Origin of the sequence: Bacillus inaquosorum (assembly GCF_023238325.1) — a bacterium.
Taxonomy (GTDB): Bacteria; Bacillota; Bacilli; order Bacillales; family Bacillaceae; genus Bacillus; species Bacillus inaquosorum.
On record NZ_CP096592.1, the window covers coordinates 92672 to 150342 of the forward strand.

Consider the following 57671-nt stretch of genomic DNA (forward strand, 5'->3'; position numbering starts at 1 on the left):
TGCCAATGACTTATCCTTGGGAGTCAGACTGCGAGTGATAAGATCCGTAGTCGAAAGGGAAACAGCCCAGACCGCCAGCTAAGGTCCCAAAGTATACGTTAAGTGGAAAAGGATGTGGAGTTGCTTAGACAACCAGGATGTTGGCTTAGAAGCAGCCACCATTTAAAGAGTGCGTAATAGCTCACTGGTCGAGTGACTCTGCGCCGAAAATGTACCGGGGCTAAACGTATCACCGAAGCTGCGGACTGTTCTTCGAACAGTGGTAGGAGAGCGTTCTAAGGGCTGTGAAGCCAGACCGGAAGGACTGGTGGAGCGCTTAGAAGTGAGAATGCCGGTATGAGTAGCGAAAGAGGGGTGAGAATCCCCTCCACCGAATGCCTAAGGTTTCCTGAGGAAGGCTCGTCCGCTCAGGGTTAGTCGGGACCTAAGCCGAGGCCGAAAGGCGTAGGCGATGGACAACAGGTTGATATTCCTGTACCACCTCCTCACCATTTGAGCAATGGGGGGACGCAGGAGGATAGGGTAAGCGCGGTATTGGATATCCGCGTCCAAGCAGTTAGGCTGGGAAATAGGCAAATCCGTTTCCCATAAGGCTGAGCTGTGATGGCGAGCGAAATATAGTAGCGAAGTTCCTGATTCCACACTGCCAAGAAAAGCCTCTAGCGAGGTGAGAGGTGCCCGTACCGCAAACCGACACAGGTAGGCGAGGAGAGAATCCTAAGGTGATCGAGAGAACTCTCGTTAAGGAACTCGGCAAAATGACCCCGTAACTTCGGGAGAAGGGGTGCTCTGTTAGGGTGCAAGCCCGAGAGAGCCGCAGTGAATAGGCCCAGGCGACTGTTTAGCAAAAACACAGGTCTCTGCGAAGCCGTAAGGCGAAGTATAGGGGCTGACGCCTGCCCGGTGCTGGAAGGTTAAGAGGAGCGCTTAGCGTAAGCGAAGGTGCGAATTGAAGCCCCAGTAAACGGCGGCCGTAACTATAACGGTCCTAAGGTAGCGAAATTCCTTGTCGGGTAAGTTCCGACCCGCACGAAAGGCGCAACGATCTGGGCACTGTCTCAACGAGAGACTCGGTGAAATTATAGTACCTGTGAAGATGCAGGTTACCCGCGACAGGACGGAAAGACCCCGTGGAGCTTTACTGCAGCCTGATATTGAATGTTGGTACAGCTTGTACAGGATAGGTAGGAGCCTTGGAAACCGGAGCGCCAGCTTCGGTGGAGGCATCGGTGGGATACTACCCTGGCTGTATTGACCTTCTAACCCGCCGCCCTTATCGGGCGGGGAGACAGTGTCAGGTGGGCAGTTTGACTGGGGCGGTCGCCTCCTAAAAGGTAACGGAGGCGCCCAAAGGTTCCCTCAGAATGGTTGGAAATCATTCGCAGAGTGTAAAGGCACAAGGGAGCTTGACTGCGAGACCTACAAGTCGAGCAGGGACGAAAGTCGGGCTTAGTGATCCGGTGGTTCCGCATGGAAGGGCCATCGCTCAACGGATAAAAGCTACCCCGGGGATAACAGGCTTATCTCCCCCAAGAGTCCACATCGACGGGGAGGTTTGGCACCTCGATGTCGGCTCATCGCATCCTGGGGCTGTAGTCGGTCCCAAGGGTTGGGCTGTTCGCCCATTAAAGCGGTACGCGAGCTGGGTTCAGAACGTCGTGAGACAGTTCGGTCCCTATCCGTCGCGGGCGCAGGAAATTTGAGAGGAGCTGTCCTTAGTACGAGAGGACCGGGATGGACGCACCGCTGGTGTACCAGTTGTTCTGCCAAGGGCATCGCTGGGTAGCTATGTGCGGACGGGATAAGTGCTGAAAGCATCTAAGCATGAAGCCCCCCTCAAGATGAGATTTCCCATTCCGCAAGGAAGTAAGATCCCTGAAAGATGATCAGGTTGATAGGTCTGAGGTGGAAGTGTGGCGACACATGGAGCTGACAGATACTAATCGATCGAGGACTTAACCACATTTTGAATGATGTCACACCTGTTATCTAGTTTTGAGAGAACACTCTCAATTTGTTTGGTGGCGATAGCGAAGAGGTCACACCCGTTCCCATACCGAACACGGAAGTTAAGCTCTTCAGCGCCGATGGTAGTCGGGGGTTTCCCCCTGTGAGAGTAGGACGCCGCCAAGCAATTGCACGTTAGTGCAATTATGGAGGATTAGCTCAGCTGGGAGAGCATCTGCCTTACAAGCAGAGGGTCGGCGGTTCGAGCCCGTCATCCTCCACCATTTTGCCGGTGTAGCTCAATTGGTAGAGCAACTGACTTGTAATCAGTAGGTTGGGGGTTCAAGTCCTCTTGCCGGCACCACTTTTATATGATATAATATTCAAGTCTCTTGTAAGAAGAGCCATTAGCTCAGTTGGTAGAGCATCTGACTTTTAATCAGAGGGTCGAAGGTTCGAGTCCTTCATGGCTCACCATTTTTACGCGGGTGTGGCGGAATTGGCAGACGCGCTAGACTTAGGATCTAGTGTCTTTATGACGTGGGGGTTCAAGTCCCTTCACCCGCATTATATAGGATAACAGTTATAAAAACTGGACATCCTGTCTGCGGAAGTAGTTCAGTGGTAGAACACCACCTTGCCAAGGTGGGGGTCGCGGGTTCGAATCCCGTCTTCCGCTCCAACTATGCCATCCACGCCGGGGTGGTGGAATTGGCAGACACACAGGACTTAAAATCCTGCGGTAGGTGACTACCGTGCCGGTTCAAGTCCGGCCCTCGGCATTAAGTTTTGCGCCCGTAGCTCAATTGGATAGAGCGTTTGACTACGGATCAAAAGGTTAGGGGTTCGACTCCTCTCGGGCGCGCCATTATTCTAATAGAATAGATAGGAAATCGGGAAGTAGCTCAGCTTGGTAGAGCACATGGTTTGGGACCATGGGGTCGCAGGTTCGAATCCTGTCTTCCCGACCATTTTAATGGGGCCTTAGCTCAGATGGGAGAGCGCCTGCTTTGCACGCAGGAGGTCAGCGGTTCGATCCCGCTAGGCTCCACCAAAAGTTTTTCAAAAAAGTTGTTGACTTTGAAGAAGCAGCGTTGTATACTAATAAAGTTGCTTTAACAAAGCGAACAAACGAAATGATCTTTGAAAACTAAACAAGACAAAACGTACCTGTTAATTCATTTTTTAAATAAATCGCACAGCGATGTGCGTAGTCAGTCAAACTACTTTATCGGAGAGTTTGATCCTGGCTCAGGACGAACGCTGGCGGCGTGCCTAATACATGCAAGTCGAGCGGACAGATGGGAGCTTGCTCCCTGATGTTAGCGGCGGACGGGTGAGTAACACGTGGGTAACCTGCCTGTAAGACTGGGATAACTCCGGGAAACCGGGGCTAATACCGGATGCTTGTTTGAACCGCATGGTTCAAACATAAAAGGTGGCTTCGGCTACCACTTACAGATGGACCCGCGGCGCATTAGCTAGTTGGTGAGGTAACGGCTCACCAAGGCAACGATGCGTAGCCGACCTGAGAGGGTGATCGGCCACACTGGGACTGAGACACGGCCCAGACTCCTACGGGAGGCAGCAGTAGGGAATCTTCCGCAATGGACGAAAGTCTGACGGAGCAACGCCGCGTGAGTGATGAAGGTTTTCGGATCGTAAAGCTCTGTTGTTAGGGAAGAACAAGTACCGTTCGAATAGGGCGGTACCTTGACGGTACCTAACCAGAAAGCCACGGCTAACTACGTGCCAGCAGCCGCGGTAATACGTAGGTGGCAAGCGTTGTCCGGAATTATTGGGCGTAAAGGGCTCGCAGGCGGTTTCTTAAGTCTGATGTGAAAGCCCCCGGCTCAACCGGGGAGGGTCATTGGAAACTGGGGAACTTGAGTGCAGAAGAGGAGAGTGGAATTCCACGTGTAGCGGTGAAATGCGTAGAGATGTGGAGGAACACCAGTGGCGAAGGCGACTCTCTGGTCTGTAACTGACGCTGAGGAGCGAAAGCGTGGGGAGCGAACAGGATTAGATACCCTGGTAGTCCACGCCGTAAACGATGAGTGCTAAGTGTTAGGGGGTTTCCGCCCCTTAGTGCTGCAGCTAACGCATTAAGCACTCCGCCTGGGGAGTACGGTCGCAAGACTGAAACTCAAAGGAATTGACGGGGGCCCGCACAAGCGGTGGAGCATGTGGTTTAATTCGAAGCAACGCGAAGAACCTTACCAGGTCTTGACATCCTCTGACAATCCTAGAGATAGGACGTCCCCTTCGGGGGCAGAGTGACAGGTGGTGCATGGTTGTCGTCAGCTCGTGTCGTGAGATGTTGGGTTAAGTCCCGCAACGAGCGCAACCCTTGATCTTAGTTGCCAGCATTCAGTTGGGCACTCTAAGGTGACTGCCGGTGACAAACCGGAGGAAGGTGGGGATGACGTCAAATCATCATGCCCCTTATGACCTGGGCTACACACGTGCTACAATGGACAGAACAAAGGGCAGCGAAACCGCGAGGTTAAGCCAATCCCACAAATCTGTTCTCAGTTCGGATCGCAGTCTGCAACTCGACTGCGTGAAGCTGGAATCGCTAGTAATCGCGGATCAGCATGCCGCGGTGAATACGTTCCCGGGCCTTGTACACACCGCCCGTCACACCACGAGAGTTTGTAACACCCGAAGTCGGTGAGGTAACCTTTTAGGAGCCAGCCGCCGAAGGTGGGACAGATGATTGGGGTGAAGTCGTAACAAGGTAGCCGTATCGGAAGGTGCGGCTGGATCACCTCCTTTCTAAGGATATTTACGGAATATAAGACCTTGGGTCTTATAAACAGAACGTTCCCTGTCTTGTTTAGTTTTGAAGGATCATTCCTTCGAAACGTGTTCTTTGAAAACTAGATAACAGTAGACATCACATTCAATTAGTAAGACAAGATATCACGTAGTGATTCTTTTTAACGGTTAAGTTAGAAAGGGCGCACGGTGGATGCCTTGGCACTAGGAGCCGATGAAGGACGGGACGAACACCGATATGCTTCGGGGAGCTGTAAGCAAGCTTTGATCCGGAGATTTCCGAATGGGGAAACCCACCACTCGTAATGGAGTGGTATCCATATCTGAATTCATAGGATATGAGAAGGCAGACCCGGGGAACTGAAACATCTAAGTACCCGGAGGAAGAGAAAGCAAATGCGATTCCCTGAGTAGCGGCGAGCGAAACGGGATTAGCCCAAACCAAGAGGCTTGCCTCTTGGGGTTGTAGGACACTCTGTACGGAGTTACAAAAGAACGAGGTAGATGAAGAGGTCTGGAAAGGCCCGCCATAGGAGGTAACAGCCCTGTAGTCAAAACTTCGTTCTCTCCTGAGTGGATCCTGAGTACGGCGGAACACGTGAAATTCCGTCGGAATCCGGGAGGACCATCTCCCAAGGCTAAATACTCCCTAGTGACCGATAGTGAACCAGTACCGTGAGGGAAAGGTGAAAAGCACCCCGGAAGGGGAGTGAAAGAGATCCTGAAACCGTGTGCCTACAAGTAGTCAGAGCCCGTTAACGGGTGATGGCGTGCCTTTTGTAGAATGAACCGGCGAGTTACGATCCCGTGCAAGGTTAAGCAGAAGATGCGGAGCCGCAGCGAAAGCGAGTCTGAATAGGGCGCATGAGTACGTGGTCGTAGACCCGAAACCAGGTGATCTACCCATGTCCAGGGTGAAGTTCAGGTAACACTGAATGGAGGCCCGAACCCACGCACGTTGAAAAGTGCGGGGATGAGGTGTGGGTAGGGGTGAAATGCCAATCGAACCTGGAGATAGCTGGTTCTCTCCGAAATAGCTTTAGGGCTAGCCTCAAGGTAAGAGTCTTGGAGGTAGAGCACTGATTGGACTAGGGGCCCCTACCGGGTTACCGAATTCAGTCAAACTCCGAATGCCAATGACTTATCCTTGGGAGTCAGACTGCGAGTGATAAGATCCGTAGTCGAAAGGGAAACAGCCCAGACCGCCAGCTAAGGTCCCAAAGTATACGTTAAGTGGAAAAGGATGTGGAGTTGCTTAGACAACCAGGATGTTGGCTTAGAAGCAGCCACCATTTAAAGAGTGCGTAATAGCTCACTGGTCGAGTGACTCTGCGCCGAAAATGTACCGGGGCTAAACGTATCACCGAAGCTGCGGACTGTTCTTCGAACAGTGGTAGGAGAGCGTTCTAAGGGCTGTGAAGCCAGACCGGAAGGACTGGTGGAGCGCTTAGAAGTGAGAATGCCGGTATGAGTAGCGAAAGAGGGGTGAGAATCCCCTCCACCGAATGCCTAAGGTTTCCTGAGGAAGGCTCGTCCGCTCAGGGTTAGTCGGGACCTAAGCCGAGGCCGAAAGGCGTAGGCGATGGACAACAGGTTGATATTCCTGTACCACCTCCTCACCATTTGAGCAATGGGGGGACGCAGGAGGATAGGGTAAGCGCGGTATTGGATATCCGCGTCCAAGCAGTTAGGCTGGGAAATAGGCAAATCCGTTTCCCATAAGGCTGAGCTGTGATGGCGAGCGAAATATAGTAGCGAAGTTCCTGATTCCACACTGCCAAGAAAAGCCTCTAGCGAGGTGAGAGGTGCCCGTACCGCAAACCGACACAGGTAGGCGAGGAGAGAATCCTAAGGTGATCGAGAGAACTCTCGTTAAGGAACTCGGCAAAATGACCCCGTAACTTCGGGAGAAGGGGTGCTCTGTTAGGGTGCAAGCCCGAGAGAGCCGCAGTGAATAGGCCCAGGCGACTGTTTAGCAAAAACACAGGTCTCTGCGAAGCCGTAAGGCGAAGTATAGGGGCTGACGCCTGCCCGGTGCTGGAAGGTTAAGAGGAGCGCTTAGCGTAAGCGAAGGTGCGAATTGAAGCCCCAGTAAACGGCGGCCGTAACTATAACGGTCCTAAGGTAGCGAAATTCCTTGTCGGGTAAGTTCCGACCCGCACGAAAGGCGCAACGATCTGGGCACTGTCTCAACGAGAGACTCGGTGAAATTATAGTACCTGTGAAGATGCAGGTTACCCGCGACAGGACGGAAAGACCCCGTGGAGCTTTACTGCAGCCTGATATTGAATGTTGGTACAGCTTGTACAGGATAGGTAGGAGCCTTGGAAACCGGAGCGCCAGCTTCGGTGGAGGCATCGGTGGGATACTACCCTGGCTGTATTGACCTTCTAACCCGCCGCCCTTATCGGGCGGGGAGACAGTGTCAGGTGGGCAGTTTGACTGGGGCGGTCGCCTCCTAAAAGGTAACGGAGGCGCCCAAAGGTTCCCTCAGAATGGTTGGAAATCATTCGCAGAGTGTAAAGGCACAAGGGAGCTTGACTGCGAGACCTACAAGTCGAGCAGGGACGAAAGTCGGGCTTAGTGATCCGGTGGTTCCGCATGGAAGGGCCATCGCTCAACGGATAAAAGCTACCCCGGGGATAACAGGCTTATCTCCCCCAAGAGTCCACATCGACGGGGAGGTTTGGCACCTCGATGTCGGCTCATCGCATCCTGGGGCTGTAGTCGGTCCCAAGGGTTGGGCTGTTCGCCCATTAAAGCGGTACGCGAGCTGGGTTCAGAACGTCGTGAGACAGTTCGGTCCCTATCCGTCGCGGGCGCAGGAAATTTGAGAGGAGCTGTCCTTAGTACGAGAGGACCGGGATGGACGCACCGCTGGTGTACCAGTTGTTCTGCCAAGGGCATCGCTGGGTAGCTATGTGCGGACGGGATAAGTGCTGAAAGCATCTAAGCATGAAGCCCCCCTCAAGATGAGATTTCCCATTCCGCAAGGAAGTAAGATCCCTGAAAGATGATCAGGTTGATAGGTCTGAGGTGGAAGTGTGGCGACACATGGAGCTGACAGATACTAATCGATCGAGGACTTAACCACATTTTGAATGATGTCACACCTGTTATCTAGTTTTGAGAGAACACTCTCAATTTGTTTGGTGGCGATAGCGAAGAGGTCACACCCGTTCCCATACCGAACACGGAAGTTAAGCTCTTCAGCGCCGATGGTAGTCGGGGGTTTCCCCCTGTGAGAGTAGGACGCCGCCAAGCAATTGAAAAAAGGGCAGCTCATATGAGCTGCCCTTTTTGTATTCTGGTTTATTGGTATCATAAAATTTCATTTAATTGTATAATATAATAACTTTACACTGGATTTTAAATCGGCAATCAGGTTTTATGGACTGGGAAAATGGAAATAATAAAGGATAGAGCGAGAAAGTTGAAAATTCTCGAGAAACGCCTTATAGTAAGATTAAAGTCAAATATAGTCAAAGTCAGTAAAGGAGGGGGTTGAGTGGGACATAATATTTCTGACATCATTGAACAATATTTAAAACGAGTGTTAGATCAAAATGGCAAGGAAATTTTAGAGATTAAACGAAGTGAAATTGCAGATAAATTTCAATGCGTTCCTTCCCAAATAAATTATGTCATCAACACCAGATTTACAAGCGAAAGAGGATATATTGTTGAGAGCAAACGCGGGGGCGGCGGTTACATCAGAATCATTAAAATTAAAATGAACAATGAAGTTGTCCTGATCAATAATATTATTTCTCAAATTGGTATCCATTTGTCTCAAGCAGCCTCTGATGACATTATTTTAAGGCTATTAGAAGACAAGGTGATTTCAGAAAGAGAAGCAAAAATGATGGTCAGCGTGATGGACCGCTCGGTTTTACACATTGACTTGCCTGAGCGTGATGAATTAAGAGCGAGAATGATGAAGGCTATGCTGACTTCTTTAAAATTAAAATAAGCGGGTGAAAAGATTGATTTGTCAAGAGTGCCACGAGAGACCAGCCACTTTTCACTTTACAAAGGTTGTTAACGGAGAAAAAATAGAAGTTCATATTTGTGAACAATGTGCCAAAGAAAATAGTGATTCATATGGTATAAGTGCAAATCATGGTTTCTCTATTCATAATTTACTTTCGGGTTTGCTGAATATGGATTCTTCATTACAAAATACAGGAACTCAAATGTTCAGTCACTCGGAGCAAATATCTGCTTGTCCGAAATGCGGAATGACTTTTCAGCAATTTAGAAAAATCGGCCGTTTTGGATGTTCTGAATGTTATAAAACATTTCATAGCAACATTACACCTATCTTACGTAAAGTGCACAGCGGAAACACTGTGCATGCTGGGAAAATACCGAAACGTATAGGCGGCAATCTTCATGTCAGACGGCAGATTGACATGCTGAAAAAAGAATTAGAATCCTTAATCCATCAAGAAGAATTTGAAAACGCAGCTCATGTGAGAGATCAAATTCGTTCATTAGAACAATCACTCAAAAGTACAGATAGTGAGGAGGAACAGGAGTAATGTCGCTAAAGCATTTTATTCAGGACGCACTAAGCAGTTGGATGAAGCAGAAAGGACCTGAAAGTGACATTGTACTCAGCAGCCGCATACGTTTAGCAAGGAACTTTGAACATATACGGTTCCCTACGCGGTATTCCAATGAAGAAGCCTCATCCATCATACAGCAATTTGAAGATCAGTTTTCAGACCAAGATATTCCCGGAATCGGCAAATTCGTTTTGATCAGAATGAATGAGGCACAGCCTTTAGAAAAGCGTGTACTTGTTGAAAAACATCTAATCAGTCCGAATCTGACAGAGTCTCCTTTTGGTGGCTGTTTGCTTTCTGAAAATGAGGAAGTAAGCGTCATGTTAAATGAAGAGGATCATATTAGAATTCAGTGTCTTTTCCCTGGATTTCAGCTGTTAGAAGCAATGAAAGCCGCAAACCAAGTCGATGACTGGATTGAAGAAAAAGTTGATTATGCTTTCCATGAACAAAGAGGATACTTAACCAGCTGTCCTACAAATGTAGGTACGGGTCTAAGGGCTTCAGTCATGATGCATCTGCCGGCACTGGTTTTAACTAGGCAAATAAATCGAATTATACCGGCAATTAATCAATTAGGCTTAGTTGTTAGAGGAATTTATGGGGAAGGCAGCGAAGCAGTAGGGAATATCTTTCAAATTTCAAATCAGATCACGCTTGGTAAGTCAGAGCAGGATATTGTTGATGACCTTAACAGTGTTGCTGCCCAGCTGATTGAACAAGAACGATCTGCCCGAGAAGCGCTTTATCAAACCTCTAAAATTGAACTTGAGGATAAGGTGTATCGGTCTTACGGGGTCTTGTCCAACTGCCGGATGATAGAATCGAAAGAAACTGCAAAGTGCCTTTCAGATGTCCGGTTAGGCATTGATCTAGGCATTATTAAAGGACTTTCAAGCAACATACTTAACGAATTAATGATTTTGACACAGCCAGGATTTTTACAGCAGTACTCGGGAGGCGCTTTGCGTCCGAACGAAAGGGACATTCGAAGGGCGGCTCTCATCAGAGAACGGCTTCACTTAGAAATGAATGGGAAAAGACAGGAGGATGAATCGATATGATGTTTGGAAGATTTACAGAACGAGCTCAAAAAGTACTGGCGCTTGCACAGGAAGAAGCACTTCGTTTAGGTCATAATAACATTGGCACTGAGCACATTTTATTAGGACTGGTACGAGAAGGAGAAGGCATTGCTGCTAAAGCTCTTCAAGCGCTTGGACTTGGTTCAGATAAAATTCAAAAAGAAGTTGAAAGTTTAATCGGGCGCGGACAGGAAATGTCTCAAACGATTCATTATACTCCAAGAGCTAAAAAAGTCATTGAGCTTTCAATGGATGAGGCAAGAAAACTTGGTCATTCTTATGTTGGAACAGAACATATTCTTCTTGGTCTGATTCGCGAAGGAGAAGGTGTTGCTGCGAGAGTCCTGAATAACCTCGGTGTCAGCTTAAATAAAGCAAGACAGCAAGTGCTCCAGCTTCTTGGAAGCAATGAAACAGGATCATCAGGAGCAGGAACAAACAGCAATGCGAATACGCCTACGCTTGACAGCTTGGCAAGAGACTTAACTGCTATTGCGAAGGAAGACAGTCTTGATCCTGTCATCGGCAGAAGCAAGGAAATCCAGCGTGTAATCGAAGTGTTAAGCCGCAGAACGAAAAACAATCCTGTTCTCATTGGAGAACCAGGTGTAGGTAAGACGGCGATTGCAGAAGGTTTGGCACAGCAAATTATCAATAACGAAGTTCCCGAAATCTTACGTGATAAACGCGTGATGACATTAGACATGGGAACAGTGGTTGCCGGCACAAAATACCGCGGAGAATTTGAGGATCGCCTGAAGAAGGTCATGGACGAAATTCGCCAGGCAGGAAACATCATTCTATTCATCGATGAACTCCATACATTAATCGGAGCGGGCGGAGCAGAAGGTGCAATTGATGCATCTAACATTTTAAAACCTTCGCTTGCTCGCGGTGAACTTCAATGTATTGGGGCGACGACTCTTGATGAGTACCGTAAATATATTGAAAAAGATGCAGCGTTGGAACGCCGTTTTCAGCCGATCCAGGTTGATCAGCCGTCTGCAGATGAAAGTATTCAAATTTTAAAAGGCTTGCGTGATCGATATGAAGCTCACCACCGCGTATCAATTACAGATGATGCCATTGAAGCTGCGGTTAAGCTTTCTGACAGATATATTTCTGACCGTTTCCTTCCGGATAAAGCAATTGACTTGATCGATGAAGCGGGTTCAAAGGTGAGACTGCGCTCCTTTACAACGCCGCCTAACTTAAAAGAGCTTGAACAGAAGCTTGATGAGGTTCGTAAAGAGAAGGATGCGGCAGTGCAAAGCCAAGAGTTTGAAAAAGCAGCTTCCTTGCGTGATACTGAGCAGCGCCTGCGCGAGCAAGTAGAGGATACGAAGAAATCATGGAAAGAGAAGCAAGGACAGGAAAACTCAGAGGTTACTGTTGATGATATTGCGATGGTTGTTTCCAGCTGGACTGGGGTGCCTGTATCTAAAATCGCCCAAACTGAAACAGATAAGCTTCTTAATATGGAAAGCATTCTTCACTCTCGTGTCATCGGCCAGGATGAAGCAGTTGTAGCTGTTGCAAAAGCAGTCAGACGTGCAAGAGCAGGGTTAAAAGACCCTAAACGCCCAATCGGCTCATTTATTTTCTTAGGCCCTACAGGTGTAGGTAAAACAGAGCTTGCGCGAGCACTTGCTGAATCCATTTTCGGCGATGAAGAAGCCATGATCAGAATTGATATGTCTGAATACATGGAAAAACACTCAACTTCAAGACTTGTCGGTTCACCTCCGGGATACGTAGGATACGATGAAGGCGGCCAATTAACAGAGAAAGTCAGAAGAAAACCTTACTCTGTCGTGCTTCTTGATGAGATTGAGAAAGCGCACCCTGATGTTTTCAATATTCTTCTGCAAGTTCTTGAAGACGGACGGTTGACTGATTCTAAAGGACGTACAGTCGATTTCCGCAATACCATTTTAATTATGACGTCAAACGTCGGAGCAAGTGAGCTGAAACGCAATAAATATGTCGGCTTTAACGTTCAGGATGAGACGCAGAATCATAAAGACATGAAAGATAAAGTGATGGGTGAGCTGAAACGTGCGTTCAGACCGGAGTTCATCAACCGGATCGATGAAATCATCGTCTTCCATTCACTTGAGAAAAAACACCTGACTGAAATCGTGTCACTGATGTCTGATCAATTAACGAAACGCCTGAAAGAACAGGATCTTTCTATCGAATTGACAGATGCTGCAAAAGCGAAAGTCGCGGAAGAGGGCGTTGATCTGGAATACGGTGCCCGTCCGTTAAGAAGAGCTATCCAAAAGCATGTAGAGGACCGTTTATCCGAAGAACTCCTCAGAGGAAATATTCATAAAGGACAGCATATTGTTCTCGATGTAGAAGATGGCGAATTTGTCGTAAAAACGACTGCTAAAACGAATTAATATAGAGACGGAAATGAGGCATACAGCATGTAAGTGTATGCCTCACTTTCATATCAAGAAATAGAACAAGGGAGAGGTCTTACACTATATATGGCTAAAACAAAATCGAAATTCATCTGCCAATCCTGCGGCTACGAGTCTCCAAAATGGATGGGGAAATGTCCGGGATGCGGTGCTTGGAATACAATGGTGGAAGAAATGATTAAAAAAGCACCGGCCAATCGGAGAGCGGCTTTTTCTCATTCTGTTCAAACCGTACAGAAACCTTCACCTATTACATCAATCGAAACATCAGAAGAACCCCGGGTTAAAACCCAGCTTGGCGAATTTAACAGAGTGCTCGGCGGGGGCGTCGTTAAAGGTTCACTCGTTCTAATCGGCGGCGATCCCGGTATCGGAAAGTCAACGTTATTACTGCAGGTTTCCGCTCAATTATCAGATTCATCGAACAGTGTGCTGTATATTTCGGGAGAAGAATCGGTCAAACAAACGAAACTGAGAGCAGACCGTCTCGGCATAAATAATCCGTCGCTGCATGTTTTATCTGAAACCGATATGGAGTATATTTCGTCTGCTATACAAGAGATGAATCCAGCGTTTGTCGTTGTTGACTCTATTCAAACGGTTTACCAAAGCGATATCACATCAGCTCCCGGCAGTGTGTCACAGGTCAGGGAATGTACGGCTGAGCTGATGAAAATTGCAAAAACAAAAGGCATTCCGATTTTTATCGTAGGGCACGTGACGAAAGAAGGGTCCATCGCGGGGCCGAGACTGCTGGAGCATATGGTTGACACTGTTTTATATTTTGAAGGAGAACGTCACCATACTTTCCGTATTTTGCGGGCTGTAAAAAACCGTTTTGGATCTACAAACGAAATGGGCATTTTCGAAATGCGCGAAGAGGGGCTCACTGAGGTTTTGAATCCTTCAGAAATTTTCTTAGAAGAACGCTCGGCGGGATCGGCAGGCTCGAGCATAACTGCTTCTATGGAAGGCACAAGACCGATTCTCGTTGAAATCCAGGCGCTCATCTCGCCAACAAGCTTTGGCAATCCGCGGCGTATGGCAACGGGAATAGACCATAACAGGGTTTCACTGTTAATGGCTGTGTTAGAAAAAAGAGTTGGGCTGCTGCTGCAAAATCAGGATGCTTATTTGAAAGTGGCCGGCGGCGTTAAGCTTGATGAACCGGCAATTGATCTTGCCATTGCGATCAGTATTGCGTCAAGCTTTAGAGACACACCTCCAAATCCTGCAGATTGTTTTATAGGAGAAGTGGGATTAACCGGAGAAGTCCGGCGGGTCTCAAGAATTGAACAGCGTGTGAAAGAAGCGGCTAAGCTTGGTTTTAAACGCATGATCATACCCGCGGCAAATCTGGATGGATGGACAAAACCAAAAGGGATTGAGGTTATCGGAGTAGCAAATGTTGCAGAGGCGCTTCGTACTTCATTAGGAGGATAATAGATGGAAAAAGAGAAAAAAGGGGCGAAACACGAGTTAGACCTGTCATCTATATTGCAGTTTGTTGCTCCGGGTACTCCGCTCAGAGCTGGAATCGAAAATGTACTGAGAGCAAATACAGGCGGTCTGATTGTTGTTGGATATAATGATAAAGTAAAAGAAGTGGTGGATGGCGGTTTCCACATTAACACTGCTTTTTCTCCGGCACATTTATATGAGCTGGCTAAAATGGATGGGGCGATCATTTTAAGTGATTCTGGTCAAAAGATCCTATACGCCAATACACAGCTGATGCCTGAAGCCACAATTTCTTCATCAGAAACAGGAATGCGGCACCGCACCGCCGAAAGAGTAGCTAAGCAGACCGGCTGCCTTGTGATCGCCATTTCTGAAAGAAGGAATGTTATAACGTTATATCAGGAAAGCATGAAGTATACACTAAAAGACATAGGGTTTATTTTAACAAAAGCGAATCAAGCCATTCAAACTCTTGAAAAATATAAAACGATTCTGGACAAAACCATTAATGCATTGAATGCTTTAGAGTTTGAGGAACTTGTTACATTCAGCGACGTTCTGTCTGTGATGCACCGTTATGAAATGGTATTGAGAATCAAAAATGAAATTAACATGTATATCAGGGAACTGGGAACAGAAGGTCATTTGATTAAGCTGCAAGTCATTGAACTGATTACGGATATGGAAGAAGAGGCCGCTTTATTTATTAAGGATTATGTGAAAGAAAAGATTAAAGATCCATTTGTTCTCTTGAAAGAGCTGCAGGATATGTCCAGTTATGATTTGCTGGATGATTCCATTGTTTATAAACTTCTCGGTTATCCGGCTTCTACAAATCTTGATGATTATGTATTGCCTAGAGGATACAGGCTGTTAAATAAGATACCGCGTCTTCCGATGCCGATTGTTGAAAATGTTGTAGAAGCATTTGGAGTCCTCCCAAGGATTATTGAGGCGAGTGCAGAAGAATTAGATGAAGTAGAGGGAATCGGTGAAGTACGAGCCCAAAAAATCAAAAAAGGTTTAAAACGCCTGCAAGAGAAGCATTATTTAGACAGACAGCTGTGATTTCGGTTAAAACCTTATGAATACGGGTATATAAATGTTGGTTTTTGTTTATTCTGATATTCGTAGGATGCATAAAACCTTGTGAAATAAAATGTTTAAAAAGGAGGTGGGGGTATGTTAAAACGAATAGTTCAGGCGTTCTTCATTATCTTTGGCGGCGTTGTTGGTATATTTTTAATACCTGAATTGTTTGTACTGTTAAGTATACAGGACATACCTTTAATAACTAACGCATATACGTCTGCGGCAATAGGTGCAATTATCTTTTTTCTCATCAGTATATGGGGTACAGATTACGTTGTGAACTGGGTGAAGTGGATAGAGGATTCATTGTTAAAAGCGCCGGTTCCAGATTTGTTATTTGGAAGTCTTGGCCTGGTTTTTGGACTTATAATCGCTTATCTTATCGTAAATGTTATTCCTTTAGACAATATACCTTACCGCATATTCAGCACAATCATCCCTGTATTTTTAGCGTTCTTCCTCGGTTATCTCGGCTTCCAGGTGGGCTTTAAGAAAAAGGATGAACTGATCAGCCTGTTTTCTATTTCTGCCAGAATGCAAAAGAAAAAAGGAACAGCCGATGAAGAACATGAGGTTCAGGACAAGAAGCTGAAAATTTTGGACACAAGTGTTATTATTGATGGGAGAATAGCAGATATTTGTCAGACTGGTTTTTTAGAGGGAATAATCGTGATACCGCAGTTTGTCCTTGAGGAATTGCAGCACATTGCTGACTCTTCAGATGTTTTAAAACGAAACAGAGGACGCCGCGGTCTTGATATCCTGAACCGCATTCAAAAAGAGTTAGACATTGAAGTTGAAATTTATGAAGGCGACTTTGAAGATATTCAGGAGGTTGACAGTAAGCTCGTTAAACTCGCTAAGCTGACATCCGGGGTCGTCGTGACGAATGATTTTAATTTAAATAAAGTATGCGAGCTTCAAAAGGTAGCAGTATTAAACATTAATGACCTTGCCAATGCGGTCAAGCCTGTTGTGCTTCCTGGCGAGGAAATGAATGTTCAGGTCATTAAGGACGGGAAAGAGCATAATCAGGGAGTTGCCTACTTGGATGATGGTACGATGATTGTCGTTGAAGAAGGACGCAATTATATCGGCAAACATATTGATGTACTCGTTACAAGTGTGCTGCAGACAGCAGCGGGACGAATGATTTTTGCTAAGCCCAAGCTGTTGGAGAAGGCGCTGTAAAGGGAGAAAAAACAATGAGTTATGATGTGGTCATTCCTGCAGCCGGTCAGGGAAAACGGATGAAGGCAGGGAGAAATAAACTGTTCATTGAGCTGAAAGGAGACCCGGTGATCATTCACACGTTAAGAGTGTTTGACAGCCACCGGCCGTGCGAAAAAATCATTTTGGTGATAAACGAGCGCGAGCGGGAGCACTTTCAGAAATTGCTGACCGATTATCCGTTTCAAACCGCTATTGAGCTTGTGGCAGGCGGAGATGAGCGCCAGCACAGTGTTTATAAGGGGCTGAAAGCCGTAAAACAAGAAAAGATTGTCCTTGTACATGACGGCGCCCGCCCTTTTATAAAACATGAACAAATTGACGAACTGATCGCAGAAGCGGCACAGACAGGAGCGGCCATCCTTGCTGTCCCGGTAAAAGATACGATTAAACGCGTTCAAGATTTACAAGTCAGTGAGACGATTGAACGTTCAAGCTTGTGGGCTGTCCAAACGCCACAAGCTTTTCGTCTTTCTTTATTAATGAAAGCTCACGCTGAGGCCGAGCACAAGGGATTTTTAGGGACGGATGACGCCAGCCTCGTTGAACAGATGGAAGGCGGTTCGGTCCGTGTTGTAGAAGGCAGCTATACAAATATTAAGCTGACGACGCCAGACGATTTGACGTCAGCTGAAGCTATCATGGAATCAGAAAGTGGGAGTAAACATGTTTAGAATTGGACAAGGATTTGATGTGCATCAATTAGTGGAGGGCCGTCCTCTGATCATTGGCGGAATTGAAATCCCGTATGAAAAAGGGCTGCTCGGCCATTCTGATGCAGATGTATTGCTTCATACTGTCGCTGACGCTTGCCTGGGAGCTGTGGGAGAAGGCGACATCGGCAAGCATTTTCCTGACACTGATCCTGAGTTCAAGGACGCTGACTCTTTTAAATTACTTCAGCATGTCTGGAGGATCGTGAAACAGAAGGGGTATGTCCTTGGAAACATTGACTGCACCATCATTGCGCAAAAGCCGAAGATGCTGCCGTACATAGAAGATATGAGAAAAAGAATCGCTGAAGGGCTCGAGGCAGACGTTTCTCAAGTGAATGTAAAAGCAACAACGACAGAAAAGCTTGGATTTACAGGCCGAGCGGAAGGAATAGCGGCTCAGGCGACAGTACTGATACAAAAAGGCTAACTTGTTTTGATGCCGGGTCTATTTGGTGGTAGAATAGATTCATACATTTTTGCCTGAGGCCATACATGACATGAAAGGAAGTATTTGAAAATGGGAAACGAAGTACGCGTCCGTTATGCACCGAGTCCAACCGGACATTTGCATATTGGAAATGCCAGAACGGCGCTTTTTAATTATTTATTTGCCCGCAATCAAGGCGGTAAGTTTATTATTCGTGTTGAGGACACTGATAAAAAGCGCAACATTGAGGGCGGAGAACAAAGCCAGCTGAATTATCTGAAATGGCTTGGTATTGACTGGGATGAGAGTGTGGATGTCGGCGGTGAGTACGGCCCATACCGTCAGTCAGAGCGTAACGATATCTATAAAGTGTACTATGAAGAGCTTCTTGAAAAAGGGCTTGCTTATAAATGTTACTGTACGGAAGAAGAGCTTGAAAAAGAGCGTGAAGAGCAGATTGCCCGCGGAGAAATGCCGCGTTATTCCGGAAAACACAGAAATCTGACTCAAGAAGAACAGGATAAATTTATTGCTGAAGGCAGAAAGCCAAGTATTCGTTTCCGAGTGCCGGAAGGAAAAGTGATTGCCTTCAACGATATCGTAAAAGGCGAGATTTCTTTCGAATCAGATGGCATTGGCGACTTTGTTATTGTGAAAAAGGACGGAACGCCGACCTACAACTTCGCGGTAGCTATTGATGACTACTTAATGAAAATGACACACGTATTGCGCGGTGAGGATCATATTTCTAACACACCGAAACAGATTATGATTTATCAAGCATTCGGATGGGATATTCCTCAGTTCGGACACATGACGCTGATCGTAAATGAAAGCCGTAAAAAGCTCAGCAAACGCGATGAGTCCATTATTCAATTCATTGAGCAGTATAAAGAGCTTGGCTACTTGCCGGAAGCGCTGTTCAACTTTATCGGCCTGCTTGGATGGTCACCGGTTGGAGAAGAAGAGTTATTCACAAAAGAACAGTTTATTGAAATTTTTGATGTAAACCGTTTATCTAAATCACCAGCTTTGTTTGATATGCATAAGCTAAAATGGGTTAACAACCAATATGTGAAGAAGCTGGATCTTGATCAGGTTGTTGAACTGACTCTGCCGCATTTGCAAAAAGCCGGCAAAGTTGGCACTGAGCTTACTGCTGAAGAACAAGAATGGGTTCGTAAACTGATTTCCCTGTATCATGAGCAATTAAGCTACGGTGCGGAAATTGTTGAGCTGACTGATTTGTTCTTTACGGATGAGATCGAGTATAATCAAGAAGCAAAAGCTGTTCTGGAAGAGGAACAGGTCCCTGAAGTGCTCAGCACATTCGCTGCGAAGCTTGAAGAGCTTGAGGAGTTCACTCCGGATAACATCAAAGCATCGATCAAAGCAGTGCAGAAAGAAACTGGCCATAAAGGGAAAAAATTGTTTATGCCGATCCGTGTTGCTGTAACGGGGCAAACTCACGGTCCGGAACTGCCGCAATCAATTGAATTGATCGGTAAAGAGACTGCAATTCAGCGTTTAAAAAACATCTAAATAGATGATTGTTGACAGGGAAGAGTATAAAGCTTTAGGCCATTACAGAAAGGATCTTCATTGGCTGAGAGAGATCCATGAGCCGGGTTTTAGAAGTGCGCCCTTAAGACCTTTGAAGAACGTTTTTTCAAAATCAGTATTCAAAGGCGGCCGCCGCCGTTACAGGCTGAAGTTGGGAGAGCAGAAGTCTGCTTTTCAAACAGAGTGGAACCGCGCGGTTAAAGCGTCTCTGTCATGTTTTCATGCAGAGGCGCTTTTTTTATTGGGTAAAGAGGAAATCAGATAGAGAAATGGGGGGAAGCATGTGTTTTTTAGAATGCTAAAAGAAGACATTGATACAGTGTTCGATCAAGATCCAGCAGCAAGAAGCTATTTTGAAGTGATTTTAACTTATTCCGGTTTACATGCTATATGGGCGCATCGGATTGCACATGCTTTATATAAACGAAAATTTTATTTCCTTGCACGCCTTATATCTCAAGTAAGCCGATTTTTTACAGGGATAGAAATCCACCCCGGCGCTACAATCGGGAGAAGATTTTTCATAGACCACGGTATGGGGGTTGTCATTGGGGAGACATGTGAAATCGGCAATAACGTAACCGTTTTTCAGGGGGTTACCCTCGGGGGAACGGGGAAAGAAAAGGGAAAAAGGCACCCAACGATTAAAGATGACGCATTGATAGCCACAGGTGCTAAAGTGCTCGGTTCAATTACTGTCGGTGAAGGCTCGAAAATTGGCGCTGGTTCAGTAGTGTTGCACGATGTTCCTGATTTTTCAACAGTTGTCGGCATACCTGGACGGGTCGTTGTACGAAATGGCAAAAAAGTAAGACGCGATTTAAACCATCAGGATTTGCCCGATCCGGTTGCTGATCGCTTTAAGTCATTGGAACAGCAGATTTTAGAGCTGAAGGCAGAACTTGAAGACAGAAAAGAAAGGATCAATCAAAAATGACAATCACTCTTTATAATACATTGACTAGACAGAAGGAAACATTCGTTCCTCTAGAAGAGGGGAAAGTGAAAATGTACGTGTGCGGACCGACGGTTTACAATTACATTCACATCGGGAACGCGCGTCCGGCTATCGTTTATGATACGATTCGAAACTATCTGGAGTATAAAGGCTATGATGTGCAGTATGTCTCGAACTTCACAGATGTAGACGATAAATTAATTAAAGCGGCAAATGAACTCGGTGAGGATGTACCTACCATTTCAGAGCGTTTTATTAAAGCATACTTTGAAGATGTAGGGGCGCTCGGCTGCCGAAAAGCCGACCTTCATCCGCGAGTGATGGAAAACATGGATGCGATTATCGAATTCGTAGATCAGCTCGTGAAAAAGGGTTACGCTTATGAATCAGAAGGTGACGTTTATTTCAAAACAAGAGCATTTGAAGGATACGGTAAGCTTTCTCAGCAATCAATTGATGAACTGAGATCAGGTGCACGCATCCGGGTTGGCGAGAAAAAAGAAGATGCTCTTGATTTTGCACTGTGGAAAGCGGCGAAAGAAGGAGAAATCTCTTGGGATAGCCCTTGGGGAAAAGGACGTCCGGGCTGGCACATTGAATGCTCAGCGATGGTCAAAAAGTATCTGGGTGACCAGATTGATATCCATGCGGGCGGACAGGATTTAACCTTCCCTCACCATGAAAACGAGATTGCGCAATCTGAGGCGCTGACAGGCAAAACGTTTGCAAAGTACTGGCTTCATAATGGCTATATCAATATTGATAATGAAAAAATGTCAAAATCACTGGGCAACTTTGTGCTTGTGCATGACATCATTAAACAGCATGATCCGCAGCTTTTGAGATTCTTTATGCTTTCTGTTCATTATCGTCATCCGATTAACTATTCAGAAGAGCTTCTTGAGAATACAAAAAGCGCATTTAACCGTTTAAAAACAGCGTACAGCAACCTTCAGCACCGTCTGAACAGCAGCACCAATTTAACGGAAGATGACGGTCAATGGCTGGAGAAAGTTGAAGAGCAGCGCAAAGCATTTGAAGAAGCGATGGACGATGATTTTAATACGGCGAATGCCATTTCTGTCCTGTTCGACTTAGCGAAGCATGCCAATTACTACCTTCAGAAAGATCATACGGCTGATCATGTGATTAAGGCGTTTATTGAGATGTTTGACCGCATTGTGTCTGTCCTCGGGTTTTCATTGGGTGAGCAGGAACTGCTCGATCAAGAGATTGAAGACTTAATCGAAAAAAGAAATGAAGCGCGCCGGAATCGCGATTTTGCATTGTCAGATCAGATCCGCGACCAGCTGAAAAGCATGAATATCATTCTTGAAGATACAGCTCAAGGCACTCGCTGGAAACGGGGAGAATAACGGATGCTTGATTTTGAAACGATAAAAGATTCAAAGCAGCTTAACGGTCTTGCGCTTGCTTATATAGGTGATGCCATTTTTGAAGTGTATGTCAGGCATCACCTGCTTAAGCAGGGTTTTACCAAACCAAATGATCTTCATAAGAAATCAAGCCGGATCGTTTCGGCAAAGTCACAGGCTGAGATCCTATTCTTTCTGCAGGATCAATCATTTTTTACGGAAGAAGAGGAAGCGGTGCTGAAAAGAGGCAGAAATGCAAAGTCGGGAACGACACCTAAAAATACAGATGTTCAGACGTACCGCTACAGTACAGCATTTGAAGCGCTGCTGGGCTACCTTTTTCTAGAGAAAAAAGAGGAAAGACTTAGTCAGCTCGTTGCCGAAGCTATACAATTCGGGACGTCAGGGAGGAAAACAAATGAGTCAGCAACATGATTACGTCATAGGGAAAAATGCAGTGATCGAGACGTTAAAATCAGATCGTAAGCTGTATAAGCTGTGGATGGCGGAAAACACCGTAAAGGGACAAGCACAGCAGGTGATTGAGCTTGCGAAAAAGCAGGGTATCACGATTCAGTATGTCCCGAGAAAAAAACTCGATCAAATGGTGACAGGGCAGCATCAAGGCGTAGTGGCACAGGTTGCAGCGTATGAGTATGCGGAACTGGACGATTTATATAAAGCGGCTGAAGAAAGAAATGAACAGCCTTTCTTCCTCATTCTGGACGAGCTGGAAGACCCTCATAATCTCGGTTCCATTATGAGAACAGCTGATGCGGTCGGCGCCCATGGCATCGTGATTCCAAAACGGAGAGCTGTCGGGCTGACAACAACAGTGGCAAAAGCTTCAACAGGGGCAATTGAGCATATTCCTGTAGTAAGAGTCACCAATTTGGCGCGGACGTTAGAAGAAATGAAAGAGCGGGGTATCTGGGTTGTCGGAACGGATGCATCCGCGCGTGAGGATTACCGCAATATGGACGGCAACATGCCTTTGGCTTTAGTCATCGGAAGCGAAGGAAAAGGGATGGGCCGCCTTGTTAAAGAAAAGTGTGATTTTCTCATTAAACTCCCGATGGCCGGGAAGGTAACTTCACTGAATGCATCTGTTGCGGCTGGTCTTTTGATGTATGAAGTCTACCGGAAACGAAACCCTCTGGGAGAATAAAGACCCATGGATATCCTGTTAGTAGACGGATACAACATGATTGGAGCCTGGCCGCAGCTGAAGGATTTAAAAGCGAACAGTTTTGAAGAGGCGCGAGACGTACTGATTCAGAAAATGGCGGAATATCAATCGTATACAGGAAACAGGGTTATTGTTGTTTTTGACGCGCATCTCGTAAAAGGGCTTGAGAAAAAACACACCAACCACAGAGTTGAAGTGATTTTCACAAAAGAAAATGAGACGGCTGATGAGCGGATAGAAAAGCTTGCTCAGGCTTTGAATAATGTCGCGACTCAAATTCACGTTGCGACATCTGACTACACTGAGCAGTGGGCGATTTTCGGACAGGGGGCATTGCGGAAATCGGCCCGGGAGCTTTTGAGAGAGGTAGAAGCGATTGAAAGGCGAATAGAAAGACGAGTAAGAAAAATCACTTCCGAAAAGCCGGCGGGTAAAATTGCTTTATCGGAAGAGGTTTTGAAAACGTTTGAAAAGTGGAGGCGGGGAGACTTAGATTAAGTTGACGCTTTTTTGCCCAATACTGTATAATATTTCTATCTACGTGCGCCGGGGGGATCGGAGTGAATCTACAGAACAACAAGGGAAAATTCAACAAAGAGCAGTTTTGCCAGTTGGAGGACGAGCAGGTCATTGAAAAGGTTCATGTTGGGGACAGTGATGCGTTAGATTACTTGATTACGAAGTACCGAAACTTTGTTCGGGCAAAAGCAAGATCCTATTTTTTAATAGGAGCGGACAGAGAGGATATTGTTCAGGAAGGTATGATAGGCCTCTATAAGTCTATTCGTGACTTCAAAGAGGACAAGCTTACCTCATTCAAAGCTTTCGCAGAATTATGTATTACCCGCCAAATTATTACCGCAATAAAGACAGCTACTCGCCAGAAACACATTCCTTTGAATTCCTACGTCTCATTAGATAAACCGATTTTTGATGAAGAATCAGACCGAACGCTGCTTGATGTCATTTCAGGAGCGAAAACCTTAAATCCTGAAGAAATGATCATCAATCAGGAAGAATTTGATGATATTGAAATGAAAATGGGAGAACTATTAAGTGATTTAGAGAGAAAAGTACTCGTCTTATATCTCGACGGAAGAAGTTACCAAGAGATTTCCGATGAACTGAACCGACATGTGAAATCGATTGACAATGCCCTTCAGCGTGTGAAACGCAAGCTGGAGAAGTACTTGGAAATTCGCGAAATCAGTTTGTAATAGGGATTTATGTTATATTGACAGTATTTTTCTGACTATGATATGTTACTAAAGATAAAGATAATGTCTATTTAGAAAAAGGTGTAATGACATGAGAAAAAAGATTACGCTAGCATGCAAGACATGCGGAAACCGTAATTATACGACAATGAAGAGCTCTGCATCAGCGGCTGAGCGATTAGAAGTAAAGAAATACTGCAGTACTTGCAATTCACATACAGCTCATCTTGAAACAAAATAGTTTTTGCGCTTTTAAATTGTGGAGGTCTTTTACATGCGTATTATGAGATTCTTTAAAGATGTTGGGAAAGAAATGAAAAAGGTAAGCTGGCCTAAAGGAAAAGAGTTAACGCGTTATACCATTACGGTGATTTCAACAGTTATCTTTTTTGTTATCTTTTTTGCCCTCCTTGACACAGGAATTTCTCAATTAATTCGTTTAATAGTTGAATAATGATCAGCAATACGTGCTATAATAGATCATAATATCACTTGCCAAAACCCGTTCAGCGGGTTTTTTATTGTGGCTTAAAATGAAAGTTATCATAGGCTTGCCGCCTATTTTTTGCTTGAAGCGTTATTGGTAATTCACAAAAACCAAATGCGGGGAGGGAAGGACTGGACAGTCCTGAAGAGAATGGAAAAGAATTGGTATGTTGTTCACACGTACTCTGGTTATGAGAATAAAGTAAAAGCCAACTTGGAAAAACGTGTTGAATCAATGGGGATGCAGGATAAAATTTTCCGTGTAGTTGTACCTGAAGAAGAAGAAACGGATATCAAGAACGGCAAGAAAAAAGTCGTGAAAAAGAAAGTATTCCCTGGTTATGTGCTTGTAGAAATTGTAATGACAGACGACTCTTGGTATGTTGTCCGCAACACGCCGGGCGTTACTGGATTCGTAGGATCTGCCGGCTCTGGTTCAAAACCGACGCCGCTTCTTCCAGGCGAAGCAGAAACCATTCTGAAGAGAATGGGCATGGACGAACGCAAAACTGACATTGACTTTGAACTGAAAGAGACAGTGAAAGTGATAGACGGACCTTTTGCCAACTTTACTGGATCAATTGAAGAGATTGATTATGATAAAAGCAAGGTCAAAGTTTTCGTTAATATGTTTGGCCGTGAAACACCGGTTGAGCTGGAATTTACCCAAATCGATAAATTGTAATGTGAAAAAACTTGAAATTGCTATATATAAATGATAATATAGCAAAGGTACGTCTTGGACTTATCCAAGGCAACTAGCTTGATATTTCGTCATTCATATAAAGAATGAAACCTTGAGTGGGAGGGTTTACCCTATTACCACATCACGGACTTAAGGAGGTGTGTCTCGTGGCTAAAAAAGTAGTAAAAGTTGTAAAATTGCAAATTCCTGCTGGAAAAGCTAACCCAGCACCACCAGTTGGACCTGCACTTGGTCAAGCCGGTGTTAACATCATGGGATTCTGTAAGGAGTTTAACGCTCGTACAGCTGACCAAGCTGGTTTAATCATTCCTGTTGAAATTTCGGTTTACGAAGACCGTTCATTTACATTTATTACAAAAACTCCACCTGCTGCAGTATTGCTTAAAAAAGCGGCTGGAATTGAGTCTGGTTCTGGTGAACCAAACCGTAATAAAGTGGCAACCGTTAAGCGCGATAAAGTACGCGAAATCGCTGAAACGAAAATGCCTGACTTAAACGCAGCAGACGTTGAAGCGGCAATGCGCATGGTTGAAGGTACTGCCCGCAGTATGGGTATTGTAATCGAGGATTAATTTGTTTCTTGTCGGGTTGCGAGTTTTAACAAGTTCGCAACCCTTATTCGTGGGAGGTTATTCCGCTATAACCACATAAGGAGGAAATTTTAAAATGGCTAAAAAAGGTAAAAAGTACGTTGAAGCTGCTAAGCTTGTAGATCGTTCAAAAGCTTACGACGTTTCTGAAGCAGTAGCTCTCGTTAAAAAAACAAACACAGCTAAATTCGACGCTACAGTTGAAGTGGCTTTCCGTCTTGGGGTTGACCCTCGTAAAAACGACCAGCAAATCCGTGGAGCAGTTGTGCTTCCAAACGGAACTGGTAAAACTCAGCGCGTTCTCGTTTTCGCAAAAGGCGAAAAAGCGAAAGAAGCTGAAGCTGCTGGTGCAGATTACGTTGGCGATACTGACTACATCAACAAAATTCAACAAGGCTGGTTCGATTTCGATGTAATCGTAGCTACACCTGACATGATGGGTGAAGTTGGTAAAATCGGTCGTGTACTTGGACCAAAAGGTTTAATGCCAAACCCTAAAACTGGTACAGTTACTTTCGAAGTTGAAAAAGCAATTGGCGAAATCAAAGCTGGTAAAGTTGAATACCGCGTTGATAAAGCTGGAAACATTCATGTTCCTATCGGTAAAGTTTCTTTCGAGGATGAAAAACTTGTTGAGAACTTCACAACAATGTACGATACAATCCTGAAAGCTAAACCTGCTGCAGCAAAAGGCGTTTACGTGAAAAACGTTGCTGTAACATCTACTATGGGACCTGGTGTCAAAGTAGACTCTTCAACTTTTAACGTAAAATAATATTGACATGACATCAACATTCTGATATGATTCAAAATGTTGTAAAATAGAATATCATTTATACCGTAGACAGTAGGGGCCTAACCGCTTAATTATCCTACCGAGGTGTATATTATCACAGCTATTACGTTACGTATGCTTGTATATACAGCCTCCATGTCTCATGGAGGCTTTTTATATGGAATCCGTCGTCTCAGTCGTGATCACCTAACGGTATAAGTGTTACACAAGAATCTACAGGAGGTGTAACCATGAGCAGCGCAATTGAAACAAAAAAAGTTGTTGTTGAAGAAATTGCTTCTAAACTGAAAGAAAGTAAATCAACGATCATCGTTGACTATCGCGGACTTAACGTTTCTGAAGTAACAGAACTTCGTAAACAGCTTCGCGAAGCTAACGTTGAGTTCAAAGTTTACAAAAATACGATGACTCGCCGTGCGGTTGAACAAGCTGAGCTTAATGGTTTGAATGATTTCTTAACTGGACCGAACGCGATTGCATTCAGCACTGAAGATGTTGTCGCTCCGGCTAAAGTTCTTAATGAGTTCGCTAAAAATCACGAAGCTCTTGAAATCAAAGCTGGCGTTATCGAAGGTAAAGTTTCTACTGTTGAAGAAGTGAAAGCTCTTGCTGAACTTCCATCACGCGAAGGCTTGCTTTCTATGTTGCTTAGCGTACTTCAAGCTCCAGTTCGCAACTTTGCTCTTGCTGCAAAAGCTGTGGCAGAACAAAAGGAAGAACAAGGCGCTTAATCTAATCAGTTTTTCATAAATTAAAACAAAATGGAGGAATTACAAATGGCTTTAAATATCGAAGAAATCATTGCTTCCGTTAAAGAAGCAACTGTACTTGAATTGAACGACCTAGTAAAAGCAATCGAAGAAGAATTTGGCGTAACTGCTGCTGCTCCTGTAGCTGTAGCTGGCGGAGCTGCTGCAGGCGGAGCTGCTGAAGAGCAAAGCGAATTCGACCTTATCCTTGCTGGTGCAGGTTCTCAAAAAATCAAAGTTATCAAAGTTGTACGTGAAATCACTGGTCTTGGCTTGAAAGAAGCTAAAGAACTTGTTGACAACACTCCAAAACCACTTAAAGAAGGTATTGCTAAAGAAGAAGCTGAAGAGCTTAAAGCTAAACTTGAAGAAGTTGGCGCTTCTGTAGAAGTTAAGTAATCTTCACTTACCTGTAGGGGAAGCTCGCTTTTATGAGGCGAGCTTTTTCTTTGCCATTCTTTAAGCCATGAAAAAAGGAGGTTCCGAGTATGAGTGAGCATTATTATTCAGAAAAACCTTCAGTAAAAAGCAACAAGCAAACCTGGTCTTTTAGGCTTCGTAATAAAGATTTCACATTTACCAGCGACAGCGGGGTTTTTTCTAAAAAGGAAGTTGATTTTGGCTCCCGTCTGCTGATTGATTCTTTTGAAGAGCCTAAAGTTGAGGGCAGCTTTCTTGATGTAGGCTGCGGGTACGGCCCGATAGGTCTATCGCTGGCCAGCGACTTTAAAGACCGGACCATCCACATGATTGACGTTAATGAGAGAGCTGTAGAGCTATCAAATGAAAATGCAGAACGAAACGGAGTAACAAACGTTAAGATTTATCAGAGTGATTTGTTTTCGAACGTTGATTCTGCTCAAACATTTGCTTCTATTCTTACAAATCCCCCAATCCGAGCCGGAAAAAAAGTTGTCCATGCTATCTTTGAGAAAAGCGCTGAACACTTAAAAGCTTCAGGTGAGTTGTGGATCGTCATACAGAAAAAGCAAGGCGCGCCTTCTGCCATTGAAAAGCTCGAGGAACTGTTCGATGAAGTTTCTGTCGTTCAAAAAAAGAAAGGCTATTATATCATAAAAGCAAAAAAAGTTTGACTCGGTATTTTAGCTATGTTAATATTATAAAATGCCAATGTATATATTTTGCTTGATATGATGAATTGTCAATATCTATGTATAAATTATACAAGTATGGAAATGCTAATAAAATCGGTATTTGTTTTTGGATGTGGTTTTCTTAATTAGAAACCCTTTTTTCTTTTGTCTTGTAAAAGTATTTCTTTCTTTGGAAGAGATGCTTATTACACATATAATACGCATGATTTGAGGGGTGAATCAGTTGACAGGTCAACTAGTTCAGTATGGACGACACCGCCAGCGCAGAAGCTATGCTCGCATTAGCGAAGTGTTAGAATTACCAAATCTCATTGAAATTCAAACCTCTTCTTATCAGTGGTTTCTTGATGAGGGTCTTAGAGAGATGTTTCAAGACATATCACCAATTGAGGATTTCACTGGTAACCTCTCTCTTGAGTTCATTGATTATAGTTTAGGTGAGCCTAAATATCCTGTAGAGGAATCAAAAGAACGTGATGTGACTTACTCAGCTCCGCTAAGAGTGAAGGTTCGTTTAATTAACAAAGAAACTGGAGAGGTAAAAGACCAAGATGTCTTCATGGGTGATTTCCCTATTATGACAGATACAGGTACTTTTATCATTAACGGTGCGGAACGCGTTATCGTTTCCCAGCTTGTTCGGTCTCCAAGTGTATATTTCAGTGGTAAAGTAGACAAAAACGGTAAAAAAGGTTTTACCGCAACTGTCATTCCAAACCGTGGCGCATGGTTAGAATACGAAACTGATGCGAAAGATGTTGTTTATGTCCGCATTGATCGCACACGTAAGTTGCCGGTTACGGTTCTTTTGCGTGCTCTCGGCTTCGGCTCCGATCAAGAGATTCTTGATCTCGTAGGAGAGAACGAATACCTGCGAAATACGCTTGATAAAGATAACACAGAAAACAGCGACAAAGCGCTGCTTGAAATTTACGAGCGTCTCCGTCCTGGAGAGCCGCCTACAGTAGAAAATGCGAAAAGCTTGCTTGATTCTCGTTTCTTTGATCCGAAACGATACGATCTTGCCAATGTAGGACGCTATAAAATTAATAAAAAACTTCATATTAAGAATCGTCTCTTTAATCAGAGACTTGCTGAAACGCTTGTTGACCCTGAAACAGGAGAAATCCTGGCTGAAAAAGGTCAGATTCTTGATAGAAGAACACTTGATAAAGTACTGCCATACTTAGAAAACGGAATCGGTTTCAGAAAGCTGTATCCGAATGGCGGCGTTGTTGAAGATGAAGTAACTCTTCAATCAATTAAAATCTTTGCTCCGACTGATCAAGAAGGAGAACAGGTTATTAATGTAATCGGCAATGCTTACATTGAAGAAGAGATCAAAAACATTACACCTGCTGATATTATTTCTTCTATCAGCTACTTCTTCAACCTGCTGCACGGAGTAGGCGACACAGATGATATCGATCATCTTGGAAACCGCCGTTTACGTTCTGTAGGTGAGCTTCTCCAGAACCAATTCCGTATCGGTTTAAGCCGTATGGAGCGTGTGGTTCGTGAGAGAATGTCAATTCAAGATACGAATACAATTACACCTCAGCAGCTGATCAATATTCGTCCTGTTATTGCGTCCATTAAAGAGTTCTTTGGAAGCTCTCAGCTTTCTCAATTCATGGATCAGACGAACCCGCTTGCTGAATTAACGCATAAGCGCCGTCTGTCAGCATTAGGACCGGGCGGATTAACACGTGAGCGTGCCGGAATGGAAGTGCGTGACGTTCACTACTCCCACTATGGCCGTATGTGTCCGATTGAAACGCCTGAGGGCCCGAACATCGGTTTGATCAACTCACTTTCATCTTATGCAAAAGTAAACCGTTTTGGTTTTATCGAAACGCCATATCGCCGTGTTGACCCTGAAACAGGGAAGGTAACTGGCAGAATCGATTACTTAACTGCTGATGAAGAGGATAACTATGTTGTCGCTCAAGCGAACGCTCGTCTTGATGACGAAGGCGGATTTATTGATGACAGCATCGTAGCCCGTTTCCGCGGAGAGAACACCGTCGTTTCCAGAAACCGTGTGGACTACATGGATGTATCGCCTAAGCAGGTTGTTTCTGCTGCGACAGCATGTATCCCGTTCCTAGAAAACGATGACTCCAACCGTGCCCTCATGGGAGCGAACATGCAGCGTCAGGCTGTGCCTTTGATGCAGCCGGAAGCACCATTCGTTGGAACTGGTATGGAATACGTATCAGGTAAAGACTCTGGTGCCGCTGTTATTTGTAAACACCCTGGTATCGTTGAACGCGTAGAAGCGAAAAACGTTTGGGTTCGCCGTTATGAAGAAGTAGACGGTCAAAAAGTAAAAGGAAACCTGGATAAATACAGCCTGCTGAAATTTGTCCGCTCTAACCAAGGTACGTGCTACAACCAGCGTCCGATCGTAAGTGTCGGCGATGAAGTGGTAAAAGGAGAAATCCTTGCTGACGGTCCTTCTATGGAGCTTGGTGAACTTGCACTTGGCCGTAACGTAATGGTCGGCTTCATGACATGGGATGGCTACAACTATGAGGATGCCATCATCATGAGTGAACGCCTTGTGAAGGATGATGTTTATACATCTATCCACATTGAAGAATACGAATCAGAAGCACGTGATACGAAACTTGGACCTGAAGAAATCACTCGCGATATTCCAAACGTCGGTGAAGATGCGCTTCGCAATCTTGATGACCGCGGAATCATCCGTATTGGGGCGGAAGTAAAAGACGGAGATCTTCTTGTTGGTAAAGTAACACCTAAAGGCGTAACTGAACTGACTGCAGAAGAACGCCTGCTTCACGCCATCTTTGGTGAAAAAGCCCGCGAGGTTCGTGATACTTCTCTTCGTGTGCCTCACGGCGGCGGCGGAATTATCCACGACGTTAAAGTCTTCAACCGTGAAGACGGAGACGAACTTCCTCCAGGCGTAAACCAGTTGGTACGCGTATATATCGTTCAGAAACGTAAGATTTCTGAAGGGGACAAAATGGCCGGTCGTCACGGTAACAAAGGTGTTATCTCTAAGATTCTTCCTGAAGAGGATATGCCTTACCTTCCTGACGGCACACCAATTGACATCATGCTTAACCCGCTGGGCGTACCATCACGTATGAACATCGGGCAGGTATTGGAGCTTCATATGGGTATGGCCGCTCGTTACCTCGGCATCCACATTGCATCTCCTGTATTTGACGGAGCGCGTGAAGAGGATGTTTGGGAAACACTTGAAGAAGCCGGCATGTCTCGTGACGCAAAAACGGTGCTTTACGACGGACGTACTGGAGAGCCGTTTGATAACCGCGTATCTGTCGGTATCATGTACATGATTAAACTGGCTCACATGGTTGACGATAAACTTCATGCACGCTCTACAGGTCCTTACTCACTTGTTACGCAGCAGCCTCTTGGCGGTAAAGCGCAATTTGGCGGACAGCGTTTCGGTGAGATGGAGGTTTGGGCACTTGAAGCTTACGGTGCGGCTTACACTCTTCAAGAAATTCTGACTGTTAAGTCTGATGACGTGGTTGGACGTGTGAAAACATATGAAGCCATCGTTAAAGGCGACAACGTTCCAGAACCAGGTGTTCCGGAATCATTCAAAGTATTAATCAAAGAACTTCAAAGCTTAGGTATGGATGTCAAAATCCTTTCCGGTGATGAAGAAGAAATAGAAATGAGAGATTTAGAAGACGAAGAAGATGCGAAACAAGCTGACGGTCTGGCATTATCAGGTGATGAAGAGCCGGAAGAAACAGCATCTGCAGACGTTGAACGCGATGTAGTAACAAAAGAATAATCTCTAGTTATAAAGGCAAGTGACATCGGTTAATCCGAAGATAAAAAGGGAGGTAGGCCCCTTGCTAGATGTGAACAATTTTGAGTATATGAACATCGGTCTTGCTTCACCGGATAAAATCCGTTCATGGTCTTTTGGTGAAGTGAAAAAGCCTGAAACGATAAACTATCGTACGTTAAAACCTGAAAAGGACGGTCTATTCTGCGAACGCATTTTCGGACCGACTAAGGACTGGGAATGTCATTGCGGGAAGTACAAGCGAGTTCGTTATAAAGGCGTAGTTTGTGACCGCTGCGGAGTCGAAGTAACACGGGCTAAAGTCCGTCGTGAGAGAATGGGGCACATTGAACTGGCTGCCCCAGTTTCCCACATTTGGTATTTCAAAGGTATTCCAAGCCGTATGGGTCTTGTGCTGGATATGTCACCTCGTGCTTTAGAAGAAGTCATTTACTTTGCTTCTTACGTTGTAACTGATCCTGCAAACACACCGCTTGAAAAGAAACAGCTTCTGTCTGAGAAAGAATACCGTGCTTATCTCGATAAATACGGTAATAAATTCCAAGCATCAATGGGTGCAGAAGCGATTCACAAACTTCTTCAAGATATCGATCTTGTAAAAGAAGTTGATATGTTAAAAGAAGAGCTGAAAACATCACAAGGACAGCGCCGTACTCGTGCGATCAAACGCCTTGAAGTTTTAGAAGCCTTCCGTAACTCAGGAAACAAGCCATCTTGGATGATCCTTGATGTGCTTCCTGTTATTCCTCCTGAGCTTAGACCGATGGTTCAGCTAGATGGCGGACGTTTTGCGACTTCTGATTTGAACGACCTTTATCGTCGTGTCATCAACCGTAACAATCGTTTGAAACGCCTTTTGGACCTTGGTGCGCCTAGCATTATCGTTCAAAACGAAAAACGTATGCTTCAAGAGGCTGTCGATGCCCTAATTGACAACGGCCGCCGCGGACGTCCTGTAACGGGTCCTGGTAACAGACCGTTAAAATCTCTTTCTCACATGCTGAAAGGGAAGCAAGGCCGTTTCCGTCAAAACCTTCTTGGTAAACGTGTCGATTACTCCGGACGTTCTGTAATCGTTGTTGGTCCTCATTTGAAAATGTACCAATGCGGTTTACCGAAGGAAATGGCGCTTGAGCTTTTCAAACCTTTCGTTATGAAAGAACTTGTTGAAAAAGGTCTTGCTCACAACATTAAGAGTGCGAAACGTAAAATTGAGCGCGTACAGCCTGAAGTATGGGATGTACTGGAATCAGTTATTAAGGAGCATCCGGTGCTTCTGAACCGTGCCCCTACACTTCACAGATTAGGTATTCAGGCGTTTGAACCAACGCTTGTTGAAGGACGCGCAATCCGCCTTCACCCGTCCGTATGTACAGCTTATAACGCTGACTTTGACGGTGACCAAATGGCGGTTCACGTACCATTATCTGCTGAAGCACAAGCTGAAGCACGCATCTTGATGCTTGCTGCTCAAAACATCTTGAACCCTAAAGATGGTAAACCGGTTGTAACACCGTCTCAGGATATGGTACTGGGTAACTATTACCTGACACTTGAGCGTGCCGGTGCTGTCGGTGAAGGTATGGTCTTCAAGAATACAGACGAAGCGCTTCTTGCTTATCAAAACGGATATGTTCACCTTCATACGAGAGTAGCTGTTGCAGCTAACTCCCTTAAGAATGTGACATTTACCGAAGAACAGCGCTCAAAATTGTTAATTACAACTGTCGGTAAGCTTGTCTTCAATGAAATTCTTCCGGAATCATTCCCTTACATGAATGAGCCAACGAAGAGCAACATTGAAGAGAAAACACCTGACCGTTTCTTCTTAGAAAAAGGTGCCGATGTTAAAGCTGTCATTGAACAGCAGCCAATCAATGCACCGTTTAAAAAAGGTATTCTGGGTAAAATCATCGCGGAAATCTTTAAACGATTCCATATCACGGAAACGTCTAAAATGCTTGACCGCATGAAAAACCTAGGTTTCAAATATTCAACAAAAGCTGGTATTACAGTTGGGGTTTCTGACATCGTCGTACTCGATGATAAACAAGAAATTCTTGAGGAAGCGCAAAGCAAAGTTGATAACGTCATGAAGCAATTCCGACGTGGTCTAATCACAGAAGAAGAACGCTATGAGAGAGTTATCTCTATCTGGAGTGCTGCAAAAGACGTTATCCAAGGCAAACTGATGAAATCACTTGATGAGCTCAACCCGATCTACATGATGAGTGACTCTGGTGCCCGTGGTAACGCGTCTAACTTTACGCAGCTTGCCGGAATGCGCGGCCTGATGGCCAACCCGGCTGGACGTATCATTGAATTACCGATCAAATCAAGTTTCCGTGAAGGTCTGACAGTATTGGAGTACTTTATCTCCACTCACGGTGCGCGTAAAGGTCTTGCCGATACCGCCCTTAAAACTGCTGACTCAGGTTACCTTACACGCCGTCTCGTTGACGTTGCGCAGGATGTTATCATCCGTGAAACTGATTGCGGAACTGACCGAGGCATCCTTGCTAAGCCACTTAAAGAAGGAACTGAAACCATTGAGCGCTTAGAAGAACGCTTAATCGGCCGTTTTGCACGAAAACAAGTGAAGCACCCTGAAACAGGTGAAGTGCTTGTAAATGAAAACGAACTGATCGATGAAGATAAAGCACTGGAGATTGTAGAAGCCGGCATTGAAGAAGTGTGGATCCGTTCTGCCTTCACATGTAATACGCCTCATGGTGTATGTAAACGATGCTATGGCCGAAATCTTGCAACTGGCTCCGATGTTGAAGTCGGTGAAGCGGTCGGTATCATTGCTGCCCAATCAATCGGTGAGCCTGGTACACAGTTAACAATGCGTACATTCCATACAGGCGGGGTTGCCGGAGACGATATCACACAGGGTCTTCCGCGTATCCAAGAGCTTTTCGAAGCGCGTAATCCGAAAGGTCAGGCAACAATTACAGAAATCGACGGTACAGTCGTTGAGATCAATGAAGTTCGTGATAAGCAACAGGAAATTGTGGTTCAAGGCGCAGTGGAAACACGTTCTTATACGGCACCTTATAACTCCCGCCTGAAAGTAGCGGAAGGAGATAAAATTACTCGAGGCCAAGTACTGACAGAAGGTTCAATCGATCCGAAAGAGCTTCTTAAAGTGACTGACCTGACAACTGTTCAAGAGTATCTTCTCCATGAGGTTCAAAAGGTTTACCGTATGCAGGGTGTTGAAATCGGTGATAAACACGTAGAAGTAATGGTTCGCCAGATGCTTCGCAAAGTTCGTGTGATTGACGCTGGTGACACTGATGTGCTTCCAGGTACATTGCTTGATATTCACCAATTTACTGAAGCGAACAAAAAGGTATTGCTTGAAGGCAATCGTCCTGCTACAGGTCGTCCTGTCTTACTCGGTATTACAAAAGCATCTCTTGAAACTGATTCATTCTTATCTGCTGCTTCCTTCCAGGAAACAACACGTGTCCTTACAGACGCAGCGATCAAAGGTAAGCGTGACGAGCTTCTCGGCTTGAAAGAGAATGTTATCATCGGTAAGCTTGTTCCTGCTGGTACAGGTATGATGAAATACCGTAAAGTAAAACCAGTTTCAAATGTTCAGCCGACTGAAGACATGGTTCCGGTTGAATAACTGATTTAAAGCTGCTGAAAGACTGCCAAAACAGTCTTTCAGCAGATATTTTTAATAAAAAATCACTCTATGAGAAGTACGAAACTAAAAAATGTCATACCTTGTTGACATTCGTCTCCTAGAATGATAATATAACCAAGGTGCTCGAAATAAACCTGTTACTTTGGAGGATATGTTTATGTCTTATGATAAAGTATCACAGGCCAAATCAATTATTATTGGTACGAAGCAAACAGTGAAAGCTCTAAAACGAGGTTCAGTAAAGGAAGTAGTCGTTGCAAAAGACGCAGATCCGATCCTCACGTCAAGTGTTGTTTCACTTGCGGAAGATCAAGGTATCTCTGTCTTAATGGTTGAATCCATGAAAAAGCTCGGCAAAGCCTGCGGAATTGAGGTAGGAGCAGCCGCTGTTGCCATTATTTTATAACGTACTTTTGTTTTTACGTAAGATTTATCTTATGTAAAGACATTGTTTTTTGCCTTTTGATGAACCACCTGGGTATGTGGGTTATAAAACGTAACGAAGGGAGGAAAAAATCATGCCTACAATTAATCAGCTAATTCGCAAAGGACGCGTGAGTAAAGTAGAAAACTCAAAGTCTCCTGCACTTAACAAAGGATACAACAGCTTTAAAAAAGAGCACACTAATGTATCTTCTCCACAAAAACGCGGGGTATGTACTCGTGTTGGTACAATGACACCGAAAAAACCGAACTCAGCACTTCGTAAATATGCTCGTGTTCGTTTAACTAACGGAATCGAGGTTACTGCTTACATTCCTGGTATCGGTCACAACCTGCAAGAGCACAGTGTTGTACTTATCCGCGGCGGACGTGTAAAAGACTTACCAGGGGTACGTTACCACATCGTTCGTGGTGCGCTTGACACTGCTGGAGTTGAAAACCGTGCACAAGGCCGTTCTAAATACGGTACGAAAAAACCTAAAGCAAAATAATAAACGAAAATACGCATAATTGATGAAGGGAGGATATTCAGATGCCACGTAAAGGTCCTGTAGCAAAAAGAGACGTTTTACCTGATCCGATTTACAACTCTAAGCTTGTATCTCGTCTAATCAACAAAATGATGATCGATGGTAAAAAAGGTAAGTCTCAAACAATCCTATACAAGTCATTCGATATCATTAAAGAACGTACTGGCAATGATGCAATGGAGGTTTTCGAACAAGCATTGAAAAACATCATGCCTGTACTTGAAGTAAAAGCACGCCGTGTAGGTGGTGCGAACTACCAAGTTCCTGTAGAAGTTCGTCCTGAACGTCGTACGACTCTTGGACTTCGCTGGTTAGTTAACTACGCGCGTCTTCGCGGAGAAAAAACGATGGAAGAGCGTTTAGCTAACGAAATCCTTGACGCAGCTAACAATACTGGTGCTGCTGTTAAGAAACGTGAAGATACTCATAAGATGGCTGAAGCAAACAAAGCATTTGCTCACTATCGTTGGTAGGATTTATATACTAAAAAACACAATTTCCTAATAAGGAAGGAGAAATTACCCAATGGCAAGAGAGTTCTCCTTAGAAAATACTCGTAATATCGGAATCATGGCTCACATTGATGCCGGTAAAACGACTACTACAGAACGTATCTTGTTCTATACTGGTCGTATCCACAAAATTGGTGAAACTCACGAAGGAGCTTCACAAATGGACTGGATGGAGCAGGAACAAGAACGTGGTATCACAATCACTTCCGCTGCGACAACTGCACAGTGGAAAGGATACCGCGTAAACATCATCGATACTCCGGGACACGTAGACTTCACAGTTGAAGTTGAACGTTCTCTTCGTGTACTTGATGGTGCTGTTGCTGTACTTGACGCGCAATCAGGCGTTGAGCCTCAAACAGAAACTGTTTGGCGTCAGGCAACAACTTACGGAGTACCGCGTATCGTTTTTGTTAACAAAATGGACAAAATCGGTGCAGACTTCCTTTACTCTGTAGGAACTTTAAGAGACCGTCTTCAAGCAAACGCTCATGCAATTCAATTGCCGATCGGTGCTGAAGATAACTTCGAAGGTATCATCGATCTTGTAGAAAACGTTGCGTATTTCTACGAAGATGACCTCGGAACTCGCTCTGATGCGAAAGAAATCCCTGAAGAGTACAAAGAGCAAGCAGAAGAGCTTCGCAACAGCCTCATTGAAGCTGTATGTGAGCTTGATGAAGAGCTTATGGACAAATACCTTGAGGGTGAAGAAATCACTATTGACGAGTTAAAAGCAGGTATCCGTAAAGGTACATTAAATGTTGAATTCTACCCTGTTCTTGTTGGTTCTGCCTTCAAAAACAAAGGTGTTCAACTAGTACTTGATGCTGTTCTTGACTACCTTCCTGCACCAACTGACGTTGCTGCAATCAAAGGTGTACGTCCTGATACAAATGAAGAGATTGAGCGCCATTCTTCTGATGATGAGCCATTCTCTGCATTAGCATTTAAAGTTATGACTGACCCTTACGTTGGTAAGTTGACGTTCTTCCGTGTGTACTCTGGAACACTTGATTCCGGTTCATACGTGAAAAACTCTACTAAAGGCAAACGTGAGCGTGTTGGACGTATCCTTCAAATGCACGCTAACAGCCGTGAAGAAATCTCTACTGTATACGCAGGCGATATCGCAGCTGCTGTAGGTCTAAAAGATACGACTACTGGAGATACTCTATGTGATGAGAAGGATCTTGTTATCCTCGAATCAATGGAATTCCCAGAACCAGTTATCGACGTTGCTATTGAGCCTAAATCAAAAGCCGACCAAGATAAAATGGGTATCGCTTTAGCGAAACTTGCTGAAGAAGATCCTACATTCCGTACTCAAACAAACCCAGAAACTGGCCAAACGATCATCTCTGGTATGGGTGAACTTCACCTTGATATCATTGTTGACCGTATGAAACGCGAATTTAAAGTAGAAGCCAACGTTGGTGCTCCTCAGGTTGCGTACCGTGAAACATTCCGTTCCGGTGCAAAAGTTGAAGGTAAATTTGTACGTCAGTCTGGTGGACGCGGTCAGTTCGGACACGTTTGGATCGAATTCGAACCAAACGAAGAAGGCGCTGGCTTTGAATTTGAAAATGCGATTGTCGGTGGGGTAGTTCCTCGTGAATACATCCCAGCTGTTCAAGCAGGTCTGGAAGATTCACTTGAAAATGGTGTACTAGCAGGCTTCCCGCTTATCGACATTAAAGCAAAACTTTTCGATGGTTCTTACCATGATGTTGACTCAAACGAAATGGCATTTAAAATTGCTGCTTCTATGGCATTGAAAAATGCAGTCAGCAAATGTAACCCAGTTCTTCTTGAACCAATCATGAAAGTAGAAGTGGTTATTCCAGAAGAATACATGGGAGATATCATGGGTGATGTTACTTCACGTCGCGGACGCGTAGAAGGTATGGAAGCACGCGGTAACGCTCAAGTTGTTCGCGCTATGGTTCCTCTTGCTGAAATGTTCGGTTACGCTACTGCACTTCGTTCTAATACGCAAGGTCGCGGTACGTTTACTATGCACATGGATCACTACGAAGAAGTGCCGAAGAGCATTGCAGAAGAAATTATCAAAAAAAATAAAGGCGAATAATTGATTTTGCCGCTTAACTCAAGTATAACTACTATTGTAAGATGAGGAAGTGAAAGCTTTCTTTCACTTCCTATCACTCTATACATTACTAATTAAAAGCTCTTAAGGAGGATTTTAGAATGGCTAAAGAAAAATTCGACCGTTCCAAATCACATGCCAATATCGGTACAATTGGACACGTTGACCATGGTAAAACAACTTTAACTGCTGCTATCACAACAGTACTTCATAAGAAATCTGGTAAAGGTACAGCTATGGCGTACGATCAAATTGATGGTGCTCCTGAAGAACGTGAGCGTGGTATCACAATCTCTACTGCACACGTTGAGTACGAAACTGAAACTCGTCACTATGCACACGTTGACTGCCCAGGACACGCTGACTATGTTAAAAACATGATCACTGGTGCTGCGCAAATGGACGGAGCTATCCTTGTAGTATCTGCTGCTGATGGCCCAATGCCACAAACTCGTGAGCACATCCTTCTTTCTAAAAACGTTGGTGTACCATACATCGTTGTATTCCTAAACAAATGCGACATGGTAGACGACGAAGAGCTTCTTGAACTAGTTGAAATGGAAGTTCGCGATCTTCTTAGCGAATACGACTTCCCTGGTGATGATGTACCAGTAATCAAAGGTTCTGCTCTTAAAGCTCTTGAAGGTGACGCTGAGTACGAAGCGAAAATCTTCGAACTTATGGATGCGGTTGATGAGTACATCCCAACTCCAGAACGCGACACTGAAAAACCATTCATGATGCCAGTTGAGGATGTATTCTCAATCACTGGTCGTGGTACAGTAGCAACTGGCCGTGTAGAACGCGGACAAGTTAAAGTCGGTGACGAAGTTGAAATCATCGGTCTTCAAGAAGAGAACAAGAAAACAACTGTTACAGGTGTTGAAATGTTCCGTAAGCTTCTTGATTATGCTGAAGCTGGTGACAACATTGGTGCCCTTCTTCGCGGTGTATCTCGTGAAGAAATCCAACGTGGTCAAGTACTTGCTAAACCAGGTACAATCACTCCACACAGCAAATTCAAAGCTGAAGTTTACGTTCTTTCTAAAGAAGAGGGTGGACGTCATACTCCATTCTTCTCTAACTACCGTCCTCAGTTCTACTTCCGTACAACTGACGTAACTGGTATCATCCATCTTCCAGAAGGCGTAGAAATGGTTATGCCTGGAGATAACACTGAAATGAACGTTGAACTTATCTCTACAATCGCTATCGAAGAAGGAACTCGTTTCTCTATTCGTGAAGGCGGACGTACTGTTGGTTCAGGCGTTGTTTCTACAATCACTGAGTAATAGTATGATGATAAACGAGACCCCCTGTGGGTCTCGTTTTTTTGTTTACTTATCTTTTTCTTGTATAATAAGACCTATCATATCCGAGGGGCTAATTTTTATGATTCCTGAAAAGAGATCAATCGCAATCATGAAAGAACTGAGCATTGAAAATACAAAACAAATGCTGATGATTAATGGGGCTGATGTAAAAAATCCATTGCTGCTTTTTTTACATGGCGGACCGGGGACCCCCCAAATCGGTTATGTTAGGCATTATCAAAAAGAGCTTGAACAGCATTTTACAGTAGTACATTGGGATCAAAGAGGATCCGGGCTTTCTTATTCAAAACGAATTCCTCATCACTCCATGACAATCAGCCATTTTGTTAAAGATGCAATTCAAGTCACTCAATGGCTCCTAGACCATTTTTCAAAAACAAAACTATATCTTACTGGCCATTCTTGGGGCTCACTGTTAGCACTCCATGTACTGCAGCAGCATCCGGATTTGTTTTATGCGTATTATGGAATCAGCCAGGTTGTTAACCCTCACTATGAAGAATCAGCTGCTTATCATTATCTACGTGAAATGTCTGATACAAAGAGAATGAGTATAGTATCTTTGCTTATACGCTTCATTGGCCCTCCGCCTTGGGAGAAGGATATCCAGCATACCATCTATCGGTTTTGTGTCGAGATGGGCAAGGGAGGATTTACTCACCATCGTCGTCAAAGCCTTGCTATATTATTTCAAATGCTTACTGGTAATGAGTATGGAATAAAAAACATGCACAAATTCCTCAATGGACAGCGATTCACAAAAATACATTTAACTGATGAGTTGTACAATTTTAATGCATTCAAATCAGTTCCTTCTATTAAAGTACCGTGCTTTTTCATTTCGGGGATACATGATTTAATTGTTCCTGCTGAAATATCAAAACAGTATTATCAAGTGCTTGAGGCACCTGAAAAGCGCTGGCTTCAATTTGAGAATTCGGCTCACACCCCGCATATCGAGGAGCCGTCATTATTCGCAAGCACACTAAGTAGCCACGCACTGCACCACTTATGATAGATCCTTGATAAATAAGAAAAACACCTGTATAATAAAAAAAGTGTGCAAACCATGCATATTCTAAATAAGTCTTGCAACATACGTCTATTTTCTGTATAATGGTGTATGTTGGTCTTTGACTGCGATGAAGTGAGAGGTTGCTGACACACCCGGCCGCTTTGCCATGGCAAGGTGTTCAGGTTTTTCTCACGGAGAACTGTCTAACTTGATGTAGGCGAAAAGGAGGGAAAATAATGGCAAAACAAAAAATTCGTATTCGTTTGAAAGCATATGATCATAGAATCCTTGATCAATCTGCAGAGAAGATTGTTGAAACGGCAAAACGTTCTGGTGCTAGCGTATCTGGTCCGATCCCGTTACCGACTGAAAAATCAGTTTACACAATCCTTCGTGCGGTGCACAAATACAAAGATTCTCGTGAGCAATTTGAAATGCGTACACATAAACGTTTAATCGATATTGTGAACCCAACACCACAAACTGTTGATGCTCTCATGCGATTAGACTTACCATCTGGTGTCGATATCGAAATCAAACTTTAATTCTAAAATATAGAATGATCTTAATAGGAGGTGTGACGAATGACCAAAGGAATCTTAGGAAGAAAAATTGGTATGACGCAAGTATTCGCTGAAAATGGTGATCTTATTCCGGTAACTGTTATCGAGGCTGCTCCAAACGTTGTTCTTCAAAAGAAATCAACTGAAAACGACGGTTATGAAGCAATCCAGCTTGGTTTTGACGACAAGCGTGAAAAGCTTTCTAACAAACCTGAAAAAGGGCACGTTGCAAAAGCGGAAACTGCTCCTAAGCGCTTCGTTAAAGAATTACGCGGAGTGGAAATGGATGCGTATGAAGTTGGTCAGGAAGTCAAGGTTGAAATTTTCTCTGCTGGAGAAATCGTAGATGTAACAGGAGTATCTAAAGGTAAAGGTTTCCAAGGTGCGATCAAGCGCCACGGACAATCTCGCGGACCTATGTCTCACGGTTCACGCTACCACCGTCGTCCTGGTTCAATGGGACCTGTAGATCCTAACCGTGTATTCAAAGGTAAATTATTACCTGGACGTATGGGCGGAGAGCAAATCACTGTTCAAAACCTTGAAATCGTAAAAGTTGATGCAGAACGCAATCTTCTTTTGATCAAAGGTAACGTACCTGGTGCGAAGAAATCTTTAATCACTGTTAAAAGTGCTGTTAAATCTAAATAACTCTCTTAGGAAAGGAGGAAATTGATCATGCCAAAAGTAGCATTATACAACCAAAACGGTTCTACTGCTGGTGACATCGAATTAAACGCTTCTGTATTTGGTATCGAACCAAATGAGAGTGTTGTATTCGACGCTATTCTTATGCAAAGAGCTTCCTTACGTCAAGGATCTCATAAAGTAAAAAATCGTTCTGAAGTACGCGGCGGAGGTCGTAAACCATGGCGTCAAAAAGGTACTGGACGTGCCCGTCAAGGTTCTATCCGTTCACCGCAATGGCGCGGAGGTGGTGTCGTATTCGGCCCAACACCACGCAGCTATTCTTATAAATTACCTAAAAAAGTTCGCCGCTTGGCAATCAAATCAGTATTGTCTTCTAAAGTGAACGACAACAACATCATCGTTCTTGAAGATCTTACTCTTGATACGGCTAAAACAAAAGAAATGGCAGCTATCCTTAAAGGGTTATCTGTTGAGAAAAAAGCTTTAATCGTAACTGCGGATGCTAACGAAGCAGTGGCTTTATCTGCTCGCAACATTCCTGGAGTTACTGTAGTTGAAGCTAACGGAATCAACGTTTTAGACGTTGTCAACCACGAGAAGCTTCTGATTACAAAAGCAGCGGTTGAAAAAGTAGAGGAGGTGCTTGCATAATGAAAGATCCTCGTGATGTTCTAAAGCGCCCCGTCATTACTGAACGTTCTGCTGATTTAATGGCTGAAAAGAAATATACTTTTGAAGTTGATGTAAGAGCTAACAAAACAGAAGTGAAAGACGCGGTTGAAAGCATCTTTGGTGTGAAAGTTGACAAAGTCAACATCATGAACTACAAAGGTAAATCAAAACGTGTCGGACGCTACACTGGTATGACTAGCCGTCGCAGAAAAGCGATCGTAAAACTTACTGCAGACAGCAAAGAAATCGAAATTTTTGAAGCTTAATTATCTGTAAAAAGAAGGAGGGAAATTCAAAATGGCGATTAAAAAGTATAAACCGACCTCTAATGGACGTCGTGGCATGACAACTTCAGATTTTGCTGAAATCACGACTGACAAGCCGGAAAAATCCTTGCTTGCTCCCCTTCACAAAAAAGGCGGACGTAACAACCAAGGTAAATTGACTGTACGTCACCAAGGTGGCGGACATAAACGCCAATACCGTGTTATCGACTTCAAACGCGATAAAGATGGTATACCTGGACGCGTTGCTACAGTTGAATACGATCCAAACCGTTCAGCTAACATCGCTCTAATCAACTATGCAGACGGAGAAAAACGTTACATTCTTGCTCCTAAAGGAATTCAAGTGGGTACTGAAATCATGTCAGGTCCTGAAGCTGACATTAAAGTAGGTAATGCACTTCCACTTATCAACATCCCTGTTGGTACAGTTGTGCATAACATTGAATTAAAACCTGGTAAAGGCGGACAGCTCGTACGTTCAGCTGGTACATCTGCTCAGGTTCTTGGTAAAGAAGGTAAATACGTTCTTGTACGCCTTAACTCTGGAGAAGTTCGCATGATTCTTTCTGCTTGCCGTGCTTCTATCGGTCAAGTAGGTAACGAACAGCACGAACTTATCAACATTGGTAAAGCTGGACGTTCTCGCTGGAAAGGCATCCGTCCTACAGTTCGTGGTTCTGTAATGAACCCTAACGATCACCCACACGGTGGTGGTGAAGGACGTGCGCCAATCGGACGTAAATCACCAATGTCTCCATGGGGCAAACCGACTCTTGGATTCAAGACTCGTAAGAAAAAGAACAAATCCGATAAATTTATCGTACGTCGTCGTAAAAATAAATAACGGGGTTGTCTACGGTTCACTTCGGACCGTAGTGCAATCACGAAGGGAGGTTCCAAAATGGCTCGCAGCTTGAAAAAAGGACCATTTGTCGATGGACACTTGATGACAAAAATCGAGAAATTAAATGAAACAGACAAGAAACAAGTCGTAAAAACTTGGTCTCGTCGTTCTACTATTTTCCCACAGTTTATTGGTCACACAATCGCAGTCTATGACGGACGTAAACACGTGCCTGTATTCATCTCTGAAGATATGGTAGGGCACAAGTTGGGTGAATTCGCTCCAACTCGTACGTACAAAGGTCATGCTAGTGATGACAAAAAAACAAGACGCTAAGAGAGGAGGCTTTTAAATGCAAGCTAAAGCTGTTGCAAGAACAGTCCGTATTGCTCCTCGTAAAGCACGTCTAGTAATGGACCTGATTCGAGGCAAGCAAGTAGGTGAGGCAGTATCAATCTTGAACCTTACACCAAGAGCTGCTTCTCCAATTATCGAGAAAGTATTAAAATCCGCTATTGCAAATGCTGAGCATAACTATGAAATGGACGCTAACAACCTGGTTATTTCTCAAGCATTCGTTGACGAAGGCCCTACGTTAAAAAGATTCCGCCCACGTGCTATGGGACGTGCGAGCCAAATCAACAAACGTACGAGCCACATTACAATCGTTGTATCAGAAAAGAAGGAGGGATAAGTAGTGGGTCAAAAGGTAAATCCAGTCGGTCTTCGTATCGGAGTCATTCGTGATTGGGAATCTAAGTGGTACGCTGGTAAAGATTACGCTGACTTCCTGCACGAAGATTTAAAAATTCGTGAATACATTAGCAAACGCCTTTCTGACGCTTCTGTTTCTAAAGTAGAAATCGAGCGTGCAGCAAACCGCGTTAACATTACGATCCACACAGCTAAGCCTGGTATGGTTATCGGTAAAGGCGGTTCTGAAGTTGAAGCACTTCGCAAAGCCCTTAACAGCCTTACTGGCAAGCGTGTACACATTAACATTCTTGAAATCAAAAGAGCAGATCTTGATGCACAGCTAGTTGCTGACAACATCGCTCGTCAATTAGAAAACCGTGTTTCTTTCCGCCGTGCACAGAAACAACAAATCCAACGTACTATGCGCGCTGGAGCACAAGGTGTGAAAACAATGGTTTCTGGTCGTCTTGGCGGTGCAGATATCGCTCGTTCTGAATACTACAGTGAAGGAACTGTTCCATTGCACACATTACGTGCGGACATTGACTATGCAACATCAGAAGCTGATACTACTTACGGTAAGCTTGGTGTAAAAGTCTGGATCTATCGTGGAGAGGTTCTTCCTACTAAGAAGAAAACTGAGGAAGGAGGAAAATAATATGTTATTACCAAAACGCGTTAAATATCGCAGAGAGCATCGCGGAAAAATGCGTGGCCGTGCGAAAGGCGGTACTGAAGTACATTTCGGTGAGTTCGGTATCCAAGCTCTTGAAGCTTCTTGGATCACTAACCGTCAAATCGAAGCTGCACGTATTGCGATGACTCGTTACATGAAACGTGGCGGTAAAGTTTGGATCAAAATTTTCCCTTCTAAACCTTACACTGCTAAACCACTTGAGGTACGTATGGGATCCGGTAAAGGGGCTCCAGAAGGTTGGGTAGCTGTTGTAAAACCGGGCAAAGTTTTATTTGAAATTTCTGGTGTGTCTGAAGAGGTTGCTCGTGAAGCGCTTCGTCTTGCATCTCACAAATTGCCAATTAAAACGAAGTTCGTAAAACGTGAAGAAATTGGTGGTGAATCAAATGAAAGCTAATGAAATTCGTGACCTTACCACTGCTGAAATTGAACAAAAAGTAAAGTCTCTTAAAGAAGAACTTTTCAATCTTCGCTTTCAATTAGCGACAGGACAACTTGAAAATACTGCTCGCATTCGTGAAGTGCGCAAAGCTATCGCGCGCATGAAAACTGTGATTCGTGAAAGAGAAATTGCTGCTAATAAATAATCACTGAGGGGAGGTCGTGAGCATGAGCGAACGTAACCAACGCAAAGTTTACCAAGGCCGTGTTGTTTCTGACAAAATGGATAAAACCATCACTGTTGTTGTTGAAACATACAAAAAACATACACTTTACGGTAAACGCGTAAAATACTCAAAAAAATTCAAAGCACATGATGAAAATAATCAAGCTAAAATCGGTGACATCGTAAAGATCATGGAAACTCGTCCATTGTCTGCAACTAAGCGTTTCCGTCTAGTTGAAGTTGTCGAAGAAGCTGTTATTATCTAATAAAGTTCGGAATTCTTTTTCCGAAGGGAGGTAACAAATAATGATTCAACAAGAGACTCGTTTAAAAGTAGCTGACAACTCTGGCGCACGTGAAGTACTTACTATTAAAGTTCTTGGTGGTTCTGGACGTAAAACAGCTAACATTGGTGATGTAATTGTTTGCACGGTTAAACAAGCAACACCAGGAGGCGTTGTCAAAAAAGGTGAAGTCGTAAAAGCTGTTATCGTTCGCACGAAAAGCGGAGCGCGCAGAAGTGACGGTTCATACATCAGCTTCGATGAGAATGCATGTGTTATCATCCGTGACGACAAGAGCCCACGCGGAACTCGTATCTTCGGACCAGTTGCTCGTGAATTGCGTGAAAACAACTTTATGAAAATTGTTTCTCTAGCTCCAGAAGTTATCTAATGAAATAAATGCCTTACTCAAGGAGGTGCGATCAGGATGCATGTAAAAAAAGGCGATAAAGTTATGGTTATCTCTGGTAAAGATAAAGGCAAACAAGGAACAATCCTTGCTGCTTTCCCTAAAAAGGACCGCGTTTTAGTTGAAGGTGTTAACATGGTAAAGAAACACTCTAAACCAACTCAAGCTAACCCTCAAGGCGGTATTTCTAATCAAGAGGCGCCAATTCATGTATCAAACGTTATGCCGCTCGATCCTAAAACAGGTGAAGTGACTCGCGTAGGATACAAAGTGGAAGATGGCAAAAAAGTTCGTGTTGCAAAAAAATCTGGGCAAGTTCTAGATAAATAGTATTAAAAGGAAGGGAGGTCTATCTCATGAACCGCCTTAAAGAAAAGTACAATAAAGAAATTGCACCTGCTTTAATGACTAAGTTCAACTATGATTCAGTCATGCAAGTGCCTAAAATCGAAAAAATCGTAATCAACATGGGTGTTGGTGACGCTGTTCAAAACGCGAAAGCAATCGACAGTGCTGTTGAAGAATTAACGTTTATCGCAGGTCAAAAACCTGTCGTTACTCGTGCGAAGAAATCAATTGCTGGATTCCGTCTTCGTGAGGGAATGCCTATCGGTGCGAAAGTAACTCTTCGCGGAGAGCGCATGTATGATTTCCTTGATAAACTTATTTCTGTATCTTTACCGCGTGTACGTGACTTCCGCGGGGTTTCTAAAAAATCTTTCGACGGTCGCGGTAACTACACACTTGGTATCAAAGAACAGTTAATCTTCCCTGAAATTGACTACGATAAAGTAACAAAGGTTCGCGGAATGGACATCGTTATCGTAACAACTGCTAATACTGACGAAGAAGCTCGTGAGCTATTAACTCAAGTAGGTATGCCGTTCCAGAAATAATCAATGAAAGGGAGGCGAAATCGTGGCTAAAAAGTCTATGATTGCGAAACAACAACGTACACCAAAGTTTAAAGTACAAGAGTACACACGCTGTGAACGCTGCGGACGTCCGCATTCAGTCATTCGTAAATTTAAACTTTGCCGTATTTGTTTCCGTGAGCTTGCATATAAAGGACAAATTCCTGGCGTGAAAAAAGCCAGCTGGTAATCCCCAAGAAAGGGAAGGAGGTAATTATATAATGGTTATGACAGATCCAATTGCAGATATGCTAACTCGTATTCGCAATGCAAACATGGTACGTCATGAGAAGCTTGAAATTCCTGCTTCTAAATTGAAAAGAGAAATTGCTGAAATTTTAAAGCGTGAAGGTTTCATTCGTGACGTTGAGTTCGTAGAAGACAGCAAACAAGGTATCATCCGCGTTTTCTTGAAATACGGACAAAACAACGAGCGCGTTATCACTGGTCTTAAAAGAATCAGCAAACCTGGTTTGCGTGTTTATGCTAAATCAAATGAAGTACCTCGCGTACTTAACGGTCTTGGAATCGCGATTATTTCTACATCACAAGGTGTTTTAACGGACAAAGAAGCCCGTGCAAAACAAGCTGGTGGAGAAGTTCTAGCATACGTTTGGTAAGAAGTTTAACATGAATGGAGGTGTTTGGTATGTCTCGTGTAGGTAAGAAGTTACTTGAGATTCCTTCTGATGTTACAGTAACGTTAAACGATAACAACACTGTAGCTGTGAAAGGACCAAAAGGAGAATTAACTCGTACGTTTCACCCTGATATGGAAATTAAAGTAGAGGACAATGTGCTTACAGTCACTCGTCCTTCTGATCAAAAAGAGCACCGTGCACTGCATGGTACAACTCGCAGTCTGCTTGGCAACATGGTTGAAGGTGTATCTAAAGGATTTGAAAGAGGTTTGGAATTAGTCGGTGTCGGTTACCGTGCGTCTAAATCCGGAAATAAACTTGTTTTAAACGTTGGATACTCTCACCCTGTTGAGATCGTTCCTGAAGAAGGCATCGAAATCGAAGTTCCTTCTCAAACTAAAGTAGTTGTAAAAGGTACAGACAAAGAACGTGTAGGAGCTATTGCTGCTAACATCCGCGCTGTACGTTCTCCAGAGCCTTACAAAGGTAAAGGAATCCGCTACGAAGGTGAAGTTGTTCGCCGCAAAGAAGGTAAATCTGCTAAGTAAGATCGCTTAAAGTGAAGAAAGGAGTGACCTAGATGATTACGAAAACTAGCAAAAATGCTGCTCGTCTTAAAAGACACGCTCGTGTTCGCGCTAAACTTTCCGGTACTGCTGAAAGACCGCGTCTGAACGTTTTCCGTTCTAACAAGCACATTTACGCTCAAATCATCGATGATGTAAATGGTGTTACACTTGCTAGTGCATCTACTCTCGATAAAGACTTGAACGTTGAAAGCACTGGAGATACTTCTGCTGCTACTAAAGTTGGAGAATTAGTTGCAAAACGCGCTGCTGAAAAAGGCGTTTCTGAAGTAGTATTTGACCGTGGCGGATACTTATACCATGGACGTGTAAAAGCTTTGGCTGATGCCGCTCGTGAAGCTGGACTTAAATTTTAATAAAAGAAGGAGGGACACATGATTATGCGTCGTATTGACCCAAGCAAATTAGAGTTAGAAGAACGCTTAGTTACGGTTAACCGCGTAGCGAAAGTTGTTAAAGGTGGTCGTCGTTTCCGCTTCGCAGCTCTAGTCGTTGTCGGTGACAAAAACGGACACGTAGGATTCGGTACTGGTAAAGCACAAGAAGTACCAGAAGCGATCCGCAAAGCTGTTGAAGATGCGAAAAAGAATTTAATTGAAGTACCAATGGTTGGAACTACAATTCCACATGAAATCATCGGACGTTTCGGTGCAGGTAACATCTTGTTAAAACCTGCTTCTGAAGGTACTGGAGTTATCGCTGGAGGCCCTGTACGTGCGGTACTTGAGCTTGCTGGTGTATCTGACATCCTTTCTAAGTCTTTAGGTTCTAACACACCGATCAACATGATTCGTGCAACACTTCAAGGCTTAAGTGAACTTAAGCGTGCTGAAGAGGTTGCGAAGCTTCGTGGAAAATCTGTAGAAGAACTGTTAGGATAAGGAGGGAACATTAATGGCTAAATTAGAAATTACCCTCAAACGAAGTGTAATCGGTCGCCCGGAAGATCAACGCGTTACTGTTAGAACGCTTGGTTTAAAGAAAACAAACCAAACTGTTGTTCATGAAGACAACGCTGCGATCCGTGGCATGATTAATAAAGTATCTCATTTAGTTTCTGTTAAAGAACAATAAAAATAATTGATCGGATAAGGAGGTGTCCTAATGAAACTTCATGAATTAAAACCTTCAGAAGGTTCACGCAAAACGCGTAATCGCGTAGGTCGTGGTATTGGTTCTGGCAACGGTAAAACAGCTGGTAAAGGTCACAAAGGTCAAAACGCTCGTTCTGGCGGCGGTGTACGCCCAGGGTTCGAGGGGGGACAAATGCCTTTATTCCAACGTCTTCCTAAACGCGGTTTTACTAACATCAACCGCAAGGAATACGCTGTAGTCAACCTAGACAAATTGAACGGTTTTGCAGAAGGAACGGAAGTCACTCCTGAACTTCTTCTTGAGACTGGTGTTATTAGCAAACTTAATGCAGGAGTAAAGATTCTTGGCAACGGTAAATTAGAGAAAAAATTAACTGTAAAAGCCAATAAATTCTCTGCTTCTGCGAAAGAAGCTGTTGAAGCTGCTGGCGGTACAGCTGAGGTGATCTAACTTGTTTAAAACAATCTCCAACTTTATGCGTGTGAGTGATATCAGGAATAAAATCATATTCACTTTACTCATGCTTATCGTCTTTCGCATAGGTGCGTTTATTCCTGTGCCTTATGTTAACGCTGAAGCGTTACAGGCACAGTCTCAAATGGGTGTTTTTGATCTCCTTAATACATTTGGCGGCGGTGCGCTTTACCAATTCTCCATTTTCGCAATGGGAATTACTCCTTATATCACGGCTTCGATCATCATTCAGCTGCTTCAGATGGATGTTGTGCCGAAGTTTACCGAGTGGTCTAAGCAAGGTGAAGTTGGCCGCCGTAAATTAGCTCAGTTCACAAGGTACTTTACGATTGTGCTTGGTTTCATCCAAGCGTTAGGTATGTCATACGGATTCAACAATCTGGCAAACGGTATGCTGATTGAAAAATCCGGTATATCGACTTATCTCATCATTGCTTTAGTGCTCACTGGCGGAACTGCCTTTTTAATGTGGCTTGGAGAACAAATTACGTCTCATGGAGTAGGCAACGGAATATCGATCATTATCTTCGCGGGGATTGTGGCTAGTATTCCAAAAACGATTGGACAAATATATGAGACTCAATTTGTCGGCAGCAACGATCAGTTGTTTATTCATATTGTGAAAGTCGCACTTCTTGTGATTGCGATTTTAGCAGTTATTGTTGGAGTTATTTTCATTCAGCAAGCCGTACGGAAAATTGCGATTCAATATGCTAAAGGCACAGGTCGTTCACCTGCTGGCGGTGGTCAGTCTACACACCTTCCATTGAAAGTGAACCCTGCAGGGGTTATTCCTGTAATCTTTGCGGTTGCGTTTTTGATAACGCCGCGGACGATCGCGTCATTCTTTGGAACAAACGATGTGACAAAGTGGATTCAAAACTACTTTGATAATACGCATCCGGTGGGTATGGCGATATATGTTGCGTTGATTATTGCCTTTACGTACTTTTATGCTTTTGTACAGGTTAATCCTGAACAAATGGCTGATAACCTTAAAAAACAGGGTGGCTATATCCCGGGGGTTCGTCCAGGGAAAATGACTCAAGATAGAATTACGAGCATTTTGTATCGACTTACGTTTGTGGGTTCTATATTCTTAGCCGTGATTTCCATTCTTCCTATCTTTTTCATTCAATTCGCTGGATTGCCTCAAAGTGCACAAATTGGCGGAACATCTTTGTTAATTGTTGTCGGGGTAGCCTTGGAGACAATGAAACAACTAGAAAGCCAGTTGGTGAAACGAAACTACCGTGGATTTATGAAAAACTAGAGGAAATGGATTTATCCATTCCCTCTTAATAAAGAGAGGACGGGGGAAATCCGAATGAACTTAGTCTTAATGGGGCTTCCTGGTGCCGGTAAAGGCACACAGGGCGAACGAATTGTTGAGGATTATGGGATTCCTCATATCTCAACAGGAGATATGTTCCGTGCTGCTATGAAAGAAGAAACACCACTCGGACTCGAAGCAAAATCTTATATCGATAAGGGAGAGCTCGTACCTGACGAAGTCACAATCGGAATTGTAAAAGAAAGACTTGGCAAAGACGATTGTGAAAGAGGTTTTCTTCTGGACGGATTTCCGCGAACAGTCGCTCAAGCCGAAGCTCTTGAAGAAATTCTTGAGGAATACGGCAAGCCGATTGATTATGTCATTAACATTGAAGTCGACAAAGATGCTCTGATGGAGCGTCTGACTGGACGCAGAATTTGCAGTGTTTGCGGCACAACCTATCATTTAGTCTTTAATCCGCCGAAAACGCCGGGTATTTGTGATAAAGACGGAGGCGAACTCTATCAACGGGCAGATGATAATGAGGAAACCGTCTCTAAACGGCTTGAGGTAAACATGAAGCAAACTCAGCCTTTACTCGATTTCTATTCTGAGAAAGGGTATCTTGCAAACGTGAATGGCCAACAGGACATTCAAGACGTTTATGCAGATGTGAAGGATCTTCTTGGAGGATTAAAAAAATGATTATCTGTAAAACCCCACGTGAACTTGGTATCATGCGGGAAGCAGGGCGAATCGTGGCTTTAACTCATGAAGAGCTAAAAAAGCACATTAAACCAGGAATCTCGACAAAAGAATTGGATCAAATTGCCGAACGTTTTATTAAGAAGCAGGGTGCAATCCCATCTTTTAAGGGGTATAATGGGTTTCGCGGGAGCATTTGCGTATCAGTTAATGAAGAACTCGTTCACGGCATTCCTGGCAGCAGGGTGCTGAAGGACGGTGACATCATCAGTATTGATATCGGTGCTAAATTAAATGGTTATCATGGTGACTCTGCATGGACATATCCGGTAGGAAACATCAGCGATGATGACAAAAAACTTCTGGAAGTGACAGAGGAGTCTTTATATAAAGGCTTGCAGGAAGCAAAACCAGGTGAACGTTTGTCGAATATTTCCCACGCAATACAAACGTATGTCGAAAATGAGCAGTTTTCAGTTGTTAGGGAGTATGTCGGACATGGTGTTGGTCAAGACTTGCATGAGGACCCGCAAATTCCTCATTACGGTCCGCCCAACAAAGGACCACGGCTCAAACCTGGCATGGTTCTCGCTATTGAACCTATGGTGAACGCTGGCAGCCGCTACGTGAAAACATTGGCTGATAACTGGACGGTTGTAACGGTAGATGGGAAAAAGTGTGCTCATTTTGAACATACGATTGCGATTACGGAAACGGGTTTTGATATACTGACGAGAGTCTAGGTGATGAAAATAATTCTGAAGACAGATGTTTTTCCGGCTTGATAGGGCAGAAAGTTTGGATGAACATTGGCAGGACCGAATTCACCTTGCCGTTGTCATTGGGATTGTTGACCATCATCAATGTACTAACAGCAGACGGAGAAATGCGTACATTACATTCTCCTAAGAAAAAGAATATCAATCATTTAACCCTTTATGATTGCGTATCTCCGGAAGTTCAGAACAGTATAAACGAAACAGGGCGTGTGACAAACTTCTTTTGAAATTTGTCAGAAAGCAAGTTACTGATTTGAAGAAGGGAGAACACTTGAATGGCGAAAGACGATGTAATTGAAGTGGAAGGTACGATAGTCGAAACACTGCCAAACGCGATGTTCAAAGTTGAACTTGAAAATGGCCACACTGTTTTGGCTCACGTATCTGGTAAAATCCGCATGCACTTCATTCGCATTTTACCTGGAGACAAAGTTACGGTAGAATTATCTCCATATGACTTAACTCGTGGCAGGATTACGTACCGTTACAAATAAAGCACTCCGGAAACTGAAGGAGGTTGGAAACACATGAAAGTGAGACCATCAGTTAAACCAATCTGCGAAAAATGTAAAGTTATTCGCAGAAAAGGAAAAGTAATGGTGATCTGTGAAAATCCAAAGCATAAACAAAAACAAGGATAATTTATAAGGAGGTGCCCAGAGAATGGCTCGTATTGCTGGTGTAGATATCCCACGTGACAAACGTGTTGTTATTTCTTTAACATACATCTTCGGAATTGGCCGCACAACGGCTCAGCAAGTTTTAAAAGAAGCTGGAGTTTCAGAAGATACTCGTGTGCGCGATCTTACTGAAGAAGAACTTGGTAAAATCCGTGATATTATTGACAAACTGAAAGTAGAAGGTGACCTTCGCCGTGAAGTTTCTCTTAATATCAAACGTCTGATCGAAATCGGAAGCTACCGCGGAATCCGTCATCGCAGAGGATTACCTGTTCGCGGACAAAACTCTAAAAACAATGCGCGTACTCGTAAAGGTCCGCGTCGTACTGTAGCTAACAAGAAAAAATAAGTAAGGGAGGTTCTTAAACAATGGCTGCTGCTCGTAAATCTAACACGCGTAAACGTCGCGTGAAAAAGAATATTGAGTCTGGAATTGCTCATATTCGTTCAACTTTCAATAACACGATCGTTACGATCACTGACACTCATGGTAATGCTATTTCTTGGTCTAGTGCCGGAGCTTTAGGATTCAGAGGTTCTCGTAAATCTACTCCTTTTGCTGCACAAATGGCTGCAGAAACAGCTGCTAAAGGTTCAATCGAACATGGTCTTAAAACTCTAGAGGTTACTGTTAAAGGACCTGGTTCAGGCCGTGAAGCTGCAATCCGTGCACTTCAAGCTGCTGGACTAGAAGTCACTGCTATCAGAGACGTAACTCCTGTTCCTCATAACGGATGCCGTCCACCAAAACGTCGCCGCGTGTAATTTGTTTGTATAGATTTTGTGTCCCTGTCAATAATGGGTTATGATACAGTTATTTATGAAACGAATGCACCGACTCGTTGCCTGAGCACATACGGGACTAAACAATGGGGAATTTCGGATGGAATCTCATATGATTCTATTCGAGGTTTCGACGTTTTGAAGGAGGGTTTTAAGTAATGATCGAGATTGAAAAACCAAAAATCGAAACGGTTGAAATCAGCGACGATGCCAAATTTGGTAAGTTTGTCGTAGAGCCACTTGAGCGTGGATATGGTACAACTCTGGGTAACTCCTTACGTCGTATCCTCTTATCCTCACTCCCTGGTGCCGCTGTAACATCAATCCAGATAGATGGTGTACTGCACGAATTCTCGACAATTGAAGGCGTTGTGGAAGATGTTACAACGATTATCTTACACATTAAAAAGCTTGCATTGAAAATCTACTCTGATGAAGAGAAGACGCTAGAAATTGATGTACAGGGTGAAGGAACTGTAACGGCAGCTGATATTACACACGATAGTGATGTAGAGATCTTAAATCCTGATCTTCATATCGCAACTCTTGGTGAGAATGCGAGTTTCCGAGTTCGCCTTACTGCTCAAAGAGGACGTGGGTATACGCCTGCTGACGCAAACAAGAGAGACGATCAGCCAATCGGCGTAATTCCGATCGATTCTATCTATACGCCAGTTTCTCGTGTATCTTATCAGGTAGAGAACACTCGTGTAGGCCAAGTTGCAAACTATGATAAACTTACACTTGATGTTTGGACTGATGGAAGCACTGGACCGAAAGAAGCCATTGCGCTTGGTTCAAAGATTTTAACTGAACACCTTAATATATTCGTTGGTTTAACTGACGAAGCTCAGCATGCTGAAATCATGGTTGAAAAAGAAGAAGATCAAAAAGAGAAAGTTCTTGAAATGACAATTGAAGAATTGGATCTTTCTGTTCGCTCTTACAACTGCTTAAAGCGTGCGGGTATTAACACGGTTCAAGAGCTTGCGAACAAGACGGAAGAAGATATGATGAAAGTTCGTAATCTAGGACGCAAATCACTTGAAGAAGTGAAAGCGAAACTTGAAGAACTTGGACTCGGACTTCGCAAAGACGATTGACTAGTTTCCCTTGTGAACTAGGATTTTCGTGTGTTTATTATTCAGATACAGCATTTCAATAAAGGAGGGGACATCACATGTCATACAGAAAACTAGGACGTACGAGTGCACAGCGTAAAGCTATGCTTCGTGATCTTACAACTGATTTGATCATCAACGAAAGAATCGAAACAACTGAAACACGTGCGAAAGAACTTCGCTCTGTAGTTGAAAAAATGATCACGCTTGGCAAACGCGGTGATCTTCACGCTCGCCGTCAAGCTGCTGCATACATCCGCAACGAGGTTGCAAACGAAGAAAATAACCAAGATGCACTTCAAAAATTATTCTCTGACATTGCAACTCGTTACGAGGAGCGCCAAGGTGGATACACACGTATTATGAAGCTTGGTCCTCGCCGTGGTGACGGAGCACCAATGGCAATTATCGAATTGGTTTAATCACATATTTTTTGTGTATCTAAAGAAGGGCGGGACAGTTTCTAACTGGATCTATGCCCTTTTTTTAGATACTGCAACTTTTTATATAGAGAGAAAAGCAGAGCATTAGCTGAGAGGAGGCCGGTTTTCCATGAATCAAAATCAGTTGATATCGGTAGAGGATATCGTTTTTCGATATCGGAAAGACGCAGAAAGACGAGCACTAGACGGCGTCTCCCTGCAGGTGTATGAGGGTGAATGGCTTGCAATTGTAGGTCATAACGGTTCAGGGAAATCAACACTGGCTCGGGCATTGAATGGTTTAATCCTTCCTGAATCAGGCGACATAAAGGTTGCCGGGATTCAATTGACAGAGGATTCGGTTTGGGAAGTGCGTAAGAAATTAGGTATGGTCTTTCAAAATCCGGATAACCAATTTGTCGGAACAACAGTTCGCGATGATGTGGCTTTTGGTTTAGAAAACAATGGTGTACCGCGGGAAGAAATGATTGAGAGAGTAGACTGGGCAGTAAAACAGGTGAATATGCAAGATTTTCTCGATCAAGAGCCGCACCATCTCTCCGGA

At 44.0% G+C, this 57671-nt stretch carries 63 protein-coding genes, 9 tRNA genes, 5 rRNA genes and 2 other annotated features (2 of these 79 running past the window's edge); all 77 genes read left to right on the top strand.

All coding sequences use genetic code 11. The features are described 5' to 3' along the window. Positions 1-1963: ribosomal RNA gene (locus tag M1M80_RS00490) — 23S ribosomal RNA — on the top strand; it begins 965 nt to the left of the window's first position. Positions 1964-2017: 54 nt separating this feature from the next. Further along, a 5S ribosomal RNA gene (gene rrf, locus M1M80_RS00495) occupies positions 2018-2133 on the top strand. A gap of 22 nt (positions 2134-2155) precedes the next feature. Then, positions 2156-2231, top strand: a tRNA-Val gene (locus tag M1M80_RS00500). A 4-nt stretch (positions 2232-2235) separates the two neighbouring features. Beyond that, a tRNA-Thr gene (locus M1M80_RS00505) sits at positions 2236-2311 on the top strand. A 37-nt stretch (positions 2312-2348) separates the two neighbouring features. Beyond that, positions 2349-2424, top strand: a tRNA-Lys gene (locus tag M1M80_RS00510). Positions 2425-2431: 7 nt separating this feature from the next. Continuing rightward, a tRNA-Leu gene (locus M1M80_RS00515) sits at positions 2432-2514 on the top strand. Between the two features lie 40 nt (positions 2515-2554). Continuing rightward, positions 2555-2629: transfer RNA gene (locus tag M1M80_RS00520), tRNA-Gly, on the top strand. Positions 2630-2643: 14 nt separating this feature from the next. Next, positions 2644-2729, top strand: a tRNA-Leu gene (locus M1M80_RS00525). A 9-nt stretch (positions 2730-2738) separates the two neighbouring features. Continuing rightward, positions 2739-2815 (top strand) — tRNA-Arg (locus M1M80_RS00530). A gap of 26 nt (positions 2816-2841) precedes the next feature. Then, positions 2842-2918, top strand: a tRNA-Pro gene (locus tag M1M80_RS00535). Positions 2919-2925: 7 nt separating this feature from the next. After that, positions 2926-3001 (top strand) — tRNA-Ala (locus tag M1M80_RS00540). A gap of 174 nt (positions 3002-3175) precedes the next feature. After that, positions 3176-4725, top strand: a 16S ribosomal RNA gene (locus tag M1M80_RS00545). A gap of 169 nt (positions 4726-4894) precedes the next feature. Further along, a 23S ribosomal RNA gene (locus tag M1M80_RS00550) occupies positions 4895-7822 on the top strand. A gap of 54 nt (positions 7823-7876) precedes the next feature. After that, positions 7877-7992: ribosomal RNA gene (rrf, locus tag M1M80_RS00555) — 5S ribosomal RNA — on the top strand. Together the 16S, 23S and 5S rRNA genes with 9 tRNA genes alongside form the textbook arrangement of a ribosomal RNA operon. 244 nt (positions 7993-8236) lie before the next feature. Next, positions 8237-8701, top strand: a complete 465-nt coding sequence (gene ctsR, locus M1M80_RS00560) for a transcriptional regulator CtsR (RefSeq protein ID WP_003242054.1) — start codon at positions 8237-8239, stop codon at positions 8699-8701. 13 nt (positions 8702-8714) lie between these two features. Continuing rightward, entirely contained in the window at positions 8715-9272 is a 558-nt protein-coding gene (gene mcsA, locus M1M80_RS00565) for a protein-arginine kinase activator protein McsA (protein WP_060397787.1), read from the top strand. Further along, positions 9272-10363: a protein-arginine kinase McsB gene (gene mcsB / locus M1M80_RS00570; protein WP_060397788.1), complete on the top strand. Its 1092-nt coding sequence runs from the start codon at positions 9272-9274 to the stop codon at positions 10361-10363. The genes mcsA and mcsB overlap by 1 nt, the downstream gene beginning before the upstream one ends. Beyond that, on the top strand, positions 10360-12792 hold the full coding sequence (gene clpC / locus M1M80_RS00575) for an ATP-dependent protease ATP-binding subunit ClpC (protein ID WP_060397789.1): 2433 nt from the start codon (positions 10360-10362) through the stop codon (positions 12790-12792). Before mcsB ends, clpC begins: the two co-directional genes overlap by 4 nt. 90 nt (positions 12793-12882) lie before the next feature. Continuing rightward, complete coding sequence (gene radA, locus M1M80_RS00580; protein ID WP_003242044.1) at positions 12883-14259, top strand: DNA repair protein RadA; 1377 nt, start codon at positions 12883-12885, stop codon at positions 14257-14259. A 3-nt stretch (positions 14260-14262) separates the two neighbouring features. Next, on the top strand, positions 14263-15345 hold the full coding sequence (gene disA / locus M1M80_RS00585; protein ID WP_003242042.1) for a DNA integrity scanning diadenylate cyclase DisA: 1083 nt from the start codon (positions 14263-14265) through the stop codon (positions 15343-15345). A gap of 114 nt (positions 15346-15459) precedes the next feature. After that, positions 15460-16560 carry a PIN/TRAM domain-containing protein gene (locus tag M1M80_RS00590; RefSeq protein ID WP_003242040.1) on the top strand — a complete coding sequence of 367 codons (1101 nt, stop codon included), beginning with the start codon at positions 15460-15462 and terminating at the stop codon, positions 16558-16560. Positions 16561-16574: 14 nt separating this feature from the next. Continuing rightward, positions 16575-17273 carry a 2-C-methyl-D-erythritol 4-phosphate cytidylyltransferase gene (gene ispD, locus M1M80_RS00595; protein WP_003242038.1) on the top strand — a complete coding sequence of 233 codons (699 nt, stop codon included), beginning with the start codon at positions 16575-16577 and terminating at the stop codon, positions 17271-17273. Further along, positions 17266-17742, top strand: a complete 477-nt coding sequence (ispF, locus tag M1M80_RS00600; RefSeq protein ID WP_060397790.1) for a 2-C-methyl-D-erythritol 2,4-cyclodiphosphate synthase — start codon at positions 17266-17268, stop codon at positions 17740-17742. The genes ispD and ispF overlap by 8 nt, the downstream gene beginning before the upstream one ends. 90 nt (positions 17743-17832) lie before the next feature. Then, positions 17833-19284, top strand: coding sequence for a glutamate--tRNA ligase (gene gltX / locus M1M80_RS00605; protein ID WP_003242037.1), 1452 nt, complete (start codon positions 17833-17835; stop codon positions 19282-19284). Positions 19285-19286: 2 nt separating this feature from the next. Further along, positions 19287-19518, top strand: a binding site (T-box leader). Between the two features lie 70 nt (positions 19519-19588). Further along, complete coding sequence (gene cysE / locus M1M80_RS00610; RefSeq protein ID WP_019257276.1) at positions 19589-20242, top strand: serine O-acetyltransferase; 654 nt, start codon at positions 19589-19591, stop codon at positions 20240-20242. After that, entirely contained in the window at positions 20239-21639 is a 1401-nt protein-coding gene (gene cysS / locus M1M80_RS00615; protein ID WP_019257277.1) for a cysteine--tRNA ligase, read from the top strand. The genes cysE and cysS overlap by 4 nt, the downstream gene beginning before the upstream one ends. A gap of 3 nt (positions 21640-21642) precedes the next feature. Then, positions 21643-22074 (top strand): mini-ribonuclease 3, encoded by a 432-nt coding sequence (locus M1M80_RS00620; RefSeq protein ID WP_003242030.1) that lies wholly within the window; start codon positions 21643-21645, stop codon positions 22072-22074. Continuing rightward, on the top strand, positions 22058-22807 hold the full coding sequence (gene rlmB / locus M1M80_RS00625; protein WP_003242028.1) for a 23S rRNA (guanosine(2251)-2'-O)-methyltransferase RlmB: 750 nt from the start codon (positions 22058-22060) through the stop codon (positions 22805-22807). The genes M1M80_RS00620 and rlmB overlap by 17 nt, the downstream gene beginning before the upstream one ends. A gap of 6 nt (positions 22808-22813) precedes the next feature. Beyond that, a complete protein-coding gene (gene rae1, locus M1M80_RS00630) occupies positions 22814-23326 on the top strand; it encodes a ribosome-dependent mRNA decay endonuclease Rae1/YacP (RefSeq protein ID WP_003242027.1) in 513 nt (170 codons plus the stop codon). A gap of 62 nt (positions 23327-23388) precedes the next feature. After that, entirely contained in the window at positions 23389-24045 is a 657-nt protein-coding gene (gene sigH, locus M1M80_RS00635) for an RNA polymerase sporulation sigma factor SigH (protein WP_003225758.1), read from the top strand. A 91-nt stretch (positions 24046-24136) separates the two neighbouring features. Beyond that, entirely contained in the window at positions 24137-24286 is a 150-nt protein-coding gene (gene rpmG / locus M1M80_RS00640) for a 50S ribosomal protein L33 (protein WP_003156421.1), read from the top strand. Positions 24287-24319: 33 nt separating this feature from the next. Then, on the top strand, positions 24320-24499 hold the full coding sequence (gene secE, locus M1M80_RS00645) for a preprotein translocase subunit SecE (RefSeq protein ID WP_003242024.1): 180 nt from the start codon (positions 24320-24322) through the stop codon (positions 24497-24499). A gap of 183 nt (positions 24500-24682) precedes the next feature. Beyond that, positions 24683-25216, top strand: coding sequence for a transcription termination/antitermination protein NusG (nusG, locus tag M1M80_RS00650; protein ID WP_003225764.1), 534 nt, complete (start codon positions 24683-24685; stop codon positions 25214-25216). A 167-nt stretch (positions 25217-25383) separates the two neighbouring features. Further along, positions 25384-25809, top strand: a complete 426-nt coding sequence (gene rplK / locus M1M80_RS00655; RefSeq protein WP_003156430.1) for a 50S ribosomal protein L11 — start codon at positions 25384-25386, stop codon at positions 25807-25809. 94 nt (positions 25810-25903) lie between these two features. Further along, complete coding sequence (gene rplA, locus M1M80_RS00660; RefSeq protein ID WP_003242022.1) at positions 25904-26602, top strand: 50S ribosomal protein L1; 699 nt, start codon at positions 25904-25906, stop codon at positions 26600-26602. Between the two features lie 45 nt (positions 26603-26647). After that, positions 26648-26788: a sequence feature (ribosomal protein L10 leader region), on the top strand. 65 nt (positions 26789-26853) lie between these two features. Beyond that, positions 26854-27354 carry a 50S ribosomal protein L10 gene (rplJ, locus tag M1M80_RS00665; RefSeq protein ID WP_003242020.1) on the top strand — a complete coding sequence of 167 codons (501 nt, stop codon included), beginning with the start codon at positions 26854-26856 and terminating at the stop codon, positions 27352-27354. 45 nt (positions 27355-27399) lie between these two features. Beyond that, positions 27400-27771: a 50S ribosomal protein L7/L12 gene (gene rplL / locus M1M80_RS00670; RefSeq protein ID WP_003156436.1), complete on the top strand. Its 372-nt coding sequence runs from the start codon at positions 27400-27402 to the stop codon at positions 27769-27771. 89 nt (positions 27772-27860) lie between these two features. Beyond that, a complete protein-coding gene (locus M1M80_RS00675) occupies positions 27861-28466 on the top strand; it encodes a class I SAM-dependent methyltransferase (RefSeq protein WP_060397791.1) in 606 nt (201 codons plus the stop codon). Between the two features lie 244 nt (positions 28467-28710). Then, positions 28711-32292 (top strand): DNA-directed RNA polymerase subunit beta, encoded by a 3582-nt coding sequence (rpoB, locus tag M1M80_RS00680; protein ID WP_019257278.1) that lies wholly within the window; start codon positions 28711-28713, stop codon positions 32290-32292. A gap of 61 nt (positions 32293-32353) precedes the next feature. Further along, positions 32354-35953 (top strand): DNA-directed RNA polymerase subunit beta', encoded by a 3600-nt coding sequence (rpoC, locus tag M1M80_RS00685; protein WP_178938636.1) that lies wholly within the window; start codon positions 32354-32356, stop codon positions 35951-35953. 178 nt (positions 35954-36131) lie between these two features. Next, the gene (locus M1M80_RS00690; protein WP_003242012.1) at positions 36132-36380 is read left to right on the top strand and encodes a 50S ribosomal protein L7ae-like protein; all 249 of its coding nucleotides are present in this window, start codon (positions 36132-36134) and stop codon (positions 36378-36380) included. 112 nt (positions 36381-36492) lie between these two features. Beyond that, complete coding sequence (gene rpsL, locus M1M80_RS00695) at positions 36493-36909, top strand: 30S ribosomal protein S12 (protein ID WP_003225781.1); 417 nt, start codon at positions 36493-36495, stop codon at positions 36907-36909. Between the two features lie 41 nt (positions 36910-36950). After that, positions 36951-37421 carry a 30S ribosomal protein S7 gene (gene rpsG / locus M1M80_RS00700; protein WP_003225784.1) on the top strand — a complete coding sequence of 157 codons (471 nt, stop codon included), beginning with the start codon at positions 36951-36953 and terminating at the stop codon, positions 37419-37421. 52 nt (positions 37422-37473) lie between these two features. Then, the gene (gene fusA, locus M1M80_RS00705; protein ID WP_019257279.1) at positions 37474-39552 is read left to right on the top strand and encodes an elongation factor G; all 2079 of its coding nucleotides are present in this window, start codon (positions 37474-37476) and stop codon (positions 39550-39552) included. Between the two features lie 119 nt (positions 39553-39671). Further along, positions 39672-40862: an elongation factor Tu gene (tuf, locus tag M1M80_RS00710; protein WP_003242008.1), complete on the top strand. Its 1191-nt coding sequence runs from the start codon at positions 39672-39674 to the stop codon at positions 40860-40862. A 100-nt stretch (positions 40863-40962) separates the two neighbouring features. Beyond that, the gene (locus tag M1M80_RS00715) at positions 40963-41919 is read left to right on the top strand and encodes an alpha/beta fold hydrolase (protein WP_060397792.1); all 957 of its coding nucleotides are present in this window, start codon (positions 40963-40965) and stop codon (positions 41917-41919) included. Positions 41920-42155: 236 nt separating this feature from the next. After that, on the top strand, positions 42156-42464 hold the full coding sequence (gene rpsJ / locus M1M80_RS00720) for a 30S ribosomal protein S10 (protein ID WP_003156464.1): 309 nt from the start codon (positions 42156-42158) through the stop codon (positions 42462-42464). Between the two features lie 39 nt (positions 42465-42503). Further along, positions 42504-43133 carry a 50S ribosomal protein L3 gene (gene rplC, locus M1M80_RS00725; protein WP_003225791.1) on the top strand — a complete coding sequence of 210 codons (630 nt, stop codon included), beginning with the start codon at positions 42504-42506 and terminating at the stop codon, positions 43131-43133. A gap of 27 nt (positions 43134-43160) precedes the next feature. After that, positions 43161-43784 carry a 50S ribosomal protein L4 gene (gene rplD, locus M1M80_RS00730; protein ID WP_003242004.1) on the top strand — a complete coding sequence of 208 codons (624 nt, stop codon included), beginning with the start codon at positions 43161-43163 and terminating at the stop codon, positions 43782-43784. Continuing rightward, positions 43784-44071 (top strand): 50S ribosomal protein L23, encoded by a 288-nt coding sequence (gene rplW / locus M1M80_RS00735; RefSeq protein WP_003225793.1) that lies wholly within the window; start codon positions 43784-43786, stop codon positions 44069-44071. Before rplD ends, rplW begins: the two co-directional genes overlap by 1 nt. A 31-nt stretch (positions 44072-44102) precedes the next feature. After that, positions 44103-44936, top strand: coding sequence for a 50S ribosomal protein L2 (rplB, locus tag M1M80_RS00740; RefSeq protein WP_003225795.1), 834 nt, complete (start codon positions 44103-44105; stop codon positions 44934-44936). Between the two features lie 57 nt (positions 44937-44993). Continuing rightward, complete coding sequence (gene rpsS, locus M1M80_RS00745) at positions 44994-45272, top strand: 30S ribosomal protein S19 (RefSeq protein ID WP_003156472.1); 279 nt, start codon at positions 44994-44996, stop codon at positions 45270-45272. A 16-nt stretch (positions 45273-45288) separates the two neighbouring features. Then, complete coding sequence (gene rplV / locus M1M80_RS00750; protein ID WP_003156475.1) at positions 45289-45630, top strand: 50S ribosomal protein L22; 342 nt, start codon at positions 45289-45291, stop codon at positions 45628-45630. A gap of 3 nt (positions 45631-45633) precedes the next feature. Continuing rightward, the gene (gene rpsC / locus M1M80_RS00755; protein ID WP_003242001.1) at positions 45634-46290 is read left to right on the top strand and encodes a 30S ribosomal protein S3; all 657 of its coding nucleotides are present in this window, start codon (positions 45634-45636) and stop codon (positions 46288-46290) included. Position 46291: 1 nt separating this feature from the next. Then, positions 46292-46726 (top strand): 50S ribosomal protein L16, encoded by a 435-nt coding sequence (gene rplP / locus M1M80_RS00760; RefSeq protein ID WP_003225801.1) that lies wholly within the window; start codon positions 46292-46294, stop codon positions 46724-46726. Continuing rightward, positions 46716-46916, top strand: a complete 201-nt coding sequence (gene rpmC / locus M1M80_RS00765) for a 50S ribosomal protein L29 (RefSeq protein WP_003156482.1) — start codon at positions 46716-46718, stop codon at positions 46914-46916. Before rplP ends, rpmC begins: the two co-directional genes overlap by 11 nt. 22 nt (positions 46917-46938) lie before the next feature. After that, positions 46939-47202 (top strand): 30S ribosomal protein S17, encoded by a 264-nt coding sequence (gene rpsQ / locus M1M80_RS00770; RefSeq protein ID WP_003225804.1) that lies wholly within the window; start codon positions 46939-46941, stop codon positions 47200-47202. Between the two features lie 40 nt (positions 47203-47242). Beyond that, on the top strand, positions 47243-47611 hold the full coding sequence (rplN, locus tag M1M80_RS00775) for a 50S ribosomal protein L14 (protein ID WP_003225805.1): 369 nt from the start codon (positions 47243-47245) through the stop codon (positions 47609-47611). A 36-nt stretch (positions 47612-47647) separates the two neighbouring features. After that, on the top strand, positions 47648-47959 hold the full coding sequence (rplX, locus tag M1M80_RS00780; RefSeq protein ID WP_003156486.1) for a 50S ribosomal protein L24: 312 nt from the start codon (positions 47648-47650) through the stop codon (positions 47957-47959). Positions 47960-47985: 26 nt separating this feature from the next. After that, on the top strand, positions 47986-48525 hold the full coding sequence (rplE, locus tag M1M80_RS00785; RefSeq protein ID WP_003225809.1) for a 50S ribosomal protein L5: 540 nt from the start codon (positions 47986-47988) through the stop codon (positions 48523-48525). A gap of 22 nt (positions 48526-48547) precedes the next feature. After that, positions 48548-48733 (top strand): 30S ribosomal protein S14, encoded by a 186-nt coding sequence (rpsN, locus tag M1M80_RS00790; RefSeq protein WP_003156488.1) that lies wholly within the window; start codon positions 48548-48550, stop codon positions 48731-48733. A 31-nt stretch (positions 48734-48764) separates the two neighbouring features. Next, the gene (gene rpsH / locus M1M80_RS00795) at positions 48765-49163 is read left to right on the top strand and encodes a 30S ribosomal protein S8 (protein WP_003241998.1); all 399 of its coding nucleotides are present in this window, start codon (positions 48765-48767) and stop codon (positions 49161-49163) included. A gap of 29 nt (positions 49164-49192) precedes the next feature. Beyond that, complete coding sequence (gene rplF, locus M1M80_RS00800; protein WP_003241996.1) at positions 49193-49732, top strand: 50S ribosomal protein L6; 540 nt, start codon at positions 49193-49195, stop codon at positions 49730-49732. A gap of 32 nt (positions 49733-49764) precedes the next feature. Beyond that, positions 49765-50127 (top strand): 50S ribosomal protein L18, encoded by a 363-nt coding sequence (gene rplR, locus M1M80_RS00805; protein WP_060397793.1) that lies wholly within the window; start codon positions 49765-49767, stop codon positions 50125-50127. Between the two features lie 24 nt (positions 50128-50151). Further along, complete coding sequence (gene rpsE, locus M1M80_RS00810; protein ID WP_029316747.1) at positions 50152-50652, top strand: 30S ribosomal protein S5; 501 nt, start codon at positions 50152-50154, stop codon at positions 50650-50652. A gap of 13 nt (positions 50653-50665) precedes the next feature. After that, on the top strand, positions 50666-50845 hold the full coding sequence (gene rpmD / locus M1M80_RS00815; protein ID WP_003156497.1) for a 50S ribosomal protein L30: 180 nt from the start codon (positions 50666-50668) through the stop codon (positions 50843-50845). 30 nt (positions 50846-50875) lie between these two features. Then, the gene (gene rplO / locus M1M80_RS00820; protein WP_003225819.1) at positions 50876-51316 is read left to right on the top strand and encodes a 50S ribosomal protein L15; all 441 of its coding nucleotides are present in this window, start codon (positions 50876-50878) and stop codon (positions 51314-51316) included. Between the two features lies 1 nt (position 51317). Further along, entirely contained in the window at positions 51318-52613 is a 1296-nt protein-coding gene (gene secY, locus M1M80_RS00825; protein WP_019257282.1) for a preprotein translocase subunit SecY, read from the top strand. Positions 52614-52667: 54 nt separating this feature from the next. Continuing rightward, a complete protein-coding gene (locus M1M80_RS00830; protein ID WP_003241987.1) occupies positions 52668-53321 on the top strand; it encodes an adenylate kinase in 654 nt (217 codons plus the stop codon). Continuing rightward, on the top strand, positions 53318-54064 hold the full coding sequence (gene map / locus M1M80_RS00835) for a type I methionyl aminopeptidase (protein ID WP_003225828.1): 747 nt from the start codon (positions 53318-53320) through the stop codon (positions 54062-54064). The genes M1M80_RS00830 and map overlap by 4 nt, the downstream gene beginning before the upstream one ends. Before the next feature lie 311 nt (positions 54065-54375). Then, entirely contained in the window at positions 54376-54594 is a 219-nt protein-coding gene (gene infA / locus M1M80_RS00840) for a translation initiation factor IF-1 (RefSeq protein ID WP_003156508.1), read from the top strand. A 33-nt stretch (positions 54595-54627) separates the two neighbouring features. Beyond that, the gene (gene rpmJ / locus M1M80_RS00845) at positions 54628-54741 is read left to right on the top strand and encodes a 50S ribosomal protein L36 (protein WP_003156543.1); all 114 of its coding nucleotides are present in this window, start codon (positions 54628-54630) and stop codon (positions 54739-54741) included. 22 nt (positions 54742-54763) lie between these two features. Continuing rightward, positions 54764-55129, top strand: a complete 366-nt coding sequence (gene rpsM, locus M1M80_RS00850; protein WP_003235095.1) for a 30S ribosomal protein S13 — start codon at positions 54764-54766, stop codon at positions 55127-55129. A 20-nt stretch (positions 55130-55149) separates the two neighbouring features. Then, positions 55150-55545, top strand: a complete 396-nt coding sequence (rpsK, locus tag M1M80_RS00855; RefSeq protein WP_009966385.1) for a 30S ribosomal protein S11 — start codon at positions 55150-55152, stop codon at positions 55543-55545. A gap of 176 nt (positions 55546-55721) precedes the next feature. Beyond that, the gene (locus M1M80_RS00860) at positions 55722-56666 is read left to right on the top strand and encodes a DNA-directed RNA polymerase subunit alpha (protein WP_003225835.1); all 945 of its coding nucleotides are present in this window, start codon (positions 55722-55724) and stop codon (positions 56664-56666) included. 77 nt (positions 56667-56743) lie between these two features. Next, a complete protein-coding gene (rplQ, locus tag M1M80_RS00865; RefSeq protein WP_003225836.1) occupies positions 56744-57106 on the top strand; it encodes a 50S ribosomal protein L17 in 363 nt (120 codons plus the stop codon). A 130-nt stretch (positions 57107-57236) separates the two neighbouring features. After that, positions 57237-57671: the 5' portion of an energy-coupling factor ABC transporter ATP-binding protein gene (locus tag M1M80_RS00870; protein WP_060397794.1), read on the top strand. The gene runs 411 nt beyond the window's last position; 435 of the gene's 846 nt are visible here — the first part of the coding sequence; the start codon lies at positions 57237-57239; the stop codon falls past the right edge of the window.

Coding starts and splice junctions, on each gene's coding strand:
- disA (WP_003242042.1), top strand. CDS start 14,263: ATGGAAAAAGAGAAAAAAGGGGCGAAACACGAGTTAGACCTGTCATCT.
- radA (WP_003242044.1), top strand. CDS start 12,883: ATGGCTAAAACAAAATCGAAATTCATCTGCCAATCCTGCGGCTACGAG.
- rplQ (WP_003225836.1), top strand. CDS start 56,744: ATGTCATACAGAAAACTAGGACGTACGAGTGCACAGCGTAAAGCTATG.
- infA (WP_003156508.1), top strand. CDS start 54,376: ATGGCGAAAGACGATGTAATTGAAGTGGAAGGTACGATAGTCGAAACA.
- rplW (WP_003225793.1), top strand. CDS start 43,784: ATGAAAGATCCTCGTGATGTTCTAAAGCGCCCCGTCATTACTGAACGT.
- tuf (WP_003242008.1), top strand. CDS start 39,672: ATGGCTAAAGAAAAATTCGACCGTTCCAAATCACATGCCAATATCGGT.
- mcsB (WP_060397788.1), top strand. CDS start 9,272: ATGTCGCTAAAGCATTTTATTCAGGACGCACTAAGCAGTTGGATGAAG.
- M1M80_RS00860 (WP_003225835.1), top strand. CDS start 55,722: ATGATCGAGATTGAAAAACCAAAAATCGAAACGGTTGAAATCAGCGAC.
- rpsJ (WP_003156464.1), top strand. CDS start 42,156: ATGGCAAAACAAAAAATTCGTATTCGTTTGAAAGCATATGATCATAGA.
- rpsS (WP_003156472.1), top strand. CDS start 44,994: ATGGCTCGCAGCTTGAAAAAAGGACCATTTGTCGATGGACACTTGATG.
- rplO (WP_003225819.1), top strand. CDS start 50,876: ATGAAACTTCATGAATTAAAACCTTCAGAAGGTTCACGCAAAACGCGT.
- rplR (WP_060397793.1), top strand. CDS start 49,765: ATGATTACGAAAACTAGCAAAAATGCTGCTCGTCTTAAAAGACACGCT.
- rlmB (WP_003242028.1), top strand. CDS start 22,058: ATGAGTCAGCAACATGATTACGTCATAGGGAAAAATGCAGTGATCGAG.
- rplX (WP_003156486.1), top strand. CDS start 47,648: ATGCATGTAAAAAAAGGCGATAAAGTTATGGTTATCTCTGGTAAAGAT.
- rplE (WP_003225809.1), top strand. CDS start 47,986: ATGAACCGCCTTAAAGAAAAGTACAATAAAGAAATTGCACCTGCTTTA.
- M1M80_RS00830 (WP_003241987.1), top strand. CDS start 52,668: ATGAACTTAGTCTTAATGGGGCTTCCTGGTGCCGGTAAAGGCACACAG.
- rpmJ (WP_003156543.1), top strand. CDS start 54,628: ATGAAAGTGAGACCATCAGTTAAACCAATCTGCGAAAAATGTAAAGTT.
- rplA (WP_003242022.1), top strand. CDS start 25,904: ATGGCTAAAAAAGGTAAAAAGTACGTTGAAGCTGCTAAGCTTGTAGAT.
- fusA (WP_019257279.1), top strand. CDS start 37,474: ATGGCAAGAGAGTTCTCCTTAGAAAATACTCGTAATATCGGAATCATG.
- rplF (WP_003241996.1), top strand. CDS start 49,193: ATGTCTCGTGTAGGTAAGAAGTTACTTGAGATTCCTTCTGATGTTACA.
- rplV (WP_003156475.1), top strand. CDS start 45,289: ATGCAAGCTAAAGCTGTTGCAAGAACAGTCCGTATTGCTCCTCGTAAA.
- secE (WP_003242024.1), top strand. CDS start 24,320: ATGCGTATTATGAGATTCTTTAAAGATGTTGGGAAAGAAATGAAAAAG.
- clpC (WP_060397789.1), top strand. CDS start 10,360: ATGATGTTTGGAAGATTTACAGAACGAGCTCAAAAAGTACTGGCGCTT.
- rpmC (WP_003156482.1), top strand. CDS start 46,716: ATGAAAGCTAATGAAATTCGTGACCTTACCACTGCTGAAATTGAACAA.
- rplD (WP_003242004.1), top strand. CDS start 43,161: ATGCCAAAAGTAGCATTATACAACCAAAACGGTTCTACTGCTGGTGAC.
- cysS (WP_019257277.1), top strand. CDS start 20,239: ATGACAATCACTCTTTATAATACATTGACTAGACAGAAGGAAACATTC.
- rpsH (WP_003241998.1), top strand. CDS start 48,765: ATGGTTATGACAGATCCAATTGCAGATATGCTAACTCGTATTCGCAAT.
- M1M80_RS00590 (WP_003242040.1), top strand. CDS start 15,460: ATGTTAAAACGAATAGTTCAGGCGTTCTTCATTATCTTTGGCGGCGTT.
- rpmD (WP_003156497.1), top strand. CDS start 50,666: ATGGCTAAATTAGAAATTACCCTCAAACGAAGTGTAATCGGTCGCCCG.
- rpsM (WP_003235095.1), top strand. CDS start 54,764: ATGGCTCGTATTGCTGGTGTAGATATCCCACGTGACAAACGTGTTGTT.
- rplB (WP_003225795.1), top strand. CDS start 44,103: ATGGCGATTAAAAAGTATAAACCGACCTCTAATGGACGTCGTGGCATG.
- M1M80_RS00675 (WP_060397791.1), top strand. CDS start 27,861: ATGAGTGAGCATTATTATTCAGAAAAACCTTCAGTAAAAAGCAACAAG.
- M1M80_RS00715 (WP_060397792.1), top strand. CDS start 40,963: ATGATTCCTGAAAAGAGATCAATCGCAATCATGAAAGAACTGAGCATT.
- rae1 (WP_003242027.1), top strand. CDS start 22,814: ATGGATATCCTGTTAGTAGACGGATACAACATGATTGGAGCCTGGCCG.
- rpmG (WP_003156421.1), top strand. CDS start 24,137: ATGAGAAAAAAGATTACGCTAGCATGCAAGACATGCGGAAACCGTAAT.
- rpsQ (WP_003225804.1), top strand. CDS start 46,939: ATGAGCGAACGTAACCAACGCAAAGTTTACCAAGGCCGTGTTGTTTCT.
- ispD (WP_003242038.1), top strand. CDS start 16,575: ATGAGTTATGATGTGGTCATTCCTGCAGCCGGTCAGGGAAAACGGATG.
- rplN (WP_003225805.1), top strand. CDS start 47,243: ATGATTCAACAAGAGACTCGTTTAAAAGTAGCTGACAACTCTGGCGCA.
- rpsL (WP_003225781.1), top strand. CDS start 36,493: ATGCCTACAATTAATCAGCTAATTCGCAAAGGACGCGTGAGTAAAGTA.
- rpsK (WP_009966385.1), top strand. CDS start 55,150: ATGGCTGCTGCTCGTAAATCTAACACGCGTAAACGTCGCGTGAAAAAG.
- rplL (WP_003156436.1), top strand. CDS start 27,400: ATGGCTTTAAATATCGAAGAAATCATTGCTTCCGTTAAAGAAGCAACT.
- nusG (WP_003225764.1), top strand. CDS start 24,683: ATGGAAAAGAATTGGTATGTTGTTCACACGTACTCTGGTTATGAGAAT.
- M1M80_RS00690 (WP_003242012.1), top strand. CDS start 36,132: ATGTCTTATGATAAAGTATCACAGGCCAAATCAATTATTATTGGTACG.
- rplC (WP_003225791.1), top strand. CDS start 42,504: ATGACCAAAGGAATCTTAGGAAGAAAAATTGGTATGACGCAAGTATTC.
- ispF (WP_060397790.1), top strand. CDS start 17,266: ATGTTTAGAATTGGACAAGGATTTGATGTGCATCAATTAGTGGAGGGC.
- rplJ (WP_003242020.1), top strand. CDS start 26,854: ATGAGCAGCGCAATTGAAACAAAAAAAGTTGTTGTTGAAGAAATTGCT.
- rpsG (WP_003225784.1), top strand. CDS start 36,951: ATGCCACGTAAAGGTCCTGTAGCAAAAAGAGACGTTTTACCTGATCCG.
- rpsE (WP_029316747.1), top strand. CDS start 50,152: ATGCGTCGTATTGACCCAAGCAAATTAGAGTTAGAAGAACGCTTAGTT.
- M1M80_RS00620 (WP_003242030.1), top strand. CDS start 21,643: ATGCTTGATTTTGAAACGATAAAAGATTCAAAGCAGCTTAACGGTCTT.
- gltX (WP_003242037.1), top strand. CDS start 17,833: ATGGGAAACGAAGTACGCGTCCGTTATGCACCGAGTCCAACCGGACAT.
- map (WP_003225828.1), top strand. CDS start 53,318: ATGATTATCTGTAAAACCCCACGTGAACTTGGTATCATGCGGGAAGCA.
- rplP (WP_003225801.1), top strand. CDS start 46,292: ATGTTATTACCAAAACGCGTTAAATATCGCAGAGAGCATCGCGGAAAA.